Genomic DNA, 57,671 nt, shown 5'->3' on the forward strand with positions numbered 1-57,671 from the left:
ACTCGGAGAACCGCCACTTACCTGAGCACTGATCGAGCCGTTGGCCTGACCACAAACCGCGTTTTGCGGGGTAGCCACTATAGTCAGCGGGGTGCTGTTACCCACCACTACGCTCGTCATGCTATTACACCCGTTGGCATCCACTACGTTCACCGTGTAGGTACCCGCAGGTAGATTAGCCACACTTGCACTGCTGCCTACGCTACTACCGCTAGCGTTGGTCCACTGGTAGGTATAAGGAGCACTGCCACTGGTCACCTGCACACTCGCACTGCCATTGGCCAGGCCACAACTGGTGGAGGCTACCTGGGCTACGATGGCCGGGGCATTGGTCGACGAGATGGTCACCTGCTTCTGGCCCGTACAGCCTTTGCTGTCGGTTACCGTTACGGTGTACATGCCGGGGGCCAGACCCTGAACGACACTGCTACTACCAATAGCGGTTCCCTGTGCATTCGTCCATTGATAGGTATAGGGAGCTACTCCACTGCCTGTATTGACCACTACCGTAGCAATACCGTTAGCTTGACCACAAAGCGCCAGCGTGGTTCCCGTGTTCAGACCCAATGCCGTACACAAGGGGGTTACCGTGATGGGTTCGGGATCACTATCGTCCTCATCCTGAGATGGGTTATTCTTATGATCCCCACTGATGTCATCATTGACGGGCGTACCGTCATTAGTCGGATCACTGTCAGGGGTTGAATCCTTGTCGGGCAGGTTCTGGGTATTGCTGGCACTGCTGATCTCAGCCGTGTTGGTCAGCGTACCCCCCGCGAAACTACTGCTCACGATAAAGGTGATAGTCTGCGTTAGGCTCTGACCTGCCGACAGATTCGCTATCGCTGTAGTCAGCGTCGCTAAGCTACCATTGGCTGTCCAGTTGGCATCGTTGAGCACCAGCCCAGCCGGAATATAATCCGTCACCTGAACAGCCGTCGCATCCACATTACCCTGGTTATAGACCGTTACCGTGAAAGTCACGTTGCTGCCTGCTACTACCGTCGCACTCTGGCCAGGACCTAACGTCTTCTTCAAAGCCAGATCAAACACAGGGGCCGGACTCACCGTGATCACTTCAGGGTCGCTATCGTCCTCGTCGTCAGCCGGATTACCCTTATGGTCTCCATTCAGATCGTCGTTGATCGGTGTGCCATCGTTGCTCGGATTACTATCTGGCGTCGAATCTACGTCCGGCAGATTCTGCGCATTGCTGGCACTGCTGATCTCAGCGGTGTTGGTCAGGCTGCTGGGCGCGTTCAAACCCACCGTGAAGGTGATGTTGCGCGTGACACTCTGGCCCGCCGACAGACTGGCGATCGCTGTAGTCAGCGTCGCTAAGCTACCATTGGCTAACCAGTTCGCATCGTTCAGCGTTAGCCCTGTTGGGATGTAGTCCGTTACCTGAACGTTCGTCGCATCCACGTTACCCTGGTTGTAGATCGTCACCGTGAAGGTCACATTGCTGCCAGGCATTACATTGGCAGACTGACCAGCCGCTAAGGTTTTCTTCAGCGCCAGGTCGAAGACCGGAATTGGAATGATCCCCGCATCCACCGTCAGGTTCTGCTGGCCTGCTGTCAGGCTATACACACCCGTTTGACCGCCTACTCCCGCATCACTATCGGTAGCATCATTGCCACTGTTTGGCGTGGTGAAGGTCATCCCTGCAGGAGCCGTGAAGACCACGTAGTAGCTACCCGGATTTAGGTTCGTAAATAAGTAATGGCCAGTCCCGTCGGTCACTGTGGTGCTCACCACCGTGCCGCTCACTGCATCATGCAGTACCGCTGTCACAGAAGCTACGCCCGTTTCGGTGGGGTCTTGTTGGCCATTTTGATTGGTGTCGAACCACACATAGTCCCCTAAGGAAGCTTTCAGTGGCACTAAGCCTGCGTCTACGGTTAGGTCTTGCTGACCTGCCGTCAGGCTGTACACACCCGTGCTACCACTTTGACCGGTCAGACTCGCCACATCACTGTCGGTGGCATCGTTGCCGCTGTTTGGCGTGGTGAAGGTCGTGCCCGAAGGAGCCGTGAAGACTACGTAGTAGCTGCCGGGGTCTAGATTCGTAAATAAGTATTTGCCCTGACCGTCGGTCACCGTAGTAGAAACTACCGTGCCGCTCACCGCATCGTGCAGTACCGCCGTCACAGAGGCTACGCCCGTCTCGGTGGGGTCCTGCTGGCCGTTACTGTTGGTATCCAGCCACACATAGTCTCCCAAACTGGCCTTTAACGGTACTAAGCCTGCATCGACGGTTAGATCTTGCTGACCTGCCGTCAGGCTGTAGACGCCTGTGTTACCACTCTGACCTGTCAGACTTGCCACATCACTGTCAGTGGCATCGTTGCCGCTGTTTGGTGTGGTGAAGGTTGTACCCGAAGGAGCCGTGAAGACTACGTAGTAGCTGCCTGGATCTAAATTCGTAAATAAGTATTTGCCCTGACCGTCAGTCACCGTCGTGCTCACCACCGTGCCGCTCACGGCGTCGTGCAGTACCGCCGTCACAGAGGCTACGCCCGTCTCGGTGGGGTCCTGCTGGCCGTTACTATTGGTATCCAGCCACACATAATCCCCTAGGGAAGCTTTCGCACAGGTTGGCCACGGATCAATCACCGCCTGACCTACCGCCAGACAGCCCTTACTATCCGTTACTGTCAGTGAGTAGGTGCCAGCGGCCAAGCCTGTCAGGCTCGTTGCCGTGCTACCTGTGCTCCACAAATAGCTGTAGCCAGGGGTTCCGCCTACCACACTCACTACCTGCAACGTGCCGCCAGTGACGCCACCCTGCGCGTTACATACCGCTGATAACGATTGAATATCGGCTACAATCCGGCTCGGCTGCGTCAGTGTGAAGCTCGCTCCACTCCGGCAACCCGATCCGTCCGTCACCACCACATTGTAGATACCGGCCTGTACACCCGTCAGACTTTGGGCCGTCGAGCCATTATCCCACTGATAGCTGTAGGCTCCACTGCCACCACTCACCACCAGACTGACGCTACCCGTCGAGGTACCAAAACAGATTGGGTTGGTGGGCGTACCGCTTACCGTGGGTGCGCTTGTATTGGGCACTACTGCCGTAGCGACAGCCGTACAGCCGTTGGCATCCGTCACTTTTACTTGATAGGTACCCCCCGCTACCGCCGTCAGATTCTGCGTAGTAGCACCCGTATTCCAGACATAAGTATAAGTTGGGCTACCACCACTCACCGTTAGGGCCACACTGCCGTTGGCTCCCAAACAGCTTGACGAGGTTGGCGTAGCGACCACCGATAAGGGGCTCGTGCTGGGTACAATGACCGCCAGTGAACTGACGCAGCCTGCCCCATCCGTTACGGTTGCGGTATAGGTGCCCGAGGCTACATTACTGAGCGTAGCCGTGGTAGCACCCGTGCTCCATAGATAGGTGTAGCTGCCTGTACCACCTGTAGCCGTTACACTGGCGCTACCCGTAGCCTGTTGGCAACTGGCCGCTACGGCAGTACCCGACAAGATTGGCCCGCCGGTGCTTTGGATGGTGCCAACCAGCACATCCTTACAGCCATTAGCGTCAGTTACGGTTACGGTAAAGGTCTGACCACCGCTCAGGCCCGTAATGGCCGAGGTGCTGGCGCCCGTGCTCCAGGCGTAGGTGAACGGAGCCACACCGGTGTTGACCGTTACCGTAGCCCGGCCATCGGCCTTGCCGCAGTGGGCCTCAGTGGTTAATAGATTGACCCCTAACGTACAGGGTTGTACGTAAATGATAGCGGGGTCTTCGTCATCCTCATCGGTAGCCGGGTTGGTATCCCCTGGTGTGCCGGTGCCGTTACCCGTGATGCTGTTATCACTGCCCGAGTTAGGATTACCGCCCGCATCGTTGGTGGGGTTGGTATCGGGGGTGCTGTCCACATCGGTGGGTGGGGTATTATTCGGGTTGGTATCATTATCAGCACTGGCAATCTCAGCCTTGTTAACCAGTGGCCCCGACGCGGTGCTGCTGACGGTGAAGGTGATGGTCACCGTGGTGCTGCTGCCAGCGGCCAGCGAACCGGCGATGGGCGTATTGAGCGTAGCGGTTGAGCCATTGGCCGTCCAGGCCGCATCGTTGAGCGTCAACCCAGCCGGAATGTAATCAGCCAGTTGGATATTGTAGGCTGGCTGGCTTCCCTGATTGTAGACAACCACGGCGAAGGTGACGTTGCTACCCGGTTTGATGACCGAAGCCTGGCCTGGAGCCAGTGTCTTAGTCAAGGCCAGATCAAACGTAGAGCCAATGAAGCCAAAGTCATAGTTATGATTCATCAAACCATCAACTGGCGTCGTAATGGAGATGGTTGGCTTGCCGTTGACCAGGAAGGCATCGTTATTATCAATCGTAGCCCCTGTGTTCACACTCCCTGCCGTTTCGCCAGGGGCGGGTGAAATATTGGTCAAGGTCAAGCCAGCCGTAGAGGGGTCGGTACCCAGAGACGCGATATCAATAGTATAGTTCGTTAGCTGGGTAATGGGCAAACCATATTTCTGACTGGGGGTATCATTTAGGCCTGGCTCATTGGAGAAGATGTAGTTGCCATTGGCATCAGTGACGGCGGTAGCTACCAGATTTCCATTGGCATCCCGTAGCTCGACCGTTACGCCCGCCAACGAAGGCTCACCCGCATCCTGAATACCATTACTATTAGTATCTTTCCAGACTCGGTTACCGATTTCGATAGGGGGCACAGCATCGCAGACTTGATCCGTACCGGTAATCCGTGTAAGTTTTGCCCCGCCACCAAGAGCTGAATAATACAGTGTACTGCCATTGGTCAAACTGTAGTACATAGCTCCATAAGTATATACTTTACCTGGATCACTATTTCCACCTATCAACTCGTTCGTTCCTGGCTGTATATATAAACCTCCCTCAAATGTGTATGAATGTCCAGAGTAACCTTGCTGAAAAAACCAATCTCCACCTGGACCATCCGATGCTCTATCCTCAGCTTTTGATGTATAAGGACCTAATTTGCCTCCATTTTCCAATGTATAGGTTCCATCTCCATTAGGCCATGCTCCCAGAAGGTAACCGTGTTGTTGATTAGAGGTTCCAGCCCCATATACCAGTCGGTTCGTCGTTCCAATCACCATCTCCCCGTTATCGGCGAACGCCAAATCAAGCACTACCGGTTGAATACTCCCAGAAGATGCCCAACCTACCTGCGTTTGTCCGGTGTTATTTAAATCCCCTGCCGTAAAATTGATCGGATAGTCTAAGACTTTACTCCAGGTTTGACTCACCGGATCATATGCCAGTACGACTCCCTTCAAATCTGCATTACTTTGACTAATTTCTGCATCACACACCCCACCCATATAGATCTTACCACCATACTGCGTTAAAGCGGTAGGGCGGTAAACGCCACCACTACAGTTGGCCAGAGAGGCCGGTGGGGTTATTTCAGATGCTGCCGTGGGAGCAGAAGACGGTAGGTTGTTATAATCGACGTTGGACACATCCATCTGTACCAGTTTTCCATCCCCCATATTCACCACATAGAGCGTGTCGCCCGATTGGGAGAAGGTCAATCCGCCTAAGCCCTGTACACCAAAGGGATTACCACCTACTGTAGTTGACGTGCTACCTACATTAATGCCCAGGTCCGACAATTTCACCAGTAATTTTTCTCCTTGGTAGGACTGCGTTCCATCGGGGGCATTGTAATTCGCAATGTAAATTGCCGAGGAACCGTCAGGAGCTTGTGGAAATACACTAGCGAAATTTGTCGAGATTGGCGACATATAAACCCAGTTGTTAGGTCTCTGCGAATCTAACCCCAACGGAACTCCTACTTGGTAATAATTAATATCAGTGGTTTCGGTAGTAGCAGTATATCCTATGCTCCCCCTGTCATAGTAGTTATAGGAATCAACCGACGTTGTCCCACTTATTAAACCTTTTGCTGTCACCATTCGGGGATTCGCCCGAAAGGTGCAAATCGTACTAGGAACATATAAACCCAGATCATTATTTTGGGTAACGCCTTGGATAAACTGTACACTGGTTCCATTATTAACTCCATATGCCGAGGGACTATATTGAGATGGCCAATTCGAAAACTCCAGTTTATAAGGCTGCCCAGCCGTCAGGTTATTAAAGCTATAATAACCCGCCGGAATATTCAGTGCTGGATTACCTGCTGAGGTTGTTGTCGTAGCTACCAGATTACCAGCCGCATCATAGGCGTTGACTGTGACTCCACCTATCCCCTGCTCGGTACTATTCAGCACACCATTCACATTTCCATCCACATACACTATCCCACTGGTAATCGTTGAGCTGACACAGCTATAGACTGAATGCGTTACCGCGTCGACCGAATAGCCAGTACTGGTGGTCTGGAGTTGGACGTAGTGGGCATCCACCGGTAGCGTCAGACTTCCCGTGACTGTGGTGTATGAACCTGGCATCTGCCCAATATTTGTATAAGGTCCACCTGAGCTAGTAGACACTAATACCTGCATGGGAGCCACTAAATTACCCGTTTTATAGGTCAGATTCAGTGTATTACCTCCCGCTACGACAGAACCTAAATCCAGAGTCAGTACCCCATTGGCATTTATGATTGCATAAGCACCGTCGGTCGTACCCGTTGCATAGCTGGGGTTGGTTACGCTAGTGGCCCCATTCAGGCCCGTGGCTCCGGTACTATAGCTTACCACCTGTTGTCCCACCGAGCAGATTGAAGTGGGATTGTTCACACAGGTGTATACTGGATAGGTAACGGCATCGGGATAATAATACGTCCCCGTCGTCTGCAATTTAACATAGCGAGCATCGACTGGTAAATCAACTGTCCGCATAGTGGAGCTTGTACTACCCGCTAGCTGGGCAATATTGACATATGGACCACTCACACTGGTAGCAACTAGTACCTGTAGAGGAGTATTAAGATCAAGCGAGGAATAAGTAACTTGTAGGCTATTGCCCCCAGTCACCACTGTACCTAAATCCAGAATCACCGACGAGTTGGTCGATACCGTCGCCACTGCCCCATCGGGCACACCCGTCAGGTTCGCACTGCTAGACACAGTACCGGTGGTAGTGCCCAGTCCTTGAGCACCCGACTGGTAACTGATCGATTGCCTTCCCGCAGCACAAGTGCTGGAGATCGGCGTCACACAGGTATATACCGGATAGGTGATGGCATCGGGACTGTAGGTCGTACCCGTCGTCTGCAGCTGAACATACCGGGCCGCAAAGGGTAAAGTCACAGGCTCAGTTGTCGAACTTGTACTACCAGGCAATTGCGCGATATTGGTGAAGGGGCCACTCGCACTGCTAGCCACCAGCACCTGCATGGGTGCCGACGTGTTGGCTGAAGAGTAGGTCAGATACAATGTGGTTCCACCCGCAACGTTACTTCCCAGATCGGTAATCAACGATGAGTTCGCATATAGAGCCGCTACAGCTCCATTGGGTGGCCCGACTATATTAGCCGGAGTCGTCACAGTACCCGTGGTAGCTCCTACTGCCTGTATACCTACCTGATAGTTATCGGATACCTGCCCCGCTGAACAGGAAGTGACTGGACTAGCCACGCAGTTGTAGAACGTCTGGGTTACCGCATCCACGTAATAGTTCGTAGCACTCGTCTGCAATTGTACATATTGTGCATTAAGCGGTAAAACCAAACTAACTGTGTTGCTGGAGGTTCCTCCAGGTAGCTGGGCAATATTAGTATAAGGCCCCCCTGCACTAGTAGCTACCAGTACTTGTAGGGGAGAAGCAGAGTTCCCACCATAATAAGTAAAATTTAGGGAATTACCCGCTGTGATTACACTACCTAGATTCAGAATCAGGGACGAATTAGCACTCAGAGTCGCTATATTCCCATCAGGAACCCCTAAAGCATTACTTGTCGTTGCGACCGTACCCGTGATAGTACCGACTCCCTGTGCTCCGCTGGTATAACTGGTCATTATCTGGCCACTGGGACAAGTGGTTGATGGTGGGCTTACACAGTTATACACTGCATAGGTCACCGCATCCACTGAATAGGCCGTGCCTGATGTCAGCAAGCGCACATAGCGTGCATCAACTGGTAACTCAAGAGGATAGGTTTTGAGGCTACTGCCTGGTATCTGGGCAATATTGGTATAAGGCCCGCTGGCACTTGTTGCTACCAATACCTGTAGAGGAGCTGTTGTGTTAGCAGACGAATAGGTAAACAATAAGTCATTACCTGCCGTTATTAAACTGCCCATATCTAGGGTGACCGACGAGTTCGCGTTCAAGCTAACTGAATTCCCATCTGGGTTACCGGTGGCATAGGTAGCATTTCCTACCGTTCCGGTTGTCCCATTTATCTGCGTCGCTCCTTGATTATATCCAACCGATATCATCCCAGTTGAACACCGAGTGCTCGGTAGGGTGACACAGGTATACACCGGATAAGTAATGGCATCGATATAGTAGTAGGAATTAGTAAGATATGAGTACGGTGTTCTGATTTGGATATACTGAGCTGTTATTGGTAAGGTTAGAGCTTGGCTGGTGCTGGTGCCTGATGTAGCTACAGAACCAATATAGGTATAAGGCCCTCCCACAGCGTTAGCAGCAAATACCTGCATGGGAGCCGACATATTGTATGTCGAATAATACATGGTCAGAACCGTTCCCGCTGGCAAGGCACTCCCCATGTCCACATTGAAGGTTGACACTTGATACCCAATTGATGCTACTGTACCATCCATTACCCCAACAACATTAGCGGGGTTTGTCACGCTTCCTGTAGTAGCCCCTACCCCCTGTGCTCCAGCCTGATAGCTTAACAAAGCTTGGCCAGTTGTACAACTCGTAACTGGCGTCACACAGGTATAGAGCGTATATCCCACCGCATCCAGAAGACCCGACGTCGATGCTGTACTAGGATTACTCACCTGTACATAGCGAGCCCCTACGAGTAATGTTATACCGGTGGAGCTCCCGCTAGGTAAGACCCCGACAGAGGTATAAGGTCCTCCGGGCGAGCTAGCCACCGACACTAGTAAGGGGGTGCTGGTGCTATAGGTAAAGTTCAGTGTGCTGGCCGCTACGGCCGTCGCTCCCAGATCGAGAGTAACTGTACCCCCAGCATTCAGAGTAGTATAGCTCCCGTCAGCCAGCCCCGTCGCGTTGGTCGGATTGGATACCGTACCCGTCGTTGCGTACACGGAGGTCGCCCCAAGTGCCGGATAACTGATCGACTGCTGCCCAGGTCCACAAGTTGCTGGATTTGGCAAGCAATTGTAGAGGGTTTGGGTAACGGCATCGACCGAATAGCCCGTACCAGTGGTTTGGAGTTGAATATACTGTGCTCCTAGGGGTAACACTATACTGCCCACCGTACTAGTCGTACTACCAGGCAGCTGAGCAATGTTAGTATACGGTCCGCCCAAGCTAGTTGCTACCAGCACCTGTAAAGGAGTCGTCGTATTAGTTGACAGGTATTTAATGTTTAACTGATTTCCTGCACTAATCACACTACCCATATCGACAATCAGCGACGAGTTGGTGCTCAACACAGCCGAAACGCCATCGGAAATACCTAGACTACTTGTGCTACTGGTAACAGTACCTGTGGTGCTGTTAACCACCTGTGCACCACTCTGGTTGCTGATCGACACCTGCCCCGTCGGACAATTGGTATTTGGGGTAGTCACACAACTATAGATCGGATAGGTTATCGCATCAACCCAATAAGCCGTACCACTGGTGACCATTTTAACATACTCAGCCCCTACGGGTAAGGTGATCTGCGCTGTGGTATTTGCTGTACTGCCTGCTATCGTACCCATGAAGGAGTAAGGGCCACCTACTGCCGTAGCCACCCAGATCTGCATGGGTCCTGTATAGTTCGACGAATAAGCAAATGTTAGCGTATTACCCGCTCCCAAGACACTCCCCATGTCAACAATCAATGAAGAGTTAGAAGACAATAAAGCTACCGTTCCATCGGGTACACCAATAATATTGGCGCTGTTACTCACCGTACCTGTTGTAGCTCCTATGGCTTTTACCCCTGCATTGTAAGCTACCGACTGCTGCCCAGTAGCGCAACTGGTGCCAGGTAGCGTGACGCAGGAATACAACGGATAGGTCAAGGCATCGATATAATAGGTAGACTGTCCACCCGATGATACCAGTTGTACATACCGGGTATCCAAGGGTAGGCTAAGGCTTCCACTAATTAATCCTCCTGTGCCAGTACCCGTCGGCTGAAACAGCCCTATTTTAGTAAACGAACCAGCCGCTCCTGTACTGCTCGTCCATACCTGTAAAGGAGTTGCATATCCTGTTGGATATTGCGATGAATAGATTAACGAAATCACATTACCAGCAGCCACTACACTCCCCAAGTCTAGCGTTATAGAGCTATTTGTAGAGAGTGTAGCTATAGCTCCATCGGAAGGGCCTGTCGCATTGCCACTATTGCTAACCGTGCCAGTTGTGCTACTGATACTTTGGGAACTACCCGTATACGTAAGTAGGGTTTGACCAGTTGCACAGGTCGGCGCAGGGTTGTTTATACACTTATAAATAGGATATGTGACTGCATCGGGAGAATAAGCTGTTCCCGTGGTTACTAGTTGCACATAGCGAGTATCCAGAGGTAATGACACCGAAGACGTATTTACAGTCGTTGATGCAGGCAACTGGGCAATATTGGTATATGGACCAGCTGCCGAGCTGGCTATCAACACCTGTAACGGAGCATTTGCATCCGCTGATTTATAGGTAAAAGACAAGCTACTTCCGGCTGGCACCACACTGCCCATGTCGAGGGTTACCCCCGAATTAGCATTTATTGTGCCAGTTATTCCATCAGCGATATCGATTATATTAGTTGTACTAGCAACTGTACCTGTAGTACTCACCACAGAAGTAGCCCCGGTCAAATAGCCGGTCAGTAATTGATTAGGGCCACAGCTAGGTACTTGGGCCATCAGTCCACTAGCTGTCAGCAGACACAGCCATAGACCTGTCAGGATTGCTCCCCAGGTCTTTTGTCGAGAAATCATCATGTATAGGTGCTGCATGGTCATAGCTCAGTTAGTGAATGAGGGTCGTCAGCACCTGTGCGCTGATAACAGTGAGTTTCGTAGAGTTGATGATAGGCTAGGGCACCCTGGTCCGGTGTTAACCTTTGCGGTAATCTGGTCTTCGTTGGTAACTCGTCGCGTTTCCAATGGCCATCCGAGGGAGAGACAATTCCGTCAGTATGAACTGATTGCCTCTGTAGATGTATTTGGTCTGATAGTGTTCTGACCCAATTGGCTATTTCTGGTTGGTTCGAACAACTACTCGCTGCATTGACTTGACAGTTTTGGGTAGTGGGCAATAGACCACTGCTTACGCTTATCCAAAGTAAAAAGCCAGTCAACGCAAAGAGGGAGCCCCTTTGTTTAGTAAATAATAAGTCCATATGTATATGATTAATACAGTGAGAGTCTGTTTGAAGTAGTTAAAAATGGCTTGTGTCAGCCAGTGAGTTTTGTCATGGCTCCAGCCACCCGGTCCGACATAGGAGGAATCTCAACATTCCTATCGATCAAGCTTGAGATTCCTCCTATCGTCGGAATGACAAAAATGCATCGGGTGACAAAAACGCGGAATGAGTGACCACGGATGCGCACCTGAACTGCTCGTACATACTTGTGTAACCCCGGTTGCTCGACCGTTTTCTGTTGGCGATTCCGGAGATAGCTATCAGTCCGTCTGGGAGACAAAGCGTCCATTTGGCAGCTTGGCGACCTAAAAACAGACAAGGCCATCGTCCAGATAGTCTGTATATATCTTAAAAAATCCATGATCGTACTTGGTTCTTGTTTACGTTCTCAGCAAGGAGGATTGCACTAGTTCATCGGACCTGGGTGACTTGTAAGGGGATGCAACGACTTAGCGAACAGATTGGCTCGGTAATCACCAGATATTTATCAGTCGCCGGTTGCGCTAGCAGACTCCGCTGACCAGAGGGCCATTGCACCTCAATCCGGCTGATACTGGCCGTGGGTCCTAAACCCATCAGTTGGGTATAGCTGTTGGTGATGCCGTAGCTTTCGCCAGCCCGCACTTCCCGAACCAGCCGCACGCCATCGGTGCGATACACCACAATCTTGGCCCCTACCCCGTTGGTATTCGATTGAATCCCTTGCAGGGTGACACCCACATAGTGGTTACCATTGGACTGACCGAGCCATAGGTCATCTTCGGCATCGGCCTTCGGATAATGGCTGGTGTATACATCCAGAAAGCCATCGTGATTCAGATCGCCCACCGCAAAGGAGGTTGTCTTGATGGTCCCCAGAGCGCCTGTTTGCAGCGTAAAGGTCTTGTCGCCATTGTTGCGCCAGAGTTGCGCCACCATATCACCCGATACCAGCACATCGACATAGCCATCATTATCAAAATCCCGCATGATGCCCTGCAAAGGGTCTACCACGCCCGTAATGCCGCTCTGGGTGGTAATGTCGGTAAAATGCCCCGTGCCATCGTTCTCTAGTAGCATAGTCGGCAATTCGTGATTGGTCACCAGCAAGTCCTGATCACCATCGTTATCGATATCGGCAAAATCTGCCGTCCACGACTGGCCGCTGATTTTGACGTTATAGGCAGCGGCTTCCTCGGTAAACCAGCCTGTCGGGTCCAGACTAAATTTGGCACTATTATTGGTAGTTAGGTTACTAATACGATCGTAGGTATGATTAATGAACAACTGATTGATTCGGCGCGGATCACCCGCATTCGCTGGCCCCATCGCCAGCATCGAGCATTTGGCCAGGTACAGGTCCAGATCACCATCGTTATCGATATCGGACCAAACCGATCCATAGTTACCCGAATTATCGGACGTAGGTACAGAGCGCATATCGATCCAGTTGGTCACGGGCAAGAATTTTCCCGTTCGGTCATTCTTCCATATCTGGTTGAGTCCTTTATCGTGACAGGCAAAGTAATCCAGCCAGCCATCGTTGTTAATGTCAACCAGATTGGCAGCCTGCATCCAAACGGTGGGACTTTTGAGGGTGTCGGCCACAAAGCCGGTTCCCTGGTTATAGAGCACCGTTATGCCATCGTAGAAACCACCGGTCAGAATATCGTTTCGGCCATCCTTATTGACATCACCAACGGTAGTCGAAATAGCCTGTACTTTCAATTTACTCAGCAACGTACTGCTGAAATCTCCCTGAGGAGATGGGTAGAGAATCGATAGTTCGTTGGTTTTGGAATTTAGTCGAATCACATCATCTCGTCCATCGCCATCGACATCCACCACCGCCTTCGACAGAAAGCCGACGAACGGGCGGTTGGGTAGTTTATCGTTGGCATTGGTGAAGGTTATTTGCCCATAGGCAAGTTGACCAGTACCAGCCGTCACCAACGCGAATAACAATGTAAAAAATGGATGTCTCATACTGCTCTTGTCAAAGCAAAAACGAAGTCAGGTAAAGCAAAAAACATAACTAACGGTATATTATATACGTCAATTAGTAACTATCTCATTAAACGTAACGACCGAAAACGGATAGAGGGGGATTAAGCGTCTGGACGACGTTGGCAGATCTACATAGCCGGGCGATCGTCCTGGTTTAGCGCCTGGTAGCCGCCTGGAGTTTGAAAAAAAGCGGGGCACTAAGCCATCCGTTGGCCTAAGCAGGCTTGGCCTCTCTTTAACGAATGTTATTGTCCATCCAGACCGGGTCCCTCCAGACCGGGTCCATCCATCCTGGGAGGCTGTACAGAATCGTGTTGTCGGCAAACGGGAAAACGAATAGTCGCTCGTTATCAACAGACCAGGTAGTCCTTGAATCAATAGTAAGTAGAGTTCATTTGCCATATGCGAATAGACGTTTTGCTCATCCTGCCAGACCCTAGCGTTAACCCGGTCTAACTTGCTTATTGAGAAGCAAAAACTGAGGCATAGTGGCCTTTTATCCCGTTCAAATCCGCCTTCTGCTGCTTATTGCCAAGTTTATACCGCTAACTACTAGTTGAACTATAGCTAACTGCAAAATCTGCCTGACGTAAAAAAAGCGAGATCACTAAACGTCTTTTCTTCTTTTTGTGTAGGTTCAAATTGGTGTTTATAGTAGATTACTTGGTATTAAGTAGTCATTGAACCTATATTTATTGCAGATTTCGTTCTATTTTTTTACTACCAAAAACAGAACAAAGTCTGTTCATTGGCAAAAAAATTGATGGTTTCTCATTTATAGATTTTTGGGATTCGCCTAGCTTTCAAAAGGGGAAGTACGATCAATTGATAACCCACTGACTGCCCTATCAGATTGAAGCTGTGACGGCTATATTATAGGCAACTCCCTGTCTGATACGGTCGGCAATTGGGTCTTTTTTTAGCGACAGGTTAAACCTCAGCCACATACTAATGCTGGCCTGATTTAAAATCATATCACTAACATCAGTCCAGGTAAACGAACTTTGATCAAGACGGACAACTACTTTCCGGGTTCTGCTATAGCCATTCATAGACTGCAAGTCCAGCTTATAATGCTCATAAAGAATTTTCCTGAGATGGTCTTCTGAACAGGCTTGATGAACATCTAATGCCTCAAATAGCGCCCTTCGGACATAATGTAAATACTGCGCTAATGTCTCTATAGGTTGATTGTCTGCCTGGAGATTGAAATAGGTCGGTTTAGTTAACCAAACAGCAATCCTGAGCGCCATCATTTGGTGGATGCACCATTGCATTTCTTTATCAAATCGGCTGAGCAAAAAAGGGACATCATGCAACAAATATAGATTCATGCCGGACGATGTAGGAGGAGCAAAAACAACGCTCGCGATATTTGTTTGTCCCCAACAGTACAGACAGTATCGAATAATCGAGTACCATTGGGTTTCCTTGATTCCGACCGTTGGGGCAACCAGTATATCAATACTTTGTACGACTCTATCTCGCTCCTTACTGAGTCTGGACAATTCTTCATAAATCTCCCTGAAACTCAATCCTGCAAGATTCTGCCTAAAAAACACCAGCATTTGGTCAGTTTCGTTGGGATTCAATCCCGTCATACGAATAATCATACTTCGTAACGACATATAGGAAGCACTCCCCCGATTCATCCGGGAGGTCAGGGTTACTAAATTCATCATGTTGTACTGGATAAAATAGGTTCGTAGACGAGCAGGGATTAGCTTTTCTATGAGGAAGGAAAATGGAGCGACTTCTCGTATCTTAATAGGCAAGAAAATGAGCTGATAGACAGGGGTCTATGGGCATACCCGCACGGGCGTTGGAAGAGTAGTCGCCTTGAATCAAAAAAAGCGTTTGCTTAACGTGACTTAGCCAGTAGCTATTCCGCGTAAGAATAAGGCATGAAGCCTCGTGGATTTATTTTAACAACCCCGCAGATTTAGATTGGGTGTGACCTCGTCGGGGTCACATGCTTATAGAAAGGCCATATTTACTATAAATAGTTGACCCCATCGGAGTCACACCCAATCTATATCTGCGGGATTGCTTACATCTAAAGTTAGGCCAAAACCTAAAGCAGGATTGGCAGCCTTACAGCAACAAGTGGAGCGTCATTCTGTAAAAGCCAGCAGGCAATTGATTTTATCGACACCTATTGTCGGCTTATTCATCAATATATTTACTATCCGTTACCTCCAAAAGATTTAATAACCCTTCTAGTTTGTGTCGGTAAGAGACGCCAATTGGTATTTTCGTTGCCCCAATGGACAAGGCAGAGCGATCAAAACTGGTGATTTTGCTGGTATTGATAATAAATGACTTATGCACCCGCATAAAAAAATGAGTGGGCATAAGTTTGGCTAGTGAAGCAACACGCTCATTTACAATCTGATACCCATCATACATATGAATTTTAGAATAGATTCCATACGATTCGATGTAATCAATGGCCTGATAGTTGAACCGCTGGATTTTACGGCCCGTTTTTAGGAAGATGGAGTCTAGGTTAGCAAAGCTATTTGACGCAAATCGCTGCCTAAACGCTCGACTCATCGCTCTCAATAGCCGTTCATAACTAAATGGCTTTAAAAGGAAATCAGAAGGAGTGCCAATATTATAACATTCCAGAGCCTCTTCAGGTCGACTGCTGGTCACAATTACTGGCGGTAAATTTATCCCACTTTTAAGTAGTGCCAATCCATTGTCACCTCCTAAGCTCGTATCTAGAAATATCAGATCAATACTTTCTTTGGCTAGAACATCAACAGCCTCTTCCAGTGTAGTACAAGCCTTTGCAAATTCTAACAGCGGAAATTTCAGCAATTTGTCTTTTAGGTCAGCGATGTCAGCATCTACGTCATCAATGATAATGTACCTTCTTGCTTTCATGTTACGATAGTTTAACGGATGTAACGGGTGGGAGATCGGTTAATTAAAAATGAGGGTAAATCAATAGGCTTGAACCTGTAGAATACCTTATTAATAAACCATTTCAAAAAATATTATACCAAATAACAGGCCTCTTTTCTTATTTACGATTGCAAAGGGTGACGAAAAACATCTAGAGTACACAAATGGAAATAATTGTATCATTTTTAGCATTTTTACAACCAATTCCGTACACTGTCAATAAACTTAACTAATTGATATAGAAATCGATTCGACACACGCTAGTAAGGCTACCACATCTGATTTGGCTCGGCTTTTTGTCATCCAATAGTGGGGTGTGCCTCATTGGCTAACGCAGGAAACATAGCATCATCGTATTCGCTTGATTGTCAATGGCAAGCACCGTATATTCTTACAAGGCTCCTGATTATCTAGTGGCAGAAATTCAACGGTTTGAGAACGTGAGCATCCATTTCTCCCTGTTGTCGTAACGGTGTAACTTCCGGGAATCGTGACAACGGGACTCGCTTCGGTGCTGGTGAATCCGTTAGGGCCAGTCCATTTCAAGGAAGCTCCCTCGGTCTCGGCTAAAAGCGTAGCGGAACAATTTGTACAGGCTTGAGCTGCGCCCCATGCTGTTAACGAAGGAGGAATTGTATCGGCCGCAATAACAACCGTTGTCGTCATGTAGTTAGCCGAACAATTCGTATCTTTACCCGTAAGGGTATATGTCCCGGCAGCAGACACCACAGGATTTTGCAGCGAACTGGTAAATCCATTGGGTCCAGTCCAGCTATAGTCAACATTTGGCACTGAAACACCATCAGCGTAGAATGCTCTCCCCATTAACGCTACACTCTTTTCTGTACAGGTTAGTTGTGCCGAAGCCGCCGAAACGGCTAAAGACGGCGTAATGACAATAACGGTTTCACCAGACTGGCGACAGGCAGGGTTCTCCGGCATTGGGTATATCAGAGCATATATATATAGGAGTGTATTCGCTGAAGTTGAGTTTGTAGTTGGAATACCTGGATTATGTAGCACCGACTGGCCAGTCGATAAGTCGGGTTTAACAGTACCCAGAACAGTACCTGCATTCGTATACATGGCAGTACCAGACTGCGGACTGGTGAACAAAACAAATCGTACAGAATCAACCTGGCTCAGGTAAGTTCCCTTACTGCTAATCGAATCAATAACCGATCCTGGGCAAAGGCTAATGCTATCTTTTTCATTGGTTAATTCGGGACAAGCGTAAATCGACAAGTCATTTGTAAAGTCATTCTGACCAGCATCTAACGTGTTAACAGCAATTACAGCCGAGTTATCATTCAGGATAGCATCCGAATCCCGAATATCCGAATCAGGGGAATCAGACTGATTTGTTGGTGAAAGAAAATATTGACGCGACAAACTAAAAGCAGCCTGACGAGCTCCTCGGGCAGCTATCCGCCCTCCTGCTGACGCTAGTGGCCGGGTCCCATTCACCGAAATATCCAGCAACGATAGCTGGGCCATGTCCATCCGAATCTCGTAAGAGTGGTTATACAAAATACCTCCTGGAACTGTTTCGTTCGTAAAGTAAAACTGCCCTCCATCATGTGTCGTTTGGGTCGCAACCTGCACTCCTCCCTTTTCCATGTCATGCAAGGTCAACACAACACCATCAACACCAGGCTCGTATGGGTCCTGAATGCCATTCCGATTATCATCGAACCAAAGGCGATTTCCTATTGACAAAGGGGCCGGATCACAAAGCACTTTATTATCCCCTAATCCCGACGCTTTTCCAAACGAACCGGGACTAACAGTGTATAGAACATAATCCCTATTGTTATCACCTGTTTTCGTATTAAAAACTTTTAGACCACCCGACAAATACACATTAGAAATGGGGTCATAGGCCGAGGTAATGACTTCACGTCTGCCGGGTATGAGCGACAGTGCCCCACTAGTTACCTCCGAGTGGGCAATATGATTAATAAAAAACCAGTCGTCTTTACCAAAAAACTCGCCCCCCCCAGGTCCTTCCTGATTGCCAACGCCCGTTCCTGTCAGTTGGCCAGATTTGCCATTCTGCTCTAGCTCAAACTGGCCATTCGTATTATTGGCTCGCAACAAATCTCCAGCGGTAAAACCATTATAGAGTCCATTGCCAGCGGGGTCGTGGTTAGACATTCCAGACAATTGCCCGAATCGATCCGAAAAGCCCATCAATATAGCGCCGTCATCATCAAACTCCAGGTCTGTTATCATTGGTTGCGGATACATAACAAAGTAAGGGGCATTTCCCTCACCACAAGGTGCTGGCCAAGTATCTGTCCAGGGCAACCAATGATCGTACTGGATACATGTACCGGTTAAATCGGCTGGACCACGGCGGAAATCGAGTGGAAATGATAGAACTTCCTCAAAAGTAGGGTTAGTCAACGTCGGATCAACCTGATAAATAGTGGCTTTCAGGTCTTTCTGATCCTGCGATGTTTCTGCCGAGCAAATGACCCCAACATACAGCTTTCCGTGATGCATTTTGAGCGCCCACGGCCGAAAATCACCATTGGAACAACCTGGATTGGGAATATTCCAGGCTCGCACAGCGGTTGCCGATACAGGAGCAACCGCCGGCGAACCAATCGGCAAACTGTACAACTTACGGTCCTTCAGGTTAATAAAATAAAGCGTTTTATCATCTTCGGATAAGTCCATTCCACCAAAACTCATCCGTCCCACGGCGGTCATCGAAGCAGGATCTGTACTGGCCTGTGTTTTATCGCCAAACAGATTAGCCAGCGGATTGGCATGCGGATCATCGCCGACATCGATTCCTATCGAACTGACGGACATAAATGACGTAGTGCTTCCAGAAACAACATCGGTGATATAAATACCTCCAGGGCCAGCAGGGCCAAAGCTCATATGCCGTTTAACAACGGCAGCACTAAGAATTTTTTTCGAACGGCGCTGATAAGAGAGTGCCCAAACAGCCCCTACTGCATCAGCATTTGCCAAATCAACAGGTGGAAAATTAGTTGAACTGGCAATGCCGGAGGCTTCATAAGAAAATTTAACTATAGCAGGCGACCCAGCCGATTGTTTGTCGATCGGAACCGGATTGCCATCCCCATCGGTTGTCAGTTGTGTATTACCATTGACATAACAGGGGGTAACGATTTGAATATCTGTACGCTGGCAATAGTCGGCAGGATAGTTTATTCCCAAATCGGCCTCATTGTTAGGAGCAGTGACAAACTGCATACTTGTTCCACTGTTTGCCCCATATGACCCATTATAATCTCCTGCCTGGAAGTTGGTGAATTCAAGCCGAATTCGTTTTCCTGCTGGTATGCTTGTCTCACTAAACGAGTAGGTTCCATCAGCGGCAGTTGTTGTGGAGATCGGCGTTTTACTAAGTTCCACAAAAGCTAAAACCCTTATTCCGGCTACCCCCACTTCAATCGGCAACGTGTCGGACCGAATCCCATTGGAATCAAAATCCCGGAAAACGACGCCTTTCACCTGCCCATTGACAGTTACACAGTTGCACAGCACTAGAACAACAGCAATTAACCCAGGCCAAATGATTAATGAATAGATTTGTTTCATGATAAAAACGCATATGTATTCCCTGTTTTTTGCCAGGGGAGGAAATGCGCTAACGCTCCTCATGTGTTATTTTTGCTTCGCCCTAAGCCACTAGTGCGGTTCGATTTTGTCTGAGAATATGTATCGTAAAGCCAAATCAAGCGACTATCCAAACCCCTAACCCAGATTGGTTGATATCATAACCTATTTATGAATCTGGGTACTAAATGGACACTAAGGGCAGATGGGAAACACTGGCCAAACGCAACTTTTTTATTACCAAAGTGACGAGACAACAATAATGCCCTCCGTTTACCATTATGCCAATGCAGATGACAAACCACCTATTTGGTACACGAAAAGCGTTTATCTAGTATAAAATCAGTAAAAGACCTACTTGAAAGAGGCCACCATTTTTTTGATAAGTACAAGAGAATTCCACTATGGAAATCCGACTCCATTTTTACTAAGCAAGTATGCTTCTAAACTGCAAGTTTTTATGCTGTTTACGTACTTAATAGGTTGTTTATCACCTTTTAAGGAAGAAGCCAGTTAATTGGCATAAGGAGATATTGATGAGCGGCTGAAAATTCAATACCCTTTTATTGTTTTACAAGCCAAACTTCTTCAGGCATCCCTTCTAACTCAAGACGAGTGCACCAAAAAAGGGTTTACGCTTCATTTATAATTGATAAGCTTGTTCAAGAATTACTGATGCTTTGAGGGCAGTCATATTGCTATGGGCAACGATTACTATTTGCTAAATATGCCAAACACGGACAATTCATATACAACTCATCAAATTAGAAATTCATCCTAGCTTAATTCGCTCAAAGTAAAAAACAATTACAAATAAGGGTAGAAAATGTTTACATTTTCTACCCTTATTTGTAATTGTTTTTTACTAATATTTAAAAAAAATAATTATCTATTCTCAGTTCAGGCCATTTATAGACTTCTCAAAGGGGTTCCTACCGAATAATCTACCTAAGCCAATATGCAATCTACACGACCTACTTTTTAAACAAGTTACAAAATTTATCTCTGTATAGGATAAGCTGATCGATTCTTTCAAGAGTAATGCACGTCACATTAAGTAACATAATTTTACCTTGGACAACAAATTTAAGATTAGACTAAAAATAAATTTCACAAAACGATTTACTTAATACGAAATTACCTACTATTATAAACAATATCAATATTAGTTACTAAAAAATACACACAAAACATCCAAATACTACGTATTATATTTCTAAGCAATTATCTAGATCTATAGTTCATTTAATTATAAAGGCACATAAACCTAATACACTGATTTTTATAGGCTTATAGCTTTACGTTTTTTATAAATTTGTGGTTAATAATTCTACTTCATCACTTAATTATAATTTATAATTACCTAAATAGCATTTTATAGTCTAACGAAAATAGACTAGCTATCCTGGAATGAATAAATTAAAAATTCTCATCATAGAAGATGATTTAGTTTGGCAACTTAAGCTCCAGATGATGTTGGAACAACTCGATATTGGGACGATAACGTTTGCCAGTACCCTAGCCGAAGCCCGACAACTCTTGGCCTCTCAATTGCCCGATTTGGTAATTGCAGATATTGTGATGCCCGATGGCATTACACTCTCTTTACTTACGAAAAACTATAAGCAGTTGCCTGTTATTTACCAAACAGGATATTCACAGGAAGATTTTTTAAAAAGAGCTCTTTCAATGCCTTATGTTGGTTTTTTAATGAAACCATTTGAGCGATTTTCGCTACAGGCATCGATTGAAATATTATTTTCCAAAATTCAGGTAAATACACTCCTTCCAACGAGCGCAATTAGTGTCATCGGAAAGCACAAACATCGAATCGACGTGTCTTTAGAATCAATTTATTGGATTAAGGCAGAGGGTAATTATTCTATACTAAATACAATTGATCAAAAATATGTCTTAAAACGATCCTTACGTAAAATAGGAGATGAATTAAGTAGTTCCTTTGTTCAGATTCATAAAGGCTATATTATCAATATTAATTACCTGGAACGTATTGGAGAAGACGAAGTTACCATCAATCATCAGTCTATTCCTATCGGGCGTAAATACCGGAAAGCGTTATTCGAAGCCCTGCGAGATAAACACTAGTTTTGATCAATAAAACAAACGTAAATAATCAAGCCAAATCGACTGAAAACACCCCATTGCCAGTAGCATCAGCAACAAAGATTTAGCAGACGAAGCAATAGAAGAAGCTGTTGCACAAATACAGTTCCAGCAACGCTACTTATGCAACAGCGACTATCTTTAAATGGGCCATTAAACCATTAGCTACCGGCGCAGTTGGCCAATACTCAATTAACTTTCTACGACTCGCGAACCAAATTAACGCCTGTAACCAGGAAAATCATACCCACAATAAATGGAGCGGCTGATTCTGCCTTCGATACACTCAGGCCCAGAACAGGTTTTCCATTAGACAGAAAAGCGATCAGGGCAAATAGTACGACAACTACACCCAGAATGGTGAGCGATGCGCCAAAGAAGCGCCGAAAATTGGTATTGTTATTATCCATGGGGAAATTAATGTATGATGTATGATATAGGTTGTATAAATCTCTAGGCAATCATACAACCTATATCATACATCATACTTTTTTAGTTAATCCGCGTTTGCGGCCTTCTTCAAGTAAAAATGGGTAAGCAGTCTCAAGCGAGTTCGGAACAAGGCCATCTAAAATAGCTTCTCGTAGCACAGTTTTTAATTCGCCTACTTCTTTCGACGGAGGCAAACCAAAGGTTTCCATAATCAACTCTCCTGTGATAACAGGTTGAAAATTACGGACTTTATCCCGTTCTTCAAGGTCATGCAATTTACGTTCAACCCGGTCGAAATTACGGAGGTGTTTTTGTACGCGCTCGTAATTTTTCGACGTAATATCTGCCCGACAAAGTGCCATGAGCCCTTCCAAATCATCTCCAGCATCGAACAATAGTCGGCGCAGGGCTGAATCGGTGATTTGCTCTTTGGTGAGCGCAATGGGGCGCAGGTGTAGCCGCACAAGTTTCTGAACAAACCGCATGTGTTCGTTGAGGGGCAGTTTCATGGTACGAAAAATACCGGGCACCCACCGAGCGCCCATGTCTTCGTGTCCGTGAAATGTCCAGCCAACTTTCGCATCAAAGCGCTTGGTAGCCGGTTTGGCAATATCGTGCAACAAAGCCGCCCAGCGTAGCCAAAGCTCGTTTTCTGGAGCAATGGTTTCGTGGATCGACTTGGCCCGATTGGCCATATTATCAAGCACCTGAAGGGTATGGTAAAAATTATCCTTATGCCCCTTCCCTTCAATGGTTTCAACGCCCTTCAGCGCAATCAGTTCAGGGAATATCCGCTCCAGCAAACCCGCATGATACAACAGCTTAAAGCCATAGGAAGGTGTGGGTGATAGAATAATCTTATTTAACTCATCGGTGACGCGCTCTCGTGAAAGGATATCGATCCGTTCGCTCATCCGAATGATGGCATCGAACGTATCGGGCTCAATATCAAAACCCAACTGCGAGGCAAATCGAATAGCCCGCATCATGCGCAACGGATCATCCGAAAAGGTAATATCGGGCGCGAGGGGCGTCCGAATGAGTTTACGCTTAATGTCTTTTAGCCCGTCAAATGGGTCAAGTAAATCCCCAAAATTAGTCGTGGACAGGCTGATGCCCATAGCATTAATCGTAAAATCCCGGCGATTCTGGTCGTCTTCCAACGTACCATCTTCCACAATCGGTTTACGCGATTCACTACGGTACGATTCCTTACGGGCTCCCACAAATTCAACCTCCCAGTCGTCTTCATTCTGGCCAGCCCGCAGCATAGCCGTCCCGAAACTCGGAAATACGGAGACATTGGTTCGTAAGGCCTTCCCTACTGCTTCAGCGAGTTCGATCCCACTCCCGATGCAAACGACGTCAATGTCTTTCGATGGGCGTCCTAAAATCAGGTCGCGCACGAAACCACCAATGACATAAGCCTGTAAACCAAGCTTGTCGGCCTCTCGGGCAATGGTGTCAAAAATCGGATTCTTATGTAAGGTTTCGCTGAAATTCATAATTATTGGTTTACGGTTTTCAGTTTATAGCTTTTGGTTGGCTGACACAGAGTTTCTATCACTGGTCTGGTTATCTAACCGAAAACTATAAACCATACACCGAATACCATAGTCCTTTATTTTCGTATAAAACTAACCTCCCCGTTTACTTTCAAGCGCATAATACGTGGTCGTTTAGGCATACCGGGGAGGGTTCCAAACCGTATGGTAACGAGTGCTTCGGCAGCAGGTGGCAGTACTAACGACTCAAATGGAATCGAAAGCAACCCGCGCCCAAAACTGCTAACCAGCCGTTGTATATCATCGTTCAGGACGCGCCGAACGGCTATTTCTTCCGTTACCGGAACGCCATCGCTATTCACTTTGGACTCAGCCAATGTTTGCCAGAATACGGGCGACAGATTTTTACCCTGATCGTAGATAACCGTTAACGGATTTTCGGCAAATTCGACCAAATCGTAGGCCACATCGGGGACTTTAGCCACATAGAGGCCCAACAGATCGGTTTTGGGGATAAGCACCGTTGGCTGAAGCTCCTTAGGAATTATGCTCCTCAAGGTGAGCAGTTGACCAACAGCCACATCATTAACCGGGTCAGCCGCAATCGACCAGCCCGTTTCGTCGGCAATGGCGATCAGCTGCCCCTGCCGCAGTTGATAGGCGATATCGCGAATAGATAAGCTCATAGCTGAAATAAACCACAAAAATACGCCAAGTTTGCGAAAGACGACAGGGACTTAGAAAGATGGGGACGTAACAACCCAATAAACAAAATAAGGAATGGGTTGTTGTGTGTCTGATAAATTGTTTTCTATAAGTAATTTCACTCACCTCACGTCGTTCCCAACACCAAGTCTATGGCTGCTGAATCGCGCCCGCACTACCATCAATTTTCACACTCGCTGCTTGCGCTGGCCATTCTGACCGCCGGAATTTATTTAGGACAGGATATTCTGGTACCCCTCGCCATGGCGGGTCTGATTGCCGTTTTGCTTCGCCCCGTCGAAAACCGACTCATAAAATGGGGTATACCCAAAGTTGTTGCCATTAGTCTGGCCTTGCTGCTGGCCATTGTTGTGGTATCGGGCCTAACGATTCTGATGTCGATGCAATTGTCCGATTTTGCGGACGATATGCCCAAGATTCGTCAGAACCTGAATGATTTTTTCCAGGATGTAAAGCGTTGGGTTCGACGTGAATATAATGTTAGTTACCGGCAGCAGGATAAGTATCTCCAAAAAGCACAAGCCCAAACGCTCGATAGTTTACAGAGCAGCGATGCGCTGGGGTTCATTACCGGCCCACTAGGCACATTAACCTTAATCCCAATTTACGTCTTTTTGCTTTTGTATTACCGCACCATGCTGCTTCATTTTGTAGTTATTCTTTTCCCAGCCAAACATACCGAGCGAGTTCGCGAAGTATTGGGCGAAGTTAAGTCTGTGATTCAAAGCTATATGGTTGGGCTACTCATTGAAACCGCGTGTGTAGCGGCTCTTAATTCGGTCGGCCTTCTGATTCTAAATGTACAATATGCTGTCTTACTGGGCGTTATGGCAGCCATTCTGAACCTTATTCCCTACATTGGCGGCCTTGTCGCTACACTCTTAACCGTACTGATCACCTTTAGTAACAATCCTGAGGTATCGGTTATTTTGGGCGTTGTCGGTATTTTTTTGTTGGTTCAATTCATCGACAACAATGTATTCGTGCCGCTTATTGTAGCCTCGAAAGTCCGGGTAAACGCTCTCGTTTCCATTGTGGGGGTTTTGATTGGTGGCGCGCTGGCAGGCGTATCGGGTATGTTTTTGTCCATACCAGCCATTGCCATTATGAAGGTAATTTTCGACCGGGTCGATAGTCTGCGTCCCTGGGGTGTGTTACTGGGTGATCAAACGCCTGAAGATAAAGAAAATAATCTGTTTCGACTCCCCAAACGCCGAGCCAAACCTAAGGTGCTTGAAGAGTAAGTATTGTTCAAGGTTTCAAGTTCAAGGTTTCAGGTTGGCTGACGCACAATTGAACATGGAACCTTGAACTTGAAACAACAATTCTAACTATACAGCTTCTTAATCACTTCCTGTTGGGTTCGTAGGAAATGTTGCCGCTCGGCGGGTTGGCCCAATAAAGTGTCGGGCGGATACACGCTTTGTTTAGCGTAACTCTCAGCGTATAGCTCAAACCGTTGGCGAGCCAGCAGATTAGTTAGCGCAGGTCGCTGGCGAAATTCCCGGAGGGCCGCCAGATCGATATCCGCATTCGCGACGATACTTTCGCCATAAGCCGCTTCGGCAAGTACGATGCCTTTGGGGTCGATGATTTTAGAGCCTCCATCAACTGTGCCGCCTGGCAGCGGGCTACCGACTAAGCCTCCCGAATTAGCCGACACGACATAGGCCATATTCTCGGTGGCTCTGGCCAGTTTTGCCACGTTTTTCTGGGTCAATAACGGGCTGCCCGCTTCTGAGGTCGAATGGATTAACACTTCGGCACCACGCATCGACAAACAACGAGCAACTTCGGGATAAAGGATTTCTTCTGACGCAATACAGGCCAGATTCCCAATGTTTGTTTTCACGACCGGGAATAATGAATCATATCCATAGGCATCCAGATACAGCTCCCAAACGTCGTGAGGTGTTGGAATATACATGGCGTTCAGGCGTCGGTAACGCAGGAGCACATCGCCATTGGGCCCCATAATAAAACTGGTCTGGAAGTACAGCTCCGGGAAGAACGAATCCTGTTCATACACATTACCCGAAAAATAAACCTGCTGTCGCTGCACCATAGCACTGATGGCCTCATAAATGGGGCCATCGATCTCCAAAGCCGCCTTTTCGCGCCATTGCTCTACAGTTTCGTTGATAGGACCACCCGTCAGAAAATGTTCGGGTGCTACAATAAGTAATGTCTCACGCCCCAGCAAGCCAATAGATGCAGCAATTTGTTGTTCAATCCGCGCGATGGTTTTGAGCATTACGGCTTCGGCTTCATCGCGGGTCTGGCAGGAATTGACGGTTTGACAGGTTAGCTGAAGTGCCAGGGCTTTATATGACATAGATTAAAGGGGTTACAGATGATTCGTTGTTGGGCACCAAAATAAGGTGTTTCTGCGAAATAATTGCCAATAGCCCGTTTCAGGCATCATTCAGGAACGAATTGGCTCACTCTTTTCGGCTATTCTCCTTCGCGAGAGGCTTAGCTTCTGGCAAGCTCAGGAACAAATTGTCAATCTCGTTGATTAACTACTTACTGATTTGTTGCTCCATACCGATAAGCAACACCTACACAACTAAAACGACATGACTGTTGATGTACTGGCTATAGCAGCCCATCCTGATGATATTGAAATGACCTGCGCGGGCACGATTCTTTCACTCGTTGCTCAAGGTAAAAAAGTAGCGGGTGTTGATTTAACGCGTGGTGAATTAGGAACACGAGGAACTCCCGAAATACGGGCGCAGGAAGCGGCCGAAGGGTCACGCATCATGCAGTTAGTTGCCCGTGAAAACATGGGATTTCGGGATGGGTTCTTCCGAAATGACGAAGAGCATCAGATGGCGCTGATTCCAATTATTCGAAAATACCGTCCTAAAATCATTCTGACCAATACGCCAGATGACCGCCACCCCGACCACGGCCGGGCGGCTGAACTGGTCAATGATGCCTGCTTTTATGCCGGTTTACGGCAAATTAAAACCGTTGGCGAAGATGGCCAGCCACAGGAAGCGCATCGTCCTATTTACGTCTATAATTTCATTCAGGATCGTTGGCTAAAACCTGATTTCATCGTAGATATTACGCCCTACTGGAACGAGAAACTGGCTGCCATTAAAGCCTATAAAAGTCAATTTTTCGATCCAACGAGCACTGAGCCCCAAAGTTACATTTCGGGTGAGCCCTTCATGAAATTCCTGGAGTCCCGCACCCGCGAACATGGCCATATGATTGGTGCCGAATTCGGTGAAGGTTTTATCAGCCGCCGTATGCTAGGCGTTCAGGATTTGACGGCGTTGGTGTAGTGTAAGCAAAACACAGCTAGATTACAAAGCAAAAAAGGCCATCAAGCTATACACGATAGCTGATGGCCTTCGTTCGGCGTATATTCACTACGTCGAGCAATCAGAAAGTGAATTATTACTTTCCGCTCCCCAGTTTACCGGCCTTGTTTGCCTGACCGGCTGCCGTTGGATTTTTCACGTATTTGTCTAGCCAGCCGTTCATTTCCCACAGCATGTGTAGTAATGATTCTTTGGCCGTGTAGCCGTGACTTTCGTAGGGCAGGAACACCAGTCGGGTTGTAGCGCCAAAGCCTTTGAGCGCGTTATAATATCGCTCCGACTGAATTGGGAACGTGCCGGTATTATTATCCGCTTCGCCGTGCACCAGTAGCAGCGGAGTTTTCATTTTGTCGGCATTCATAAACGGCGACATGTTGTTATATACTTCGGGTGCCTGCCAGTAACTGCGCTGCTCATTCTGGAAACCAAAGGGAGTCAGTGTTCGGTTGTAAGCACCGCTCCGGGCAATACCACCTTTAAATATCTTGCTATGCGTAAGCAGGTTGGCGGTCATGAACGCTCCATACGAGTGCCCACCTACGCCTACTCGGCTCGAATCAACTACGCCCAATCGAACCCCTTCATCGACAGCCGCTTTGGCGCTCGATACTAATTGCTCAACGTAGGTATCATTGGGCTCTTTGTCACCCTCACCCACGATGGGAATGCTGGCGTTATCCAGAATGGCGTAGCCCATGGTTACGAAAGCAGCTCCACCCCAGTAGCTAATCCGGTTGAACTGGTAAGGAGAACCAGAAACCTGGCTGGCAGCCTCCTTACTTTTGAACTCAGCCGGATACGCCCATAAAAACGTTGGCAGCGGTCCTTGCTCTTTCTTATACCCAACTGGCAAATAAAGCGTAGCGGTCAGTTCAACGCCATCAGCCCGTTTGTAACGAAGCTGTTGCTTCTGCACGCCCTTCAACTGTGGGTATGGATGCGGGAAGAAAGTGACCTGAACCGGCGCAATCTTGGCTTTCATATTCCGAACGAAGTAGTTCGGGTTTTCGTCGGGCGTTTCGCGAGTGGTCAGAATCACTTGTTTGGTAGCATCCAGAACGGCAATGGGCCGTTCGAAATACGGAGCCGCCGACCGCCAAAGCTCTTTTGTCTGTTTCGTTTTTAGATTTAATAGGCTTACAAATGGTCGGTCTCCTTCGGGCGATGAACCAATGGCATTAAGCATCAGAATCTCGCCAGATGGCAGCAAGTTCAACACTTCACGACCAAACTGATTATGCTTCATATCAGGTTGGCCCGGATTAGTGTACCGATCTTCGTACGAACGATCAAATAGAACTGACGTTTGCCAGGTAGTTGGGTTAACGATTTTGGTGATCGTTTTACGATTCTGCCACCAGCGTTCGGTAGCCAATGCCGTTGTTTCAGTACCCCAATCGAAGTTTTCGAAACGAAACTGAGCTGCGTAGATTTCTTTCGGTGGCGCCGAGAAAGGCGCTTCGATCTGGAACACCTTATCCCGAATATCGGCCTTTACTTTGGGGTCGCCATTGTCCTGAGCAACGGTATAGTAAACTGTTGCTGGCACATCTGCCCGCCAGCTAAAATCACGAGGTCCGGTAGGAACCCCATCGCGGCTATACGGAACCGCTTCCTGTAAAGGCCCATCGTTCAACGTTTTTACCAACGAACCAGCAATGGCATAAATCTCCGTTTTAAGCGGAAAGCGATTCACAGGCACCAGATACGAAAACGGCGTATGAACCGTCTCGATCATAACATATTTACCATCTGGCGACGGATCAGACGAGAGAATAATGCCAGGCTGACCAATACTGGTGACCGTTCCATCTAAACCAACCCGTGCAACCTGCGCCGTGGTGTAATAGGCGAATTGCTTTTCATCGGATGGATTTTTCAGCAGATCCTGGTAGGTAGGTGCCTGTCCGCGTGAGCCTTTTACGTTTTCCTGCGTAGTTGGCCCGGCAGGAACCCGACTAATTTCGGGCGCAGGCCCGCGACCGGCAGGAATCGTTTTTACGATTAAGCTTTTACTATCTGATACCCAGCGGTATGGTACGCCCAGGGTTGCATTAATGGCAAACGAACCAACTTTCTGAGCGGCTGCCGTAGCCACATCGGCGATATACAAATCGATTCGGCTATCGGTCGAATTGGCGAAGGCAATCTTTGTTCCATCTGGCGACCATTGAACGAAACTAATCAGCGGTGTAGCCGGAAGGCCGGTTATGGCTTTTCCGTCTTTTTCGGTCAGTTTTTTGAGTTTCAGACCGGTTATGTAACGCGCCCGACTGGGGCCGTTGTTTGCCGGATTCAGGCGCAGACCAGCCAGTTTGAATTCGGGTTGAGCCAGTTCGTCGATGCCAGGCGCACCAGCCTGTTCGAGAAAGAGCATCATATCGCCCTTATCCGACATACTGACGTTTGGAGTAGGCGGCATCGTTACCAAATCAGCCAGCGCTTTGGGGGGCGTTTGATACGCTGGTGCATCCTGTGCCTGTGCGCTCAGCGAGACAGTAATCCAGGAAATCAACAAAAGCCACCGGCTTTTTCTAGTCGTTAAGTTGTGAAGCATAAAGTAGAGTGTATTTCAGGTTATTGAGTATTAAAGATAGGGCGAAAACAAATGATACAGGTCAAAAAAATGCCGCAGCTATAATTGGCTGCGGCATTTGGCATTTAAAACGAAATCCGATAACCGACCTTTTTGTAATTCTCATTCGGGGTGATGTCCGAACCATTTCCTTCCAGTATCAAAACCAGATCAACGGTTTTGGTTGTTCCGGTTGGAGCAGTACCCGTTAATATCTCAACGGTACAGTCTCCAAAGCTGGATTTTGCAGGAATGGTGAACGTTCCTCCTTTCAAATTATAATGTACACCTTCTATTGCTGTTGTATTGTCTTTATCAACCGAAAATTTAATAACCTCATCTTTAGCTCGTTGGGCGCCTACCAAATTTACCTGAGTAGTTAACGTACCGGCTCCGTTCTTGGTAGTTAACAGCGGGTATGTTTTTCCAACGGCGAGTGAAGTAACGACTGTAGCCTGGAATTCGACAAGTGTTTTAGTATCAAACAAGAAATCGTTTTCCTTGAAACAGGAAGTTTGTGTGAATAAGACAACGCCTATCAGCACAAAACGCAAGAATAGTTTCATATTAATTGGAATGTTAAATCGGTTTATGGTTTACGGTTTATAATCTATGGTTTACAATCTCCTGTAATGAACAGAAAACCGACAATCATAAACCGTAACCTATCTAATCCTGAACGCCTTAGTAGTTATAATTCTGCTTCAGATTACGGTTGTTATTGATCTCACTGATCGGAATCCGAGCCAGAATGCGATAATCTGTGAATGGCAGGTTCGTAGGTAACTTGATAATATCACGTCCCAGGCGTTTTAAATCCCAGAAGCGGTGCCCCTCGAAAGCAAACTCCAGTCGGCGCTGTTTGATAATCTCATCCAGCAAAGCAGCTCCCGTCAAGTCCGTTTTCTCAGCCAGACCACAACGCGTCCGAATGGTGTTCAAATCCTTGATCGCGTCGGCTTCCCGACCCAGACGGTAATAGGCTTCAGCCCGGTTCAGGTACATTTCCGAAATCCGAATAACCGGAACATTATCAAGGTTAATGGTACCGTTTTTGCCCAGAAATTTGGTGGTCTCAATGTTCTGAGCACCCCGCCCTTTAGTGCCTAATTCGTACAATTGACGGCGAATATCCAGCACGTTACCTGAGGCATCTTTCTCTGATTCCAGATCAGCCAACAAAGCCACTGTTGGCACCACATCGCCAAAACCACCCGTTTGCGCCGTGTTGCCAAGCGTTACCAGCGTTGTAAAAGTTGTTTGTAATGAGGTATTTACTCCGATGTTCTCATTTGTCTGAAAATTAATTTCAAACATCGATTCTGGGTTAACAGCTGTACGCCAACCAGCTATATACGTGGTTTTCGACTGAAAGGCCCCCACGCCAGAAGTCAATGCACTGGTTGCCATATCGGCCGATTCCTGATATTTTCCGGCATAAAGTGCGACTCGGGAATATAGTGCCTGAGCTGCTCCTTTAGTTGCATAAACGGGGCCTCTCGACGTAGCAGTGCCGCTCAGCTTATCGATAGCGGTTGTCAAGTCGGCCAGAATCTGCGTATATACAGCATCGATAGTTGGTCGACTGGGAAATTCCACCTGCTGCAAGGTCAACACGCCTGTCAGCGCCAATGGAACCCCACCCCGGTTATAATCATTGATTACCGCCGTTGGCATATAGGCATAGGATTTCATCAAATCGAAATACATCAATGCCCTCAGAAACAAACACTGACCCATGTAGGAGTTACGCTGGGCATCTGTCAATGTAACTTTAGGCAGCGCATCCAGCACCAGGTTTGCCTGATTAATTCCGTAATAATCCTGCGTCCAGTTAATCATATGGTTTCCTGGCTGATTCTGATATTCGGCCACCAGTCGGCTGGAGTTATTGGTTGCCCGCCCATTATCAGAAAGAACCTCAGGAAGCGCGATCAAATCTCGCCCGTACAGGTCGGTACTTTGCAAGGCGTCATACACGGCATTAACGGCAGCATTAACCGCTTCCTGTGTAGTAAGGGCCGTACCCGAATCAACGGCGGTTTTGGGCTTTACATCCACTAAACTAGTACAGGCAAAGAGGCCACCCGTCAGAATCGTTGTGGCAAGTGCCCGTTTAAACATATATATTTTCATAAACTAAATGACAAAGGATGAAGTGAATTACAAACCGATCTCGACCCCGAACGTATAGGTCTTCGATTGGGGAATAGCGCCCGTATTACCCGATCCGAAGTTCAGGAATTCAGGATCGTAGCCTGTCCATTTCGTCCAGGTAACCAGGTTTGTAGCTATCCCATAAATGCGCACATTCTGGAGCAGTTTCGTACGGGTGAGCAAGGCTTTCGGAAATGTATACGCCAGTTGTACCTGCTTTAAACGGATGTAGGAAGCATCTTCAATAGAACGGCTCGTGCTGGATACATACGAAGATCCCAGTATCTCAGCTCCACCATTATATGGTCGTGGTACGTCGGTAATTTGACCGGGTGCTGTCCAGCGACGATTATAGATGTCGGTTAGGGTGTTTACGTTGCGGGTTCCGTCATCCATCAGCGTGAGCCCCTGCGAGTTATTTACACGACGCCCGAATTCATACTGAAAAAATGCCGTCAGATCGAAACCTCTGTAGGAGATCTGGTTACGCCAGCCGCCGTAAATATTAGCAAAGTCCGAACCTAAGTATTTCGAATCGCGAGGAGTTTGGTAGGTATAAACGATGTTGCCATTCTGATCATACCACATAGCGCGTCCCGTAGCCGGATTCACACCCGCATAAACAGGAGCATAGTTAGCATAAACAGGTTTACCAACGATGAAATTACGGGTAACCGTTGTGTTACCTGCCTGCACCGGCGCTGTCAGCAGAATAAGACTGTCGACGTTGGCCTGGGGAGAAATACCGTCGTAAAGTTTGGTAACCTTGTTATCAATAACTGAAAAGTTGAAACTACTTTCCCAACGCAGCGACGAGGTTTTCAGCACATCAACCGTAATTTCGGTCTCGAAGCCCCGGTTCTTTACCTGACCTGCATTGAACGTAATCGTGGTGTAACCACTTGTGTTCGGCACCTGACGCTGTAACAACAGGTCGTTACTGGTCCGATCGTACACATCGAATTGACCACGAATTCGGTTATTGAAGATACCATATTCCAGACCGGCAGCGATCTCTGTGTTTCGCTCCCATTTCAAGTCAGGGTTGGACAGAGTGGTTACGGCAATACCACTACCCCCGTTGTAGTTAGCCCCACCGCCATACAACCCTCTTGAATCGAAGTTCCCGATCTGGTCGTTACCTGTCGATCCATAGCTGGCGCGCAGTTTCAGCTCCGTCAACACAGGATTATTTTTCAGGAAAGCCTCATCCGACACTAACCAGCTACCCGAAATTGAGGGAAAGAAACCAAACAGGTTGTTGGCACCGAAACGTGACGAACCATCGTAGCGGCCAATCAATGAAAGAAAATATCGACTGTTGTAATTATAGTCGATCTTACCAAAAGCAGAGGCCCGGTGGTAACCCGTCCAGAAGCTTGACATGCTCTGGTAATTGGCAGCGGCAGAAATGTACTGGAAAGCTGACGTTGGGAAACCATAAGCCGAACCACTAGTACCATTCCGCGTATCACTCCGATATTCAAGCCCGGCCAAGGCGTTTATGGAATGCTGACCAAACTGATGTGAGTAGGTAAGTGCACCGTTCGTCAGGAAGTTTATGCTTTCTTCATTCTGGAACGAATCCCGGCCCTGTACACTATAGGCATCCTGAATACGTGGGTCAGCATAGTAGTTTCCTTTAATCAGGCGATAATCCAGATTGACAGTTGGCCGGAACGTTAGCTGCGGGGTTATTTTATACGTTAGAGCGGCACTGCCTACCAACTGATTCGTGGTTGAGGTGATTTTGGCGTAATCGGCCGACAGGATGAAGTTGTGACTAACAACCCCAACGGCACCACCCGTTTGTGGCGTATTGGCATAGCTGCCATCGGCATTAAAAATTGCGTTGGTTGGTACCATAACAGGGCCACCGAAAGCAGCTGACCCTAAATAACCACCCCCATTGGGCGACGCGTACTGGCCACCCTGGGTTGTGGTACTTAGATTGATCGATTGCTCAAACTGTAATTTATCCGAGAGTTTTTGGCCAAGACGCAAGCTGGTTGTAAAGCGTTTAAAATAGATTCCAACAACGTTACCATCCTGTGTATTATAAGATGATGAAAAGTGGAAGTTATTCCGATCGCTACCACCAGAGAGCGAAACCTCATAATTCTGTACCCGTCCGCTACGCATAGCCGCTCGCTGCCAGTCGTAGGTTTTCAGGGTATCAACAATAGATTGCAGTTGATTTTCGCCCAGGTTAGCAATATTCGTATACCGAAGAATGCCCAACACCTGCTGAAGCGCCCAGGTTCTGGATTGGGTTGGATTGGCGTTCATAAACGCTTCGGTACGCATGTTCACCCACTGTTGTGAATTCAACACGTCGAAGTATTTGATTGGCTCAACAACCCCCTGGTAATAATTGAGCTTTACCTGCGTTCTGCCGGCTTTCCCTTTTTTCGTTGTGATGATGACAACCCCGTTGGCTGCCTGTGAACCATAGATTGATGCAGCCGCAGCATCTTTCAATACCTCAATCGACTCAACGTCGTTCGGATTCAGGAAGTTAATCGGGTTCGAGCTGGCATAGCTATTTGTATTCTGCGTATTTAGCTGTACACCATCTACAATGTAGAGGGGTTCGTTACCAGCCGTAATGGAACCGACACCCCGGATACGCACCTGCATAGCGCCACCAGGAGCACCATTGGCCGAGGAAATCTGCACCCCCGAAATACGGCCCTGCATAGCCCGGTCGATACTTTGCGCGGGCACGTTCTGGATGTCGGTCCCTTTAATTTTAGAGACGGCTCCGGTTACTTCCCGTTTGCTGAGAACACCGCCATAACCCGTCACAATAACTTCTTCCAGGTCACTGTTAGTGCTCTGCAATTGAACCGTAATCGTACTTCGGTTTCCCACTTCGACTTCCATACGAGCAAAGCCGATTGACGAAACAACCAGTGTTGGTTTGCCGGGTACTGACAAACTGAAATTCCCACTGGCATCCGTAGTTGTACCACGCGTGGTACCCTTTACCGAAATACTGGCCCCAGGCAACGGGCCACCATCATCACTGGAAGTTACGCGTCCTGTGATAACGCGATCCTGAGCATATGAGAAACTCATTATACTCAATAGCATTAAAAATAGATTAAACAGTAGTTTTCTTATCATCTTTGATGAGTGCTTAAATTTTACTCCTAAAAATAAGACCATCCCCTCTGATACACAAAATATAATATTAAATTTTAAATAAAATACAATTTTATATTTTATCTATTTAAGTTTTATAAATATATAATCCTAATATTAATCAATATATACATATTTTATTTACATAAAAAATATAATTATAAATATAATTTTTCCAACAATAACTAATAATAAATATTGGATGGTACTATGCACAAACCTACAATTCCCTTATGCTCTTTATCCCACAAATCCATGAAGGAGCGGCACCTGTTTATTGCCGCTAACGAAGATTTTCACCAAACGGCCTTTAGAATTTAGTTTATTTGGCCTTTAGACCGGCTGCCCTCACTCCTTCTCAAGAAGCTCTACGTGAACAGGTTACGCCTTTGATTCTTGCTAGTTTAATCATGCATACGTCCCTCTTTCTGCTCCTGTGCTTCTCCGCCTATTTTGCAACGGGGCAGGCGATGCACGAGACTCCCCAGCAGGCGCTCAATCAGTACGTCGCTTTCCTGAATCAATCGGTCAATGAAGTAAGCGATCGACAGCAGCGGATACAGGCTTATTATACTGATATGGGAGTGCATCAATTGCAGCACCGTTTGCGCCTATCCCCATCAGGCACTTTGGAAGAATATTACTACAAAAAAGCCCTAACCAGCGAGGCTTTTACCGATGCGGAAAAACAGCGATTAAACGCAAGTACGCAAGCTCTCTGGCAATTGGTCAATAAAATCGATCAGACTGCCAAAGCCCTCGAAACCTACGATCGACTAAAAGATTACGAACGCGATAACTTTAAGAAAGCAACCGAACTTATCACCGAATTTCAGGCACTTACAACTCAATTCGCTAACGACAAAGACAATTTCTATAAACAGATACAGCGCATTTACCGTCGATACCAGCCTTACCGCGCTACTGATGCCTATCTCTACACCGAAAAAGAAATGGAGCAAGTGCTCGTCAGTCAGCAACAGTTACTCGATACGCTAGCCTATTATTTGATTGAAAAAGCACCCTCGAACTGGCCGGTCAAGCTGGTGCAGCAGAGCATAGTCACTGATGAAAAACTGCTGGGCGAATTCGGGAAAGGTAAATCAGTTATTCAATATCCGGCCTCGAGCATGCTGGATTCGTTTAAAGGGGGATTGCAAACGATTCAGGCGCTAAAAAAACGGGCTGTCGACGATTATAACTTTGCCGCTCAACAAACATCGCGACACAATAACGAATTCTACCGATCCTTTATCAACCAGTATAACAACGACTTATTAAGCTGGTATCAAGGCTTTGTCAGGAATAGTACGCCGACCAAACAATTGCTGGATTATCCAAGATACATTCGTGCTTTTGCCTTCGATGTCCCTCAGCCCGCCAGTCCAAAAACCAATGCAACTGCTTCCTTTCAGGACATTGCGCCCATTGCACTCTCGATAAAACCAGCCGCAGCACCAGCCAGTCCGGCCACTTTCGAAGCGCTGAATGCCTACATCGACTTTATAAACGAATCATTGCGGCAGATGAACCAGATGCAGCTACTAATCCGCGATTATCAGTCTTCGGCCGACTATTATCGGGGATCGCCCAATCGACGAGGTATGTCAACCTATTCGCACTCTGACTACAAAGTCCCTCTGTCTGAGCACCAATTGCTGGTTATCAATACGCCACAAATTCCACAACCTTATCGAACCTCCATTAACGGACAAGCTGACGCTCTGCTGGCAATACTAAAAGAGATGGATGCGTTGAGTATTGAGTTGATTAATTATACCAGCACCAAACAATATCAACAGGACAACCTGAAACGATCCGATGCTATTCTGGATCGATACGCATACCTGTTCGATACCTTCGACCGCCGAAAGGAACGACTCTATCAGGATGTACGACGTATTCATGAAAGCTACCCGCTCAAAAAGCCTATCTCCTCATACGATGTAGCGGGGCAGGCAATGCTAAAACTGATTGATCTGAATAAAGAAGCCTTGTTTGGTGTACGAGCTTACCTAAAAGGCGAATCAGCTCAACTGCCAGCTACAGAAGCTCTTCAGGCGGAAGCCAGAACCCTGATTGAAAACGAATTCCAGAATTTAAAAGGGTTAAAACGGTTGGGCCGGAACAATGGCGGATGCCCTTATACGCCCTATGAAGACCTGGCAGAGAATTCGATCAAGATGGCCGAAAAGGTGCAGAAAGTCGCGGCAAAATCGCCTGATCGGGAGTATGAATCGTTCTACTATTTCTATAACCAGTTGGCTTACCTCTACAATCAGTTCAGCGACTTGGCCAAAGTAGGCGTTTTGAAAACCATCAACGAGCCGAACATATTGGCTTTCCGTCGCTCCACATCAACCACCATTCAGCCAGTAGCTGAAAAAGTGCCCAAATCCGTCACTCCATCAGTTCAGGAAACAAACCCAGTTGTCCAATCGACAACAGCTCGCCAAAGTCCAGTCAGTAATCCAACCCTAGCGACGAGTACAACGGCTATTAAGCACGACACTGTTTACGTAAATCAGACCAAAGTTGATACCGTATTTATCGATCGACCCGGCCAGACAGCTATTGTTAATTCATTAGCCGGTTTTGCGGCCAACAATATGGTGTTGCTGCTAGACGTATCAGGTTCAATGGATTCGCCTTACAAGCTACCGTTGTTGAAAACAGCGATCAAATCGCTGCTGCGTATTATCCGCCCCGAAGATCAACTTTCGATTGTGGTGTACTCGGGTAAAGCGAAAGTCGCCCTGAAGCCGACATCAGGTACGAACGCCAATGAGATCGCCCGTATCATCGATCAACTTCAATCGGATGGCGACACCGATGGGAACGGAGGCATCCGCTTAGCCTACAAAGTAGCCGACAAAAACTACATTCGGGCGGGAAACAACCGAATCATCCTCGCCACCGATGGCGAATTTCCGGTAAGCGATGAGGTGTACCAACTCGTGAACGAATCCAGCAATCAGGATATTCACTTAACAATCTTCACCTTTGGCCGCAACGAAATCAACGGTCAAAATCTCAAAAAACTAGCACAAACGGGCAAAGGAAGTTATACACACATCACTCGTGAGAACGCAAATCTGCAACTGATTCTGGAAGCGCAGGCTAAGAAAGTGCCGTAAGTTGCTGTAGTTACTTCACCCTTAACCTCTCTCCTGTTTTCAGGAAAGTGGGACAATCCTCAACAATAGCACTGTTAGCATTCCGATTATTCTGTCCGTAAGTGTACGAATACTGTCCGTTTCTGGACAGGCTGAAAGCGATCTTTGACTAGAAAAACCTCTCCTTTAGCCAGAAAAGCCCATTTATCAAGTTGGCAAGGCATTTGTTTAGCAAATAATAAGCAAATCATTACCGACAATGGGAAGAGCTTATTTAGGCGAGTTTGAAGAGTTGGTTTTATTGACCGTAGCCGTACTCGAAGGAGGGGCTTATGGCGTTACGATAGTTGCCGAACTCAAGCAACGTACCGATCGCACCATCAGTTTGAGTGGTGTACATATTGCTCTATATCGCTTAGAGGAAAAGGGCTTCGTGCGTTCCGAGTTAGGTGGGGCCACAGCTGCCCGAGGAGGCCGACGCAAACGCCTATTTGTTATTACGGCACTCGGGAAACGAACCTTAGGCGACATGCGGGAAGTGCGCAATCAACTCTGGGATTCTATTCCTAACCCTCACCTCATTGTTAGCCATGACTAAGCCATATCCAGTTCCACCCGCCTGGGCCGATCGCTTAGTAACGTGGTTTTGTCCCGACTATTTACAGGAAGAGCTACTAGGCGATTTACACGAACAATTTGATCTGCATGTAGAAGAGGTTGGTGAGTCAAAAGCGCGCCGACTTTACGTACAGGAAGTAATCAAATTTTGCCGCCCCTACTTCCTGAAACGCCGAGTCAACGCACTTACGCAACCCGCTGCCAACGTAGCCTCATTCAATGAGGATCGATACACGTATACACAACCGGACGCCCGGCCCACTTTTTTTCTTAGTCCCGATATGCTTCTTAATTATATCAAAATCGCCCTTCGTACCCTCTGGAAAAGTAAAGGGTACGCTGCCATCAATGTTGTCGGCCTTTCCGTGGCTTTCGTTGTTTGTATCTTTTTGTTTCTGAGGTCTTATTTACATATGACCTATGACAATTTCCATCAGGATGATGACCGTATTTTTCAAACGTACTTCTTCTCGAATGATCCCGAAAAGGCGCTCCGAAGTGGCAATATGCCTTTACCTCTAACACCAGCTTTAAAGGCCGACTATCCTGAACTGGAAGCGGCAGCCCGCATTTTGACTGGGCGAAAGAGTTTGGTAGAAGTTAAAGGAAAGTATTTCGACAAGCTGGTTTTGCAGACTGACCAAGACTTCCTGAAAATCTTTTCATTTCCGCTGATTAAAGGAAATCGGGAAATTGCCCTTCGTAATTTGAGTAGCGTCATTATCAGTGAGAATATGGCTAAAACCGCATTCGGCACCGAAGACCCGATGGGTAAAACCTTGCAGATTGGCAGCGAGAGCCATAAAAAGCAATACATTGTAACAGGTATCATTAGCGATGCGCCCGACAATTCGTCCATTCAATACGACATCCTGGTCCGGATCGAAAATTCGTACAGCTATCAGCAAGATAAAGATAACTGGAGCGCTCAGTCGCATACCGTTTTTGTAAAACTCCCCCCCCACGTCGATCAGGCCACGTTTGAAACTCGCTTAAAACCATTCGCTCAGAAGTATTTCAAGGGTAATCTGGACGAACTCAAAAAGAAGGGGGCTAAGCCTGATCAGCATGGCGATTTGTTTGCCGTTCGGTTACAGAATCTCTCCCGTGTACATTTTGATCGGGATATAGCTGGCAGAGGTGGCACCCCAATTGCAATCGTATATACACTGATGGGCATCGCCTTTTTTATTCTCCTGATCGCCTGCATCAACTTTATCAACCTAAGCATCGCAAGGTCATTCACTCGTGCCCGTGAGGTTGGTGTACGAAAAGCATTAGGAGCGCTGAAAAACCAGCTTTTTGTCCAGATCTGGGGCGAATCGACCCTTATTTGTCTGGTTGGATTTCTAGTAGGCGTGCTGCTTACCTATTTACTTTTGCCTCTCTTTAACGCTACGTTCGACGGTAGGATCAAATTCGAACAAATGCTTCAGCCAGGTTTTATTGGCGTCATTCTGATCGTGTTTATCCTGGTTACTTTTGTTGCAGGTGGGTATCCTGCCTGGCAGATGGCGAAGTTCAATGCAGTAGAGGTATTGAAAGGTAAGTTATCCATCAAACGCCCCGGAGCTATCCGAAACTCACTGATTGTTACCCAATTCATCATGTCGAGTTTGCTGGCCTGTTGCACCATCATTGCGTCGCAGCAACTGAATTTTCTGCGGACAAGGCCACTCGGATTTCAAAAAGAGCAGGTGATTAGTATTCCGGTTGGTAATCAGGTAAATGGTCGGCAAGCACTGGGACGCCTACGAAATACATTAGCCAATGACCCATCTATCTTGTCGATAAGCGGTACAGGTATCAATCTGGGACGTGGTAAAGATCGAGTCAGCTCCCGATCGAGCGTTGGCTATACGTACAAAGGTCGAAAAGTATCAAGCGATTTACTATTAATCGACTTCGACTACCTCAAAACCCTAAAAATCAAACCAATAGCGGGTCGCGATTTCAACCGAACCTACGCAACCGACTCCGTGAAGCGCGTAATTATTACGGCGAGCATGGCCAAAATGATGGGCGAATCGAATCCAGTAGGTATGTTGTTGGGAGACGATGCTGATTCATCGAGTACCAAATCGCAAATTATTGGCGTCGTTCCTGATTTCCATTTGTATTCGCTGGCCGACGAGGCCAAACCGATCACCATGTACCTGTCTAATACCGAACCCATTCAGTACATTTTTGTCCGGGTCACTCCCCAGAGTTTGGCAGGCACAATGGATAAACTTAAAGAGGTATGGAAGGCAGTAGCTCCACAGTCGGAATTTCTGGGCACGTTTCTGGATGAGAATGTTGATGCCTGGTACCAGAATGAAGAACAATTATCCCGAATCTGTAGTCTGGCTTCCAGCATCGCGATTCTGCTATCCTGCTTAGGTCTGTTCGCTGTAGCCATGATGATCATCGAACAACGTACCAAAGAAATTGGTATTCGGAAAGTGATGGGGGCCAGCATCGTAAGCATCATTATTAACCTCTCCCAAGACTTTGTTAAGCTGGTTATCATTGCTCTGGTGATCGCTTTGCCAGTAGCCTGGTTTTTAATGAAAACGTGGCTAAATAGCTATGTAGAGCACATAGCATTAAGTATATGGGTTTTCGCTGGTGTTGGCCTGGCCGCTATTCTGGTTGCTCTGGCAACGGTAAGTTTCCAGACGATAAAAGCTGCGCTGGTAAATCCTGTAAAGAGTTTACGAAGCGAATAATAAACTAGTGTGAATAATGGGTTGATATAATATATAAACCATTGACAGTCAGTACATTAAAAGGTGGTTTTATCATCCCGACGCAGGAGGGATCTTCGCTAACAGCAGCACATTCTAGCTACCGAAGATCCCTCCTGCGTCGGGATGACAAAAAAGCGCTGATAATCAAAGAATTAAATGGAAGCTGAGCCATTATTCACGTTAAACTAGCAAATCGCTTAAGCTGCCCGGTAATTAAATGAAAAAGCATCGCTTGTGCAGGCGATGCTTTTTCATTTAATTTATAGAAAGACAACTGTTTTACGGGCAAACAATTTTGTAGAACGTGTAGCTTACTGTTAGTGCAATATAGGTGTAGCTATCTGACAGAGCCGGGTTGCCTTGCGACGTTTTGGTTACGGCTCTACCAAATGTTAAGTCGCCGAGGCCATCCAGGTAGTCAGTCCTGGAGAATCGTGTCCCAAACTCTGCCCCAATACTCCAGGGCCGCTTTATCTCATACTTTACTCCTATACCAAGCGGATAGGTAACAACCCCGCCCGCCCGAATAACATCATTATTAAATCGACACAAGCCAATTCCTCCAAATATATAGGGAGTCCAGTTTTTTGCTTTTGGCAAAGGCTTATAGTTCAAAAAATTGTATTCGAAATCAATGTATAGTTCTTGGATATTGGTCTTATAGGAATAATTACGGGCCAATTGAAGGGGATCGCTGCTATAGCGATCCTCGCCCCGAAATGAGCCAATAGAACCTCCCGCACGCATCGAAAATGACCGGGTTGCATTATACCGAAAAAATCCCCCAGCTGCCGGACTAATAAAACGTGGATTCATGGCTGGCGTTACGTCGCCTTTACAGAGCATCCCGCCTAAACTGGCTCCAAGTTCAATTTTTTGCGCCTGTGTGCTAAAACTGATAAAAAGCCCGACTACAATCAGCCGGGCTATGTTCATTCGGTATCGATGCATAAATTCAATGACAGTAACTTACTAAGCTTTTTGCATTTTCTACCTACTGCTTATTTAATAGGCGGACACTTGATTTTAACTGGAATGATGTACTGAATGGTAAACGTAGTTAGCAGATAACCATCTCTTGGAAGCTTTTTGGCTCCCCCTCCGCGCGCTGACGACACGAATAAGTCCGGATTAGACTGACGAAGTTGCTGGAGATCAGCGGCACGAGAATCACCAGTACGGGCAGCAATCGATTCGTTCCGACGATCGGCTAAGGCAGCCCCTAGTCCTTGTACGGCGTCAGGATTAGGATAGGCTCCCCCCACATCATCCAGATAATTGGTTAAGGTCATTCGGTAGCCAATCTCAGCGCCGATGTTAAAATTATCATTAAGTCTATATCGTGCGCCAATCCCAACTGGAATCGCCAGTGTAACCAGTGAATAAGGTTTTTGATAACCTGGTTGTCCTTGGCCTTCCGTGTGCAATGGCTGAAGTTTCACCCATTTATCCAGCTTATATGCCTGCTGAAGTGAATCACCAGGCATCGTTTCGGGGCTATGGGCCACTAAGGCAAGACCACCAAATAGATAGGGGGTGAATTTCGCACGAACATCTGAATTGCGCCCATCTTCTATAAAATTATAAATACCTGTAATAGCGAATTCTTTTATATCATTCCGAAAGTTTAGGTTCGTCACATATTGAAGTGCATACTTCTGTGGGTTACTTTTACTGAAGGTATAATCATCCCCTACGATTCGTGCCCAGGTAAATGCAACCCTAGCTGCAAAGTGAGGAGTAAATTGGCGCGTATAGCCCAGTCCAAGATTCCAGCGAGGTAAATTAAATAATGACCTTAAGGGTGTACTATACGGATTCAATTCCCCAAAATAAGTCGATGTCCCCCCGCCAAACGAAACCGACGAATAGGGTACAAAATGTGTATTCGGTCGTCGCTGGGCTAGGCTTTCGGTAAACAGGCCCGTCGATAAGCAAATTGCTAAAGCCCCAACTACCAACTGTTTGTAGTTATTCATACTCTTAAGATAGGTGAATCAACCTCGATTGGTCCACAAACCAACCAATTCCGAAACGGCCATATTGTTGCTTTTATTGGCAATCCACTGTAAAAATTATGCCACAAATGAGAAATGTGGGGAAATTGTGAAAACTAAGAGTTACTGTATACAATCCACCCTATTGTTTCGTTAATTACGAATATCCCAGCCCCAGTTAAGTTTACTACGTAACGTATTCAGGAAGTTATCGTCGCTGAGTTTCACCAATCGGGCTTTAAATGCTTCTTTCTGAAGGCTAATTCGAACGGAAGTATCAACCGTAAAGGAGCGAGAATCCAGGGCAGCTAAAAAATTACCACTCCGGCTTTCAACCTCAAAGGTAAACTGGCAGGTATCCATCACAATCATTGGTCGAACGTTCAGATTGTGCGGGCTGATGGGTGTAATAATCAGGCTACCAGTATGGGGTAATAATACGGGGCCTCCACAACTAAGCGAATAACCCGTTGATCCTGAAGGTGTTGATACAATCAGACCATCGGCCCAATAGGAATTCAGAAATTCACCATCAAGATAGGCATGCACCGTAATCATCGACGATGTTTGCGTGCGTGTGATCGTGAAATCGTTGAGCCCAAAAGGGAGGTTTCCAAAAATATCCTGGCTCGACCGAACGCTTACCAAGGTGCGCTCATCAATACTATACTGCTCATTGAAAAGAGCATCAATCATTAGTCGTACCGATGCAGGAGCAACTGTTGCCAGGAAACCTAACCGGCCAATGTTAATACCGATAATTGGAATCTGACGAGCGCCAACATGGGTTACTGCATCGAGCAACGTGCCGTCTCCTCCTAAACTAAAAATAAAATCGGCGTCGGTAACCCCTTCCTCAACGGTATAGGTGGCTTCACTATAATGGGCTACACCCGCACTATCCAGAAACTCGCGATAGCCTTGCGAGATAATCAATTCGGCCTGCCGTCTAGCCAATTCCTCAAACATCGATTGGATGTACGGCCGGGCCGATTCGGGAAAGTTGCGCCCGTGAATGGCGATTTTCATAGATTAGTTTGTAGTTTGAGTCGAGCCGCTGGAGCGGTTTGTAGTTTGTAGCTTTTGTTGTCGTACAACTTCGAACCACAAACTACGAATCACGAACGACAAAACTACGTATTAAGGTAGCGAAGTAGCGAATCGAGCCGTTCCTGATCAATACTTTCGACCGGAGCATTGGCAAAAGCAGCTTCAATTTGATAACCGAAGCGTTCAAGTGTTGAAATAACAGGGGTTATATCCCGTCGGTTGAGTTTAAGCGTTAATCGAGAGCGATCGGGCATTCCATAGGCAGCACTGGAGAAAAAACTGCTTATGATTTTAACATTATTGGACTCGACTAGTCGGCTGATTTCGGTCAGTGAATAATCGCGTTCATTTATATTTAAAATCAGAATGGCACCAACTTCCTGAACACCAAGTTCCTGCCCAAACTGCTTGAGCAGTTCAGTAACGGAAATTGTGCCCATAAACTCCTGTCCTTCGTTCAGGACTGCTACAACCTCCATTTGCTGCTGAATAACCAACCCTAAAACCTCAAACAAATGTTGATCTTCATGGACATAGGTCTGCTCAAATAAGCGAAGGATATTACCCAGCGACCGTTCATCGTCGGCAACATCCAGGAGCAACTCTTCGCTCACGATTCCCCGGTATTCGCCCTGATCGGTCAGAACGAGTTGTCCAACGCGGTGTTCCTGCATCCAGTCCAGTGCCTGCCCAACCGAATCGGTTGGTTTCAGTGCAGGAAGCATAGGGTCTATTAGTTCGGCAGCCAGCATAGGTAATAGCGTGTAGTCAATAAAACAGTAACCTGTTTAGCAGAAAACTACGGAAATTCTTCCAGAGTTTCCAAATCTTACGCTAAGTAAGTAAAATATGAGCGGAGAGCGAGGAAGAACAACGGGCACTCCTACCCTTTTAGGTAGATACTTACTCTACTAATTCACTAACCAGATGCCGGGCGAGCCAGCCATCCAGCAATTCATTAAATCGGTCGGGGCACTCCATCATGGGTGCATGGCAGCATTTATCGATAAAGTACAGTTCAGAATTGGCAATCAATCGATTGAATTCATGGCCGACCTCCGCCGGTGTAATGGTATCATTGAGTCCCCATACCAGCAACGTTGGCACCTGAATTTTGTACAAGTCCTTGGCCACGTTATTTCGCTGAGCCGACTTGGCAATACCCACAATACTCATGCATTTTGGAATACTGCTGGTAATCTCAAATACTTCGTCGATTAACTCTTTAGAGGCTACTTTTGGGTCGTAGAATGTATAGGCAACGCGTTCGGCGATGTAATCATAACTGCCACGTTTGGGGAAAGAGCCGCCCATGCCGTTCTCAAACAAACCTGAACTTCCCGTGAGTACTAAACCTCGCACTTGTTCAGGATTTTTGAAGGTATACAAAATGGCTAAGTGGCCACCTAGTGAGTTACCAAGCAACGTCATGCCGTGCAGGTCTTTCTGCGCAACAAACTTCTCAATGAAGGCCACTAAACCTTCCAGACTTGCCTGCCGAAGCGGCATTTCATAAATCGGGAGCAATGGAATGATTACCCGATAACGACCAGAAAACGTGTTAATTACACTATCCCAGTTACTAAGCGCCCCAAATAGTCCATGCAATAATAACAGCACATCACCCTGGCCCTCATCAACATAGCGGAAACCCGCTTCCTCCCGAATCTGATAGTTCATGCGTATTCAATAGTTAAGGATGTGGCAGAATCTGTTTTTTTAAGAGTAAACAAAACAAAGTCAATCCAGTTTTTAATCATTGGCAATCCATAGTGCGTTAAGGCCGCTTCAGGATGAAATTGAACACCCCAAATTGGTAATGTCTGGTGCCGCATGGCCATCATTTCTCCTTGTTTTGTAACAGCCGTACACACCAATTGATCAGGCATCTCTGTCAAAAGTAGTGAGTGGTACCGCGTTACATCGAACTCTCCTGGTAAGCCATACCATAGTACATCGTCGGTCAACACCCGGATTGGCGATACTTTACCATGCATTGGCCGATGAGCCCGAATCAGTTTCGCCCCAAAGAACTCGCCTAGCGCCTGATGGCCCAAGCAAACTCCCAGAATTGGTACTCGCTGATGGTAGTGACGAATCACTTCCATCAGTTGTCCCGCTTGCTGTGGCACGCCCGGCCCTGGCGATAATACGACGGCATCAACAGGTTCCTGGGTCAACTTAACCCAACTTTCATCGTTACGAACAACCCGACATACAGCCCCCGCTTGCTGTAGATAATCTACCAGCATGTACGTAAACGAGTCGAAGTTATCAACAACCAACAGATTCATGCCGCTATAACGCAACTTGTTGCGACAAAATTAATATTTTCTAAAAAAAAACAACAATACATAATTATTATGCACTGATTTTCAGTATGTTAAATTATTATAAACTTTGAATAATTAAAGTTATATAGAAAAAATACCACAATACGTCTGGGATTTTGTTATCACAGCACTGTGTCATTTAAATTTGATTTTTATTCGCTCCTCAACTTCTTTTGATATGTCTGCAGATGCGCATGCCCAGTCCGCTGTTGCGGTGGATTCACCTGTTGTTATTATTGGTGCTGGTATAGCTGGCTTAACCTGTGCCGTTTATCTGAAACAAGCCGGTATTCAGGCAATCATTCTCGAAGCTAGTGACGGTGTAGGCGGGCGTGTGCGCACGGATATTGTGGATGGTTTCAAACTCGACCGGGGCTTCCAGATTTTACTAACGGCTTACCCAGAAGCGCAACGTTTACTCAATTATAGCGCGCTTGACCTAAAACCGTTTCGGTCGGGGGCATTGATTCGCGATCAGGGGAATTGGTTAACGCTACAAAATCCGCTTCAGGAACCGCTGGCTATTTTTCAAACACTGGCCTCAACAGTTGGTACGCTAAGCGATAAGCTACGCATTGCTGAATTAATGCGCCGAACGCAAAGCCTGACATTTAGCGAGTTATTCCAACAGACGCCCAAAACAACACTGGCCTTTTTACAGGAATTTGGCTTTTCCGAACAGATAATTCAGCGGTTTTTCCGGCCGTTTTTTGGAGGTGTTTTCTTAGAAGATGAACTGACTACCTCAAGCAATTTCTTCGAGTTTTGCTTTCGAATGTTTTTCTCGGGCGATGGCGCTGTACCAGCACAAGGCATAGGAACTATTGCCGATCAGTTGGCGAGTCATCTGACTCCTGGCCAACTCTGGTTAAACAGTCCGGCAGAGCAGGTTTTGGGTAATACTATTCAGTTGAAATCGGGCAAAACGATTACGGCAAGCACCATAGTCTTGGCCGTTGATGCTGCACAAGCCGCCTTGTTGCAAGGTCATCCCGAACCCACCGATGCGTCGTTTCATCAAACAACTTGTACCTACTTCTCTGCCGATCCAACTCAGTTAACCCTTAATCCCGATCAGAAAAAGCTTTTACTGCTCAATACAAACCGTAGTTCGGTGGTACATAATGTGGCCATTATGAGCGATGTAGCGCCAGACTACGCCCCTGCCGACAAAGTTCTGATTTCGGTCAGTACGCAGAGGCCGCTAACCATCAGCGAAACGGAATTAGCAGAGCTGATTAAACAGGAATTGACTAGCTGGTTTGGAGAAGGAGTTCAGGCGTGGCATCATTTACGAACCTATTCCATTCCACATTCTTTACCAGCTTATAATCCTGATCAAGCCGGTGAAGATGCGCTACGCAAACCGCTTCAGTTGAACCCTACACTGTATCAATGCGGTGATCAAACGGCCTATCCATCACTCAACGCAGCTATGCAGACGGGTCGCGAGGTGGCGGAGTTGATTAGTAAACAATAATGGCGGCCGTGGTGTCAGCTTCTCAAAGCTGACACCACGGCCGCCATTATTGTTTACCCTTGCTTACTGCTTGGCACTCATTTGTTCCATGAACAGATAACGTGCCCGATTCTTCTCGGTTTCGGCATGGGTATTTACATCAATCAACATAAACTGAACACCTTTGTCGCCACTAATAGGTGCCCATTTGGGCAAGCCAGGTCCGTTCGGGTTAGCCGTTTTTATAAAGTTGGCAAAGTAATTCTGCATCACTTCCGACACTTTGTAATCGTCAGGTGTCCAGGCATATACCTTATTCAGGGGCAGATTACCCATAGCATACTCGATTTCGGCCGAGTGTACAGCCCCACGGGCAGGTGAAATTTTCATAGCCGCAGCATCCTTACCTTTTACGACACCACCCGCCAAACCAGGTGCCGCATCGCCCATAGCGGCAGTCATAGCTGGGCGTGGGCGAGCGTATAGATAACGATACACGGGTTTACCACCTGTTTTAGCCTGCATATCGGCCCAACGCCAGGTGCTATAGCTAATGAAGCGGTCGCTGGCCAGATCGGTAGCCACCTGGGCAACTTCCTCATCCGTTTTAGCAGGGTACAACTTCAGCACTTCGTCGGCACGTTCTGGATAAAGTTTTTTCACCGTTGCGGTATAGTTTGCTACGGTAGGCTCTTCCCTTCCCATCACAGCGCGATAATTCATTTCTTCCGAATTCCAGCCAACCAGCAGAGGCACATGCGCTTGCTGACCCGTTGCAAATAACTCTACTGGCGATTTTGGGAAGAAATAGCCATCCAGCGCCGATGTGAACCAGGGAACACCAGGCTTCGTAGTTGCTTCAAGTAATTTTTCAGCCGACATTGCCCGTAAATCGGCGAGAGAATTAGCGCCAATGCTTGTCGCAAACTTCACGCCCGCTTCTTCGGCAGTGGCAAGTGGAGCAGGTGGCAACGTTCCTAACAGCGAACCACTTTCGCCAATAGCACCGGCAATCAGGTTTTTCGACAAGGGCGATACCATCAGCGCACTTACCGACACCGAACCAGCCGATTCGCCCGCAATAGTCACTCGCTTAGGATCACCACCGAAAGCGGCAATGTTTTGCTGTACCCAACGCAAGGCCGCAGCCTGATCTAAATAGCCATAATTGCTCGACGCATGATGGGGCGACTCTTTGGTCAGCTCGGGGTGCGACATGAAGCCAAAAACGCCCAGGCGATAGTTTACTGTAAGGGTTACAATGCCTTTACGCGCCATGCTTTCGCCATCGTAACGGCCTTCCGAACCATCACCCGCTACAAATCCTCCGCCATAGAAATACACTAATACGGGCAGTTTTTCCGAAGCTGATTTGGCGGGGGTCCATACGTTCAGATATAGGCAATCCTCGCTCATACCGTCGGAGCGGAAGCCCATATCACCAAAAATAGCGCCTTGCATGGCACGTGGGCCAAAATGGTCGGCTTTACGTACGCCCTGCCAGTTTTTGGTGGGCTGGGGTTCTTTCCAGCGCAAATCGCCAACGGGTGGCTGTGCAAATGGAATTCCTTTGAAAGCACGAATGCCGCTGGCTTCGGTAACGCCTTCTACCACGCCATTGACCGTTTTGGCCTGGGGCGCTGACTGAGCAATGGCCATGTTGGCTAGCGGAGCAGCCAATAATGACAGCATCAAAAGGGTTTTCATGACAATCTGTTTAGTGTATTCGTGTAAAAAAGTAAGCTGCCCAAATCAATTTCTCCTTAAATCAGGCAACTTAGTACAGGATTGTTTTTATTATTGTAACATATTGATACAATAATAAAGGCTTCTGTTGGGACGGCCAAACTTTTTGCTACTTTCGGCTAAATTTTAATAGTATGAGTGCGCAGCTACAGGCGGAAGAAATTAAACCAGACGGCAATGATTTTTTACCGGGTCTGGCTATTGATACAGTCATTTTTGGGTTTCATCAAAATCAACTGAAGATTCTGTTGCTGGAATATCGCAACACAGGACTAATGGCTTTACCTGGTGGTTTTATTCTGACCAATGAAAATCTGAACGATGCCGCCAAACGGGTTTTATCAGAACGCACAGGTCTAAGTGATATCTATCTGGAGCAGTTCTATGTCTTTGGTGACCTCAGCCGATTTGACCCCGCTCCTATGCGGGCGATTATGGCAGCCAAAGGCTATGCACCACCCGAAAATCACTGGCTACTACGGCGATTTATCTCTGTGGGCTATTACGCATTAGTTGACTTTACGAAAGCGGTGCCTATCCCTGATTCACTCTCGGACAGTTGCGCCTGGTATGAGTTAGCCAACCTCCCTCCATTGATGCAGGATCACCAGTTTATTGTCCAGAAAGCATTAGACACCCTCCGCACCGATCTTGATCGTAAGTTGATCGGCTTCAATCTATTAGCCGAAACATTTACAATGGCTGATTTACAAAGCCTTTATGAGACTATTCTGGATCAGAAATTACATCGGTCTGGCTTTCAGCGCAAGATGCTCAGTCTGGGGATTTTAGAGCGGCTGGATAAACATTACAGCGGGGGAGCGCACAAAGCGCCGTTTTTGTATCGATTCATTTCCAGCAAATAGCTGATTAAAAACGTAATACTGTCCTCAGGAGTTATTTCTCCCGTTTCTTCAGTTCGTTTTTTTGTTCAGCCGCTTCCGATTGAATCATAGCCACTCGATTCTGGTCATCCAACGTAAATCGCTGAAGTACGGTGGCATTTTCGAAGTCGATGCAGTACAAATAGCTCGACTGATTAGCCGTTTTCTGGCGCTCAAGAAGGGTTAATGAAAGCAGTTTACCCAGCTTTGCGAGTTCGGTCTGACTCTCTTGCTGAGCGGCCGAAATTCCTTTCCAAAATTCAGGTGTAAAGTCGTCTTCCTGTAAACGACCTTGCGCAACACGCTCCAAAATAGACTTAATGCGCTGGGTAATGGCAGGATCGCTATTGGCAATGGGCGGATAGCCTTCCCACAGAAAGCGTTTCATCAATGGCAAAAGTGGCATCGGTGCCTGGGCTAGTTCCTCCCTGATTTCAGGAATTTTGTAATAATGACCACCCTTTGCCAATTCGTTTGCCAGATTAAGTTTAACCTCTTCCTGATTACTGGCCAACGAAAACAGCGAGATCTCGCCCATTCTCAAATCATAAACTATTGAGTACTTCGTAGCATAGGTTCCTTCTTGTAAACAAGCCTGCAAAATAGGAATTCCATTCGCCAGGGTTGGTTTAGGGGCTGTCGATAGCAACTTAGAAAGCGTCTGTCCGCCATACCCAAAGCCTCGCGAGTGGCTCGACCGATCAATGTGCAGTTTGCCATTCTCGGCACCAATAATTACGGAAGCGCCGGTTTTGTCGGCAATCAGGATTTTTGCATACGAGAAACTTGGCTCCAGATTTTTCTGATAAAACGCAATGGCCTCATCAACCGTAGCGCACGTTTCCAGCATCCGTTCGCTGGGGTTTCCCTGAACCTGTTTCATCAAAGAAGTTGGCACCCATTTTTCGTCAAATCCGGCTACCCAATCAAATGCCAGCCCTTTTGTATTGACTCCACCCTGTGCCCAACCATCGTCAAAACCAACATAAGCGCAACCGAAATAGCCTTTTCCAGCAGGTAGGAACCACATTCGGGTGGCAGGATTGGAATAATCTTCGTTATTAAAAAACAAGGTTCGCTGAGCATCTGTCAATACGAAAATCGTACAGGCAGAAGCAGGCACAGCTATAAATAAGAGTAACAAACAGCGCACTACACGATTTATCAGAACGAGCGTCAAACGAACTGGCATAGTTTTAGGCGTTTAGTAATCAAGGGATAAGAACACAATGGTTGAATACGCATTTTATCATGACTGATCAGAATGATGCTATCCCTACACAAACCAAGTAAAATAGCAGTTAAATTGCCGCCGGATTCATTGATTTTTTCATGCGTGAAAACGTACTCCTCCGTTATGGTCTCTCCTTGCTAATTGCGTTGCCGATTGGTTTTCTACTCCTTTTCCCGCAATTAATTCACTGTTTCCGAGTTCAGAGTTCAGACCAATTTCGGATGCTGACGGGTGCGCCGAATGTCTACATCCATCAGACGGCCACAAGCCAACAAGTTAACCAGTTTAGTCAACATTTGCTGGCAGCCCGCCAGCGTATCCAACGATTCTGGGGAGACCGACGTGGGCAGGCCATTCTGATTTATTGCCCATACCAAGCGGATTATGAACAGTATTGCGCTGGGGGCGAAGGAGCTGGTTGCAGCCTCGGAATGCCCTGGGGAACATCCTATCTGATTCTGGGACCGGATGGCAACAATACCGACGTAATTGCCCACGAGCTATGTCATGATGAATTATTTGCCCGATTGGGCTGGTGGCGTGTCAAACAACAAATTCCACAATGGTTCAACGAAGGGCTGGCTCTAATGGTCGATTACCGGTTCAGCAATCCATCCGTTTGGGAGACACCAGATAGCTCCTCCCACGACAGATCGGTTTGGGTCGAAACCGGCCCAATGCACTATCCACCGAGCCCGATGTTAAAACTTTCCGAACTCGAAACCACCCGCGATTTTTTCGGGAATAGCGCAACCCATACCATGCTGGCTTACCAAACAGCCGCCGATGAAGTAGCTCGCTGGTTATCGATAGCGGGTCACAAAAGCGTACCCGTCCTAACCAATGCTATTGCCAATGGGGATGCTTTCGACGATATATATCGTCGGTTGGAGCGCACGAAAATGCAGAAACACTGATTCGCCAAAATCGCCTGACTTCACAATTTCACAATTCGCCTGGAGACTCTTCGATCACCTACCTGGATGTTTAGAATGTAGGTGCCCGCCGGATGCTGGTCAAGGGCCAACGACGATGTAGCTTGTCGAGTTTCCTGCCGATTCGTCGTATGACCAGTCAGGTCCGTTAGTTCCATAACCGCCGTTTGTGCAGCGGACAACCCATTGATGCGAACTGTCACATTTGTCGTTGCCGGCACCGGATAGACCTCAACGGCATTAGCTAAGGATTGCTCCTCGACACCTAGCACCGGGTTTACACTTACAATAACCACCCGATTGGTTAAAGAGCCCATCCCGCAACCATTACTAACCGAAGTAAGATAATAGTATGTTGTTTTCTTAGGCGTAATGGCAAACACGTATGGGCTTGTTGTTGCCGTTAACGACTGGATAGCCCCCAGGCTGCTGGACGTACTATCGCGGTAGGCAATCGCAAACGGAGCCTCACCCGAAAAAAGGACGGTTAAGCTGGACGGCTGCCCCTCATAAATCGTTTGATTTCCTGTAAGCGTTGCTGCGGGTAGCGCACGAATAGTGAGCAAGGTAGGGCTGTTTTTTCCATTAATAGGAATCTTCGGATTGGTCGCCACAACCCGCACCCAGTAAGATCCAGCAGCCGTATTAGTGGGAACGCTACCGCTGATTTGCCCATTGACAGCCAGACTATTGGGCATATCTACGTACACAATCTTCGTGGTATCGGTTTCAACCTTAGCCAGTTGAAGTTTAAATACATTGCCCGAGTTGAAATTCCCGGAAGTTGAAAAACTGGTTGTCAGGCTCGCTCCAGCACACACCGTTGCCGATGTTAATGCCAATGTTTGGATGGCAGGAACAAGGACCGTAACCGTCGCTGATGAGCCGTTGGCAGGTAATCCAGTGCCACATTTATTACTGACTTCAGTAACCTTGTACACAGTCGTTTGCGTTGGAAGCACCAGGATGGTGGTATCTTTTAAGGCAGCACCAACCAAGCCGTTCGACAGTTTATACGTATAGGGCCCTATGCCCGTAAAGGATAATTTCAGCGGGACTTCTACACCCACATTGGTTGTTGTACTGCCGACAATAGACATCGTTGGCAATGCCTGAACAAATACCGTGATGGCTACTTTGGGGCTTTCGCAGCCGTTGGCCGTTTGGGTCACATAATACACATCTCCATTCGGATTGACAGAAGCGGTCGACGTTGGTGGCGTCGGAGCCGCTGTGGTTACGTTGCCATTTGGATCAGTCCATTTCAGATTCGTTCCCGTAGCCTCAAGCGGTTGCGCGCTCGTACCCTGACAAATCTCAACCGTTGCTTTCGTAACCGCTGGCACTGGCGTTGTTAGAACCATAACACTCAGCGTTGCCTTTGGGCTTTCGCAACCGCCTACAGTTTGGCTAACCAGCAACGAAAACGAGGCCCCCTTGTCGGTAGTGATAACTGGAGCCGACTCAAATTTATTTCCATCGATATTATACCATCGCAACCCCTCACCTACTGCCGTTACTGCCTCGGGAGTCGCAAACTGACAGAGAACCTTAGCGGTTACCCCCGGAGCAGTCGGTGTGGGCGCTACGGTTACCGTCAGCGCTGCTCGTGGACTTTCACAACCATTTGTCGTCTGGCTGATGTAGTAAGTGGTCTGGCCCGTTTGTGATGTATTCACTACGGGCGCTGTAGATGATCCAGTTCCACCGGTATTGCTGGTATACCAGAGCAGATTTTGCCCTGTCGGTTGTACAATTGGTGTGGGCGTATTCTGGCAAACTACCAACGACTGAACAGTTGGCGCATCTGACGGTGATTTGACTTCTACCGCTATACTGGCCCGGTCGCTTTCGCATTCATTCAAGCGCTGAGCCACGTAATAATTGGTCACTCCTAGATTAGTCGTCGACGGTTGTGCTGGGGTTAGTGTACCCGTACCACCTGTTGCACTAGTTCCATACCAAAGTAGCGTTGCAGCAGCATCTGTAGCGGTGGCACTCAACGCCCCGCTTGCCTGTCCCTGGCAAAACGAAAGAGAACTGATGGAAACCGTCGGCAAATTCGGTTTGGCCTTCACCGTCAGAATCGTCGGGCTGGGCGTGCCGGTTATATCTGGATTTTTTGATACAATACGAATCCGATAATTTGCTCCACCGGGTGTATTGGCCGGAATCGTAGCCCGATAGGTAACCTCATAGCGCCCTGATGCCGATAGAAAAACGGAAGGAATTTCGGTATAGGTAGTTCCCCCGTTGGAGAGTTGTATGGTAAAATCGCTGGAAGCGGCTGTCCTGAGGCCCGTTACATCAATTTGTGAGCCTGCGCAAACGGAGGTCACAGCAAGGGGTTCGGTATCGAGTGTTTGCGCCGAAACCCGATTAGGATATAGCAATGAAATAAAGAAAATTACGCTTATAAACAGGCGTTCCCTATATCGTTTGCACAGTTTAGGGCAATGTAAATGGTGGATCATATGCATCGATTATCTTACGGGTAAGCCGCTGTAACTATACAGGTGGGCAAATATATATATATCCCCAATTATTTATACTTAACGGCATAACTCTACTAATAATAAACTGTTTACAAAAAAGGCAATTACAATTTATCGCTAGCCGATTTTCGATCACTCCTCACCAAGACACCTATTATTTCTGGCTGTAAATCAAGGCTGTATCCTTATTTCAACCGCACCAATTGATTGCGTTTTTCTTCGCTTGCCAATTCTTTAGGTAAATGCGCCAGAATTTCGGTTTTGAACGTGTTGATGAGTTTACGCTTCAGAAAACTCCGGTGCATAACAATACTCACTTCCCGAACAGGCTGGGGCATAGCAAACGGACGAAGTCGTCTCTGGCGAGCAGTATCCATATCGAGCGTGGCCAGGTACGGCAGTAACGTAAACCCGCCCTGCTTGTCGATTAACTTGATCAGCGTTTCAAGCGAACCCGTTTCATACCGTAAGGCTGTTGTGCTATTCGCCTGCCGATCGGCCCCGCACAAATTCATAACCTGACTACGAAAACAATGGCCCTCCGTCAATAACCAAAGCCCGTCTGTCTCCAAATCGACAGGGGTAATTACCGACTTGTTCAATAGTGGATTTGATTCAGCAGCATACACCACAAAAGGCTCCTGAAAGAGCGGAATTTCAGTAATCCCATTTTCGGCAAGTGGCGTAACCACCAGCCCCACATCGATCAAACCGTTTCGAAGCCGTTCGATTACCTGCTCGGTCACTAATTCCTGAATCTGCACGGTTACAGCAGGATATTTGGCTATAAACTCACCAATGAAATACGGCAGCAGATAGGGCGCCAGGGTTGGGATAATACCAATCCTGAAATCACCCCGAAAATCGTCTTTCGATTCACTTACAATTTCGGGAATACGCCGGGCAGCCCGTAGCACATCGCGGGCCTGCGCCAGAACAGCCTGCCCGGTTTCGGTTGGTACGACGGGTTGTTTTGATCGGTCAAATACCAGAATACCCAGCTCATCTTCCAGTTTTTGAATCTGCATGCTCAGGGTTGGCTGAGTTACATGGCAGGCTTCGGCAGCAGTAGCAAAGTGTCGATAGGTATCAACAGCAACGATATAATCG

At 47.3% G+C, this 57,671-nt stretch carries 33 protein-coding genes (1 of these 33 running past the window's edge); 9 read left to right on the plus strand and 24 right to left on the minus strand.

The genetic code is table 11. The features are described 5' to 3' along the window. From ACYVGR_RS16255 to ACYVGR_RS16280, 6 genes are all read right to left on the minus strand, one after another. Window positions 1–11,049 (minus strand): beta strand repeat-containing protein (locus ACYVGR_RS16255; RefSeq protein WP_460958487.1); only part of this gene is annotated, 11,049 nt, incomplete at its 3' end. Between the two features lie 441 nt (window positions 11,050–11,490). Then, a complete protein-coding gene (locus ACYVGR_RS16260) occupies window positions 11,491–11,820 on the minus strand; it encodes a hypothetical protein (RefSeq protein WP_460958489.1) in 330 nt (109 codons plus the stop codon). Between the two features lie 50 nt (window positions 11,821–11,870). Continuing rightward, window positions 11,871–13,424 carry a CRTAC1 family protein gene (locus ACYVGR_RS16265; protein WP_460958491.1) on the minus strand — a complete coding sequence of 518 codons (1,554 nt, stop codon included), beginning with the start codon at window positions 13,422–13,424 and terminating at the stop codon, window positions 11,871–11,873. An 869-nt stretch (window positions 13,425–14,293) separates the two neighbouring features. Next, entirely contained in the window at window positions 14,294–15,127 is an 834-nt protein-coding gene (locus ACYVGR_RS16270) for a hypothetical protein (RefSeq protein WP_460958493.1), read from the minus strand. 484 nt (window positions 15,128–15,611) lie between these two features. Beyond that, on the minus strand, window positions 15,612–16,337 hold the full coding sequence (locus ACYVGR_RS16275) for a LytR/AlgR family response regulator transcription factor (RefSeq protein ID WP_460958495.1): 726 nt from the start codon (window positions 16,335–16,337) through the stop codon (window positions 15,612–15,614). Window positions 16,338–16,706: 369 nt separating this feature from the next. Beyond that, complete coding sequence (locus ACYVGR_RS16280; RefSeq protein ID WP_460958497.1) at window positions 16,707–19,940, minus strand: SdrD B-like domain-containing protein; 3,234 nt, start codon at window positions 19,938–19,940, stop codon at window positions 16,707–16,709. Window positions 19,941–21,368: 1,428 nt separating this feature from the next. Here ACYVGR_RS16280 and ACYVGR_RS16285 point away from each other — a divergent pair. Beyond that, window positions 21,369–22,064: a LytR/AlgR family response regulator transcription factor gene (locus tag ACYVGR_RS16285; RefSeq protein WP_460958499.1), complete on the plus strand. Its 696-nt coding sequence runs from the start codon at window positions 21,369–21,371 to the stop codon at window positions 22,062–22,064. A gap of 218 nt (window positions 22,065–22,282) precedes the next feature. Here ACYVGR_RS16285 and ACYVGR_RS16290 read toward each other — a convergent pair whose 3' ends face one another. The 3 genes from ACYVGR_RS16290 to ACYVGR_RS16300 all read right to left on the minus strand — a co-directional run bounded on the left by ACYVGR_RS16290 (window position 22,283) and on the right by ACYVGR_RS16300 (window position 24,705). Continuing rightward, window positions 22,283–22,492, minus strand: a complete 210-nt coding sequence (locus ACYVGR_RS16290; RefSeq protein WP_182461400.1) for a hypothetical protein — start codon at window positions 22,490–22,492, stop codon at window positions 22,283–22,285. A gap of 72 nt (window positions 22,493–22,564) precedes the next feature. Beyond that, window positions 22,565–24,019: a CCA tRNA nucleotidyltransferase gene (locus ACYVGR_RS16295; RefSeq protein ID WP_460958501.1), complete on the minus strand. Its 1,455-nt coding sequence runs from the start codon at window positions 24,017–24,019 to the stop codon at window positions 22,565–22,567. 116 nt (window positions 24,020–24,135) lie between these two features. Further along, complete coding sequence (locus tag ACYVGR_RS16300) at window positions 24,136–24,705, minus strand: L-threonylcarbamoyladenylate synthase (protein WP_460958503.1); 570 nt, start codon at window positions 24,703–24,705, stop codon at window positions 24,136–24,138. 171 nt (window positions 24,706–24,876) lie between these two features. Between ACYVGR_RS16300 and ACYVGR_RS16305 the strand changes: the two genes are divergently transcribed. After that, a complete protein-coding gene (locus tag ACYVGR_RS16305) occupies window positions 24,877–25,989 on the plus strand; it encodes an AI-2E family transporter (protein WP_460958505.1) in 1,113 nt (370 codons plus the stop codon). An 83-nt stretch (window positions 25,990–26,072) separates the two neighbouring features. Here ACYVGR_RS16305 and ACYVGR_RS16310 read toward each other — a convergent pair whose 3' ends face one another. Continuing rightward, entirely contained in the window at window positions 26,073–27,080 is a 1,008-nt protein-coding gene (locus ACYVGR_RS16310; RefSeq protein WP_460958507.1) for a nitrilase-related carbon-nitrogen hydrolase, read from the minus strand. A gap of 244 nt (window positions 27,081–27,324) precedes the next feature. Between ACYVGR_RS16310 and bshB1 the strand changes: the two genes are divergently transcribed. Beyond that, window positions 27,325–28,044, plus strand: a complete 720-nt coding sequence (gene bshB1 / locus ACYVGR_RS16315) for a bacillithiol biosynthesis deacetylase BshB1 (protein ID WP_460958509.1) — start codon at window positions 27,325–27,327, stop codon at window positions 28,042–28,044. Window positions 28,045–28,159: 115 nt separating this feature from the next. Here the strand turns inward: bshB1 and ACYVGR_RS16320 are convergent, their stop codons facing one another. From ACYVGR_RS16320 to ACYVGR_RS16335, 4 genes are all read right to left on the minus strand, one after another. Then, window positions 28,160–30,640 (minus strand): S9 family peptidase, encoded by a 2,481-nt coding sequence (locus tag ACYVGR_RS16320; protein ID WP_460958511.1) that lies wholly within the window; start codon window positions 30,638–30,640, stop codon window positions 28,160–28,162. Window positions 30,641–30,744: 104 nt separating this feature from the next. Then, a complete protein-coding gene (locus ACYVGR_RS16325; protein ID WP_460958513.1) occupies window positions 30,745–31,224 on the minus strand; it encodes a DUF4843 domain-containing protein in 480 nt (159 codons plus the stop codon). Between the two features lie 118 nt (window positions 31,225–31,342). After that, the gene (locus ACYVGR_RS16330) at window positions 31,343–32,794 is read right to left on the minus strand and encodes a RagB/SusD family nutrient uptake outer membrane protein (RefSeq protein ID WP_460958515.1); all 1,452 of its coding nucleotides are present in this window, start codon (window positions 32,792–32,794) and stop codon (window positions 31,343–31,345) included. A 27-nt stretch (window positions 32,795–32,821) separates the two neighbouring features. After that, window positions 32,822–35,896, minus strand: a complete 3,075-nt coding sequence (locus ACYVGR_RS16335) for a SusC/RagA family TonB-linked outer membrane protein (RefSeq protein WP_460958517.1) — start codon at window positions 35,894–35,896, stop codon at window positions 32,822–32,824. Window positions 35,897–36,372: 476 nt separating this feature from the next. On the opposite strand from ACYVGR_RS16335, the gene ACYVGR_RS16340 reads away from it, so the two are divergent. The 3 genes from ACYVGR_RS16340 (at window position 36,373) to ACYVGR_RS16350 (ending at window position 42,407) form a co-directional block, all read left to right on the plus strand. After that, window positions 36,373–39,099, plus strand: coding sequence for a vWA domain-containing protein (locus ACYVGR_RS16340; protein ID WP_460958519.1), 2,727 nt, complete (start codon window positions 36,373–36,375; stop codon window positions 39,097–39,099). Window positions 39,100–39,337: 238 nt separating this feature from the next. Continuing rightward, window positions 39,338–39,676 (plus strand): PadR family transcriptional regulator, encoded by a 339-nt coding sequence (locus ACYVGR_RS16345; RefSeq protein WP_182461389.1) that lies wholly within the window; start codon window positions 39,338–39,340, stop codon window positions 39,674–39,676. Then, on the plus strand, window positions 39,669–42,407 hold the full coding sequence (locus tag ACYVGR_RS16350; protein WP_460958521.1) for an FtsX-like permease family protein: 2,739 nt from the start codon (window positions 39,669–39,671) through the stop codon (window positions 42,405–42,407). The genes ACYVGR_RS16345 and ACYVGR_RS16350 overlap by 8 nt, the downstream gene beginning before the upstream one ends. 300 nt (window positions 42,408–42,707) lie before the next feature. Here ACYVGR_RS16350 and porG read toward each other — a convergent pair whose 3' ends face one another. From porG to ACYVGR_RS16380, 6 genes are all read right to left on the minus strand, one after another. Next, window positions 42,708–43,379: a type IX secretion system protein PorG gene (porG, locus tag ACYVGR_RS16355; RefSeq protein ID WP_460958523.1), complete on the minus strand. Its 672-nt coding sequence runs from the start codon at window positions 43,377–43,379 to the stop codon at window positions 42,708–42,710. A 50-nt stretch (window positions 43,380–43,429) separates the two neighbouring features. After that, a complete protein-coding gene (locus tag ACYVGR_RS16360; protein ID WP_460958525.1) occupies window positions 43,430–44,407 on the minus strand; it encodes a DUF6089 family protein in 978 nt (325 codons plus the stop codon). Window positions 44,408–44,578: 171 nt separating this feature from the next. After that, window positions 44,579–45,454, minus strand: a complete 876-nt coding sequence (locus ACYVGR_RS16365; protein ID WP_460958527.1) for an NAD kinase — start codon at window positions 45,452–45,454, stop codon at window positions 44,579–44,581. Between the two features lie 104 nt (window positions 45,455–45,558). Further along, the gene (locus ACYVGR_RS16370; protein ID WP_460958529.1) at window positions 45,559–46,227 is read right to left on the minus strand and encodes a CBS domain-containing protein; all 669 of its coding nucleotides are present in this window, start codon (window positions 46,225–46,227) and stop codon (window positions 45,559–45,561) included. Window positions 46,228–46,378: 151 nt separating this feature from the next. Beyond that, entirely contained in the window at window positions 46,379–47,155 is a 777-nt protein-coding gene (locus ACYVGR_RS16375) for an alpha/beta fold hydrolase (protein ID WP_460958531.1), read from the minus strand. Further along, window positions 47,152–47,769: an anthranilate synthase component II gene (locus ACYVGR_RS16380; RefSeq protein WP_460958533.1), complete on the minus strand. Its 618-nt coding sequence runs from the start codon at window positions 47,767–47,769 to the stop codon at window positions 47,152–47,154. Before ACYVGR_RS16380 ends, ACYVGR_RS16375 begins: the two co-directional genes overlap by 4 nt. A 217-nt stretch (window positions 47,770–47,986) precedes the next feature. Here ACYVGR_RS16380 and ACYVGR_RS16385 point away from each other — a divergent pair, with 217 nt between their 5' ends. Next, window positions 47,987–49,288, plus strand: coding sequence for a protoporphyrinogen/coproporphyrinogen oxidase (locus ACYVGR_RS16385; RefSeq protein WP_460958535.1), 1,302 nt, complete (start codon window positions 47,987–47,989; stop codon window positions 49,286–49,288). Window positions 49,289–49,351: 63 nt separating this feature from the next. Here the strand turns inward: ACYVGR_RS16385 and ACYVGR_RS16390 are convergent, their stop codons facing one another. Beyond that, window positions 49,352–50,974 carry a carboxylesterase/lipase family protein gene (locus ACYVGR_RS16390; RefSeq protein ID WP_460958537.1) on the minus strand — a complete coding sequence of 541 codons (1,623 nt, stop codon included), beginning with the start codon at window positions 50,972–50,974 and terminating at the stop codon, window positions 49,352–49,354. Window positions 50,975–51,147: 173 nt separating this feature from the next. On the opposite strand from ACYVGR_RS16390, the gene ACYVGR_RS16395 reads away from it, so the two are divergent. Next, window positions 51,148–51,879, plus strand: a complete 732-nt coding sequence (locus ACYVGR_RS16395) for an NUDIX hydrolase (protein WP_460958539.1) — start codon at window positions 51,148–51,150, stop codon at window positions 51,877–51,879. Window positions 51,880–51,910: 31 nt separating this feature from the next. Here ACYVGR_RS16395 and ACYVGR_RS16400 read toward each other — a convergent pair whose 3' ends face one another. Further along, a complete protein-coding gene (locus ACYVGR_RS16400; protein WP_460958541.1) occupies window positions 51,911–53,089 on the minus strand; it encodes a hypothetical protein in 1,179 nt (392 codons plus the stop codon). A gap of 140 nt (window positions 53,090–53,229) precedes the next feature. Here ACYVGR_RS16400 and ACYVGR_RS16405 point away from each other — a divergent pair, with 140 nt between their 5' ends. Next, a complete protein-coding gene (locus ACYVGR_RS16405) occupies window positions 53,230–54,048 on the plus strand; it encodes a hypothetical protein (RefSeq protein WP_460958543.1) in 819 nt (272 codons plus the stop codon). Window positions 54,049–54,068: 20 nt separating this feature from the next. Here the strand turns inward: ACYVGR_RS16405 and ACYVGR_RS16410 are convergent, their stop codons facing one another. Continuing rightward, window positions 54,069–56,459 carry an Ig-like domain-containing protein gene (locus tag ACYVGR_RS16410; protein ID WP_460958545.1) on the minus strand — a complete coding sequence of 797 codons (2,391 nt, stop codon included), beginning with the start codon at window positions 56,457–56,459 and terminating at the stop codon, window positions 54,069–54,071. 287 nt (window positions 56,460–56,746) lie between these two features. Continuing rightward, a protein-coding gene (locus tag ACYVGR_RS16415) for a LysR substrate-binding domain-containing protein (RefSeq protein ID WP_460958547.1) crosses the window boundary here: on the minus strand, window positions 56,747–57,671 show its 3' portion. 17 nt of this gene lie beyond the right edge of the window; 925 of the gene's 942 nt are visible here — the last part of the coding sequence; its start codon lies beyond the right edge, outside the window; its stop codon occupies window positions 56,747–56,749.

Source organism: Spirosoma litoris (genome assembly GCF_054776755.1).

Coding starts and splice junctions, on each gene's coding strand:
- ACYVGR_RS16345 (WP_182461389.1), top strand. CDS start 39,338: ATGGGAAGAGCTTATTTAGGCGAGTTTGAAGAGTTGGTTTTATTGACC.
- ACYVGR_RS16380 (WP_460958533.1), bottom strand. CDS start 47,769: ATGAATCTGTTGGTTGTTGATAACTTCGACTCGTTTACGTACATGCTG.
- ACYVGR_RS16285 (WP_460958499.1), top strand. CDS start 21,369: ATGAATAAATTAAAAATTCTCATCATAGAAGATGATTTAGTTTGGCAA.
- ACYVGR_RS16370 (WP_460958529.1), bottom strand. CDS start 46,227: ATGCTGGCTGCCGAACTAATAGACCCTATGCTTCCTGCACTGAAACCA.
- porG (WP_460958523.1), bottom strand. CDS start 43,379: ATGCATCGATACCGAATGAACATAGCCCGGCTGATTGTAGTCGGGCTT.
- ACYVGR_RS16290 (WP_182461400.1), bottom strand. CDS start 22,492: ATGGATAATAACAATACCAATTTTCGGCGCTTCTTTGGCGCATCGCTC.
- ACYVGR_RS16295 (WP_460958501.1), bottom strand. CDS start 24,019: ATGAATTTCAGCGAAACCTTACATAAGAATCCGATTTTTGACACCATT.
- ACYVGR_RS16405 (WP_460958543.1), top strand. CDS start 53,230: ATGCGTGAAAACGTACTCCTCCGTTATGGTCTCTCCTTGCTAATTGCG.
- bshB1 (WP_460958509.1), top strand. CDS start 27,325: ATGACTGTTGATGTACTGGCTATAGCAGCCCATCCTGATGATATTGAA.
- ACYVGR_RS16320 (WP_460958511.1), bottom strand. CDS start 30,640: ATGCTTCACAACTTAACGACTAGAAAAAGCCGGTGGCTTTTGTTGATT.
- ACYVGR_RS16305 (WP_460958505.1), top strand. CDS start 24,877: ATGGCTGCTGAATCGCGCCCGCACTACCATCAATTTTCACACTCGCTG.
- ACYVGR_RS16395 (WP_460958539.1), top strand. CDS start 51,148: ATGAGTGCGCAGCTACAGGCGGAAGAAATTAAACCAGACGGCAATGAT.
- ACYVGR_RS16300 (WP_460958503.1), bottom strand. CDS start 24,705: ATGAGCTTATCTATTCGCGATATCGCCTATCAACTGCGGCAGGGGCAG.
- ACYVGR_RS16385 (WP_460958535.1), top strand. CDS start 47,987: ATGTCTGCAGATGCGCATGCCCAGTCCGCTGTTGCGGTGGATTCACCT.
- ACYVGR_RS16365 (WP_460958527.1), bottom strand. CDS start 45,454: ATGAAAATCGCCATTCACGGGCGCAACTTTCCCGAATCGGCCCGGCCG.
- ACYVGR_RS16340 (WP_460958519.1), top strand. CDS start 36,373: ATGCATACGTCCCTCTTTCTGCTCCTGTGCTTCTCCGCCTATTTTGCA.
- ACYVGR_RS16360 (WP_460958525.1), bottom strand. CDS start 44,407: ATGAATAACTACAAACAGTTGGTAGTTGGGGCTTTAGCAATTTGCTTA.
- ACYVGR_RS16330 (WP_460958515.1), bottom strand. CDS start 32,794: ATGAAAATATATATGTTTAAACGGGCACTTGCCACAACGATTCTGACG.
- ACYVGR_RS16270 (WP_460958493.1), bottom strand. CDS start 15,127: ATGATGAATTTAGTAACCCTGACCTCCCGGATGAATCGGGGGAGTGCT.
- ACYVGR_RS16260 (WP_460958489.1), bottom strand. CDS start 11,820: ATGGATTTTTTAAGATATATACAGACTATCTGGACGATGGCCTTGTCT.
- ACYVGR_RS16390 (WP_460958537.1), bottom strand. CDS start 50,974: ATGAAAACCCTTTTGATGCTGTCATTATTGGCTGCTCCGCTAGCCAAC.
- ACYVGR_RS16375 (WP_460958531.1), bottom strand. CDS start 47,155: ATGAACTATCAGATTCGGGAGGAAGCGGGTTTCCGCTATGTTGATGAG.
- ACYVGR_RS16335 (WP_460958517.1), bottom strand. CDS start 35,896: ATGAGTTTCTCATATGCTCAGGATCGCGTTATCACAGGACGCGTAACT.
- ACYVGR_RS16310 (WP_460958507.1), bottom strand. CDS start 27,080: ATGTCATATAAAGCCCTGGCACTTCAGCTAACCTGTCAAACCGTCAAT.
- ACYVGR_RS16265 (WP_460958491.1), bottom strand. CDS start 13,424: ATGAGACATCCATTTTTTACATTGTTATTCGCGTTGGTGACGGCTGGT.
- ACYVGR_RS16280 (WP_460958497.1), bottom strand. CDS start 19,940: ATGAAACAAATCTATTCATTAATCATTTGGCCTGGGTTAATTGCTGTT.
- ACYVGR_RS16325 (WP_460958513.1), bottom strand. CDS start 31,224: ATGAAACTATTCTTGCGTTTTGTGCTGATAGGCGTTGTCTTATTCACA.
- ACYVGR_RS16350 (WP_460958521.1), top strand. CDS start 39,669: ATGACTAAGCCATATCCAGTTCCACCCGCCTGGGCCGATCGCTTAGTA.
- ACYVGR_RS16400 (WP_460958541.1), bottom strand. CDS start 53,089: ATGCCAGTTCGTTTGACGCTCGTTCTGATAAATCGTGTAGTGCGCTGT.
- ACYVGR_RS16275 (WP_460958495.1), bottom strand. CDS start 16,337: ATGAAAGCAAGAAGGTACATTATCATTGATGACGTAGATGCTGACATC.